Origin of the sequence: Salegentibacter salarius (genome assembly GCF_900168265.1) — a bacterium.
Classification (GTDB): domain Bacteria; phylum Bacteroidota; class Bacteroidia; order Flavobacteriales; family Flavobacteriaceae; genus Salegentibacter; species Salegentibacter salarius.
In genome coordinates, this window is sequence record NZ_FVZF01000001.1 from 230,686 (window position 1) to 288,356 (window position 57,671).

The 57,671-nt window shown below is 36.3% G+C and carries 54 protein-coding genes and 1 tRNA gene (2 of these 55 only partly in view); 17 read left to right on the forward strand and 38 right to left on the reverse strand.

Translation table 11 applies throughout. The features are described from left to right. From proB to B5440_RS00955, 7 genes are all read right to left on the reverse strand, one after another. On the reverse strand, positions 1 to 496 hold the 5' portion of the coding sequence (gene proB, locus B5440_RS00925; protein ID WP_070052440.1) for a glutamate 5-kinase. The gene continues 275 nt to the left of window position 1, outside the view; 496 of the gene's 771 nt are visible here — the first part of the coding sequence; its start codon is at positions 494 to 496; its stop codon lies off the left edge, out of view. Between the two features lie 39 nt (positions 497 to 535). Next, positions 536 to 1,339 (reverse strand): pyrroline-5-carboxylate reductase, encoded by an 804-nt coding sequence (proC, locus tag B5440_RS00930; protein ID WP_070052438.1) that lies wholly within the window; start codon positions 1,337 to 1,339, stop codon positions 536 to 538. Between the two features lie 464 nt (positions 1,340 to 1,803). Beyond that, complete coding sequence (locus B5440_RS00935; RefSeq protein WP_070052436.1) at positions 1,804 to 3,177, reverse strand: MBL fold metallo-hydrolase RNA specificity domain-containing protein; 1,374 nt, start codon at positions 3,175 to 3,177, stop codon at positions 1,804 to 1,806. Between the two features lie 3 nt (positions 3,178 to 3,180). Then, a complete protein-coding gene (locus B5440_RS00940) occupies positions 3,181 to 4,017 on the reverse strand; it encodes a restriction endonuclease (RefSeq protein ID WP_070052434.1) in 837 nt (278 codons plus the stop codon). Positions 4,018 to 4,054: 37 nt separating this feature from the next. After that, positions 4,055 to 4,888, reverse strand: coding sequence for a universal stress protein (locus B5440_RS00945; RefSeq protein ID WP_070052433.1), 834 nt, complete (start codon positions 4,886 to 4,888; stop codon positions 4,055 to 4,057). 2 nt (positions 4,889 to 4,890) lie between these two features. Then, entirely contained in the window at positions 4,891 to 5,739 is an 849-nt protein-coding gene (locus tag B5440_RS00950) for a universal stress protein (RefSeq protein WP_070052432.1), read from the reverse strand. Between the two features lie 12 nt (positions 5,740 to 5,751). Beyond that, a complete protein-coding gene (locus tag B5440_RS00955; RefSeq protein ID WP_070052430.1) occupies positions 5,752 to 6,606 on the reverse strand; it encodes a universal stress protein in 855 nt (284 codons plus the stop codon). 181 nt (positions 6,607 to 6,787) lie between these two features. Between B5440_RS00955 and B5440_RS00960 the strand changes: the two genes are divergently transcribed. Next, on the forward strand, positions 6,788 to 7,411 hold the full coding sequence (locus tag B5440_RS00960; RefSeq protein WP_070052429.1) for a WG repeat-containing protein: 624 nt from the start codon (positions 6,788 to 6,790) through the stop codon (positions 7,409 to 7,411). A 43-nt stretch (positions 7,412 to 7,454) separates the two neighbouring features. On the opposite strand, the gene B5440_RS00965 is transcribed toward B5440_RS00960, so the two are convergent. Next, the gene (locus B5440_RS00965; protein ID WP_070052427.1) at positions 7,455 to 7,934 is read right to left on the reverse strand and encodes an Hsp20/alpha crystallin family protein; all 480 of its coding nucleotides are present in this window, start codon (positions 7,932 to 7,934) and stop codon (positions 7,455 to 7,457) included. A gap of 411 nt (positions 7,935 to 8,345) precedes the next feature. Further along, on the reverse strand, positions 8,346 to 9,359 hold the full coding sequence (locus B5440_RS00970; protein WP_070052426.1) for a Crp/Fnr family transcriptional regulator: 1,014 nt from the start codon (positions 9,357 to 9,359) through the stop codon (positions 8,346 to 8,348). Positions 9,360 to 9,632: 273 nt separating this feature from the next. On the opposite strand from B5440_RS00970, the gene B5440_RS00975 reads away from it, so the two are divergent. Both B5440_RS00975 and B5440_RS00980 read left to right on the forward strand, forming a co-directional pair. Then, positions 9,633 to 10,043 carry a hypothetical protein gene (locus B5440_RS00975; RefSeq protein ID WP_070052424.1) on the forward strand — a complete coding sequence of 137 codons (411 nt, stop codon included), beginning with the start codon at positions 9,633 to 9,635 and terminating at the stop codon, positions 10,041 to 10,043. 10 nt (positions 10,044 to 10,053) lie between these two features. Then, complete coding sequence (locus tag B5440_RS00980; RefSeq protein ID WP_070052423.1) at positions 10,054 to 10,317, forward strand: zinc ribbon domain-containing protein; 264 nt, start codon at positions 10,054 to 10,056, stop codon at positions 10,315 to 10,317. A 78-nt stretch (positions 10,318 to 10,395) separates the two neighbouring features. Here the strand turns inward: B5440_RS00980 and B5440_RS00985 are convergent, their stop codons facing one another. Genes B5440_RS00985 through B5440_RS01000 form a run of 4 tightly spaced genes read right to left on the reverse strand, consistent with a single transcriptional unit; the run spans position 10,396 to position 13,420 of the window. After that, complete coding sequence (locus B5440_RS00985; protein ID WP_070052421.1) at positions 10,396 to 10,896, reverse strand: hypothetical protein; 501 nt, start codon at positions 10,894 to 10,896, stop codon at positions 10,396 to 10,398. 17 nt (positions 10,897 to 10,913) lie between these two features. Beyond that, entirely contained in the window at positions 10,914 to 11,900 is a 987-nt protein-coding gene (locus B5440_RS00990; RefSeq protein ID WP_070052420.1) for an MlaD family protein, read from the reverse strand. A 6-nt stretch (positions 11,901 to 11,906) separates the two neighbouring features. Further along, a complete protein-coding gene (locus tag B5440_RS00995; RefSeq protein ID WP_070052418.1) occupies positions 11,907 to 12,638 on the reverse strand; it encodes an ABC transporter ATP-binding protein in 732 nt (243 codons plus the stop codon). Between the two features lie 2 nt (positions 12,639 to 12,640). Beyond that, entirely contained in the window at positions 12,641 to 13,420 is a 780-nt protein-coding gene (locus B5440_RS01000) for an MlaE family ABC transporter permease (protein WP_070052417.1), read from the reverse strand. Between the two features lie 334 nt (positions 13,421 to 13,754). On the opposite strand from B5440_RS01000, the gene B5440_RS01005 reads away from it, so the two are divergent. The 5 genes from B5440_RS01005 to B5440_RS01025 all read left to right on the forward strand — a co-directional run bounded on the left by B5440_RS01005 (position 13,755) and on the right by B5440_RS01025 (position 22,162). After that, the gene (locus B5440_RS01005) at positions 13,755 to 17,396 is read left to right on the forward strand and encodes a chemotaxis protein CheB (RefSeq protein ID WP_070052416.1); all 3,642 of its coding nucleotides are present in this window, start codon (positions 13,755 to 13,757) and stop codon (positions 17,394 to 17,396) included. A 6-nt stretch (positions 17,397 to 17,402) separates the two neighbouring features. After that, positions 17,403 to 19,616, forward strand: a complete 2,214-nt coding sequence (locus B5440_RS01010; RefSeq protein WP_070052415.1) for an ATP-binding protein — start codon at positions 17,403 to 17,405, stop codon at positions 19,614 to 19,616. A gap of 292 nt (positions 19,617 to 19,908) precedes the next feature. Beyond that, a complete protein-coding gene (locus B5440_RS01015; RefSeq protein WP_157823629.1) occupies positions 19,909 to 20,784 on the forward strand; it encodes a glycoside hydrolase family 16 protein in 876 nt (291 codons plus the stop codon). 261 nt (positions 20,785 to 21,045) lie between these two features. Next, on the forward strand, positions 21,046 to 21,600 hold the full coding sequence (locus B5440_RS01020; protein WP_070052412.1) for a response regulator: 555 nt from the start codon (positions 21,046 to 21,048) through the stop codon (positions 21,598 to 21,600). Further along, positions 21,590 to 22,162, forward strand: coding sequence for a biliverdin-producing heme oxygenase (locus tag B5440_RS01025; protein ID WP_070052410.1), 573 nt, complete (start codon positions 21,590 to 21,592; stop codon positions 22,160 to 22,162). Before B5440_RS01020 ends, B5440_RS01025 begins: the two co-directional genes overlap by 11 nt. Positions 22,163 to 22,228: 66 nt before the next feature. Here B5440_RS01025 and B5440_RS01030 read toward each other — a convergent pair whose 3' ends face one another. From B5440_RS01030 to recF, 6 genes are all read right to left on the reverse strand, one after another. Continuing rightward, the gene (locus B5440_RS01030) at positions 22,229 to 22,612 is read right to left on the reverse strand and encodes a DUF3037 domain-containing protein (RefSeq protein WP_070052409.1); all 384 of its coding nucleotides are present in this window, start codon (positions 22,610 to 22,612) and stop codon (positions 22,229 to 22,231) included. Continuing rightward, positions 22,590 to 23,381, reverse strand: a complete 792-nt coding sequence (locus tag B5440_RS01035; protein WP_070052407.1) for a HipA family kinase — start codon at positions 23,379 to 23,381, stop codon at positions 22,590 to 22,592. The genes B5440_RS01030 and B5440_RS01035 overlap by 23 nt, the downstream gene beginning before the upstream one ends. 76 nt (positions 23,382 to 23,457) lie before the next feature. After that, positions 23,458 to 24,033 (reverse strand): pseudouridine synthase, encoded by a 576-nt coding sequence (locus tag B5440_RS01040; protein WP_070052405.1) that lies wholly within the window; start codon positions 24,031 to 24,033, stop codon positions 23,458 to 23,460. Then, positions 24,033 to 24,329: a DciA family protein gene (locus B5440_RS01045; RefSeq protein ID WP_057481703.1), complete on the reverse strand. Its 297-nt coding sequence runs from the start codon at positions 24,327 to 24,329 to the stop codon at positions 24,033 to 24,035. Before B5440_RS01045 ends, B5440_RS01040 begins: the two co-directional genes overlap by 1 nt. Continuing rightward, complete coding sequence (locus tag B5440_RS01050) at positions 24,313 to 24,750, reverse strand: lipocalin family protein (protein WP_079711039.1); 438 nt, start codon at positions 24,748 to 24,750, stop codon at positions 24,313 to 24,315. Before B5440_RS01050 ends, B5440_RS01045 begins: the two co-directional genes overlap by 17 nt. After that, positions 24,747 to 25,826, reverse strand: coding sequence for a DNA replication/repair protein RecF (gene recF, locus B5440_RS01055; protein WP_070052402.1), 1,080 nt, complete (start codon positions 25,824 to 25,826; stop codon positions 24,747 to 24,749). The genes B5440_RS01050 and recF overlap by 4 nt, the downstream gene beginning before the upstream one ends. Before the next feature lie 146 nt (positions 25,827 to 25,972). Here recF and B5440_RS01060 point away from each other — a divergent pair, with 146 nt between their 5' ends. The 7 genes from B5440_RS01060 to B5440_RS01090 all read left to right on the forward strand — a co-directional run bounded on the left by B5440_RS01060 (position 25,973) and on the right by B5440_RS01090 (position 32,201). After that, the gene (locus tag B5440_RS01060; RefSeq protein WP_070052401.1) at positions 25,973 to 26,746 is read left to right on the forward strand and encodes a tetratricopeptide repeat protein; all 774 of its coding nucleotides are present in this window, start codon (positions 25,973 to 25,975) and stop codon (positions 26,744 to 26,746) included. Between the two features lie 3 nt (positions 26,747 to 26,749). Continuing rightward, on the forward strand, positions 26,750 to 27,247 hold the full coding sequence (ribH, locus tag B5440_RS01065) for a 6,7-dimethyl-8-ribityllumazine synthase (protein WP_070052399.1): 498 nt from the start codon (positions 26,750 to 26,752) through the stop codon (positions 27,245 to 27,247). Positions 27,248 to 27,357: 110 nt separating this feature from the next. Beyond that, complete coding sequence (locus B5440_RS01070; protein WP_093302413.1) at positions 27,358 to 27,651, forward strand: hypothetical protein; 294 nt, start codon at positions 27,358 to 27,360, stop codon at positions 27,649 to 27,651. Next, the gene (mutL, locus tag B5440_RS01075) at positions 27,652 to 29,520 is read left to right on the forward strand and encodes a DNA mismatch repair endonuclease MutL (protein WP_070052394.1); all 1,869 of its coding nucleotides are present in this window, start codon (positions 27,652 to 27,654) and stop codon (positions 29,518 to 29,520) included. Next, on the forward strand, positions 29,521 to 30,264 hold the full coding sequence (locus B5440_RS01080; protein ID WP_070052392.1) for a rhomboid family intramembrane serine protease: 744 nt from the start codon (positions 29,521 to 29,523) through the stop codon (positions 30,262 to 30,264). Further along, positions 30,264 to 31,178, forward strand: a complete 915-nt coding sequence (locus B5440_RS01085) for a rhomboid family intramembrane serine protease (RefSeq protein WP_070052388.1) — start codon at positions 30,264 to 30,266, stop codon at positions 31,176 to 31,178. The genes B5440_RS01080 and B5440_RS01085 overlap by 1 nt, the downstream gene beginning before the upstream one ends. Further along, the gene (locus tag B5440_RS01090) at positions 31,179 to 32,201 is read left to right on the forward strand and encodes an endonuclease/exonuclease/phosphatase family protein (protein ID WP_070052386.1); all 1,023 of its coding nucleotides are present in this window, start codon (positions 31,179 to 31,181) and stop codon (positions 32,199 to 32,201) included. On the opposite strand, the gene B5440_RS01095 is transcribed toward B5440_RS01090, so the two are convergent. The 13 genes from B5440_RS01095 to B5440_RS01155 all read right to left on the reverse strand — a co-directional run bounded on the left by B5440_RS01095 (position 32,191) and on the right by B5440_RS01155 (position 47,583). Next, positions 32,191 to 32,841 carry a WbqC family protein gene (locus B5440_RS01095; RefSeq protein ID WP_070052384.1) on the reverse strand — a complete coding sequence of 217 codons (651 nt, stop codon included), beginning with the start codon at positions 32,839 to 32,841 and terminating at the stop codon, positions 32,191 to 32,193. The two genes, B5440_RS01090 and B5440_RS01095, sit on opposite strands and share 11 nt — an antisense overlap. After that, complete coding sequence (gene lepB, locus B5440_RS01100; RefSeq protein ID WP_070052382.1) at positions 32,842 to 34,416, reverse strand: signal peptidase I; 1,575 nt, start codon at positions 34,414 to 34,416, stop codon at positions 32,842 to 32,844. It abuts the gene before it with no gap. Between the two features lie 122 nt (positions 34,417 to 34,538). Further along, a complete protein-coding gene (dapB, locus tag B5440_RS01105) occupies positions 34,539 to 35,279 on the reverse strand; it encodes a 4-hydroxy-tetrahydrodipicolinate reductase (protein ID WP_262506374.1) in 741 nt (246 codons plus the stop codon). Between the two features lie 50 nt (positions 35,280 to 35,329). Next, positions 35,330 to 35,920: a DUF5683 domain-containing protein gene (locus B5440_RS01110; protein ID WP_070052378.1), complete on the reverse strand. Its 591-nt coding sequence runs from the start codon at positions 35,918 to 35,920 to the stop codon at positions 35,330 to 35,332. Continuing rightward, positions 35,910 to 36,815, reverse strand: coding sequence for a ParB/RepB/Spo0J family partition protein (locus B5440_RS01115; protein WP_057481724.1), 906 nt, complete (start codon positions 36,813 to 36,815; stop codon positions 35,910 to 35,912). The genes B5440_RS01110 and B5440_RS01115 overlap by 11 nt, the downstream gene beginning before the upstream one ends. 3 nt (positions 36,816 to 36,818) lie before the next feature. Next, positions 36,819 to 37,583: a ParA family protein gene (locus B5440_RS01120; RefSeq protein ID WP_070052377.1), complete on the reverse strand. Its 765-nt coding sequence runs from the start codon at positions 37,581 to 37,583 to the stop codon at positions 36,819 to 36,821. Between the two features lie 149 nt (positions 37,584 to 37,732). Beyond that, a complete protein-coding gene (locus B5440_RS01125; RefSeq protein WP_070052376.1) occupies positions 37,733 to 40,564 on the reverse strand; it encodes a M16 family metallopeptidase in 2,832 nt (943 codons plus the stop codon). Between the two features lie 174 nt (positions 40,565 to 40,738). Beyond that, complete coding sequence (locus B5440_RS01130; RefSeq protein ID WP_070052374.1) at positions 40,739 to 41,620, reverse strand: SDR family oxidoreductase; 882 nt, start codon at positions 41,618 to 41,620, stop codon at positions 40,739 to 40,741. Positions 41,621 to 41,717: 97 nt separating this feature from the next. Next, entirely contained in the window at positions 41,718 to 43,856 is a 2,139-nt protein-coding gene (scpA, locus tag B5440_RS01135; protein ID WP_070052372.1) for a methylmalonyl-CoA mutase, read from the reverse strand. Between the two features lie 14 nt (positions 43,857 to 43,870). After that, positions 43,871 to 45,253, reverse strand: a complete 1,383-nt coding sequence (locus tag B5440_RS01140; protein WP_070052370.1) for a methylmalonyl-CoA mutase subunit beta — start codon at positions 45,251 to 45,253, stop codon at positions 43,871 to 43,873. Between the two features lie 30 nt (positions 45,254 to 45,283). Next, positions 45,284 to 45,601, reverse strand: a complete 318-nt coding sequence (locus B5440_RS01145; protein ID WP_070052368.1) for an FtsB family cell division protein — start codon at positions 45,599 to 45,601, stop codon at positions 45,284 to 45,286. Between the two features lie 87 nt (positions 45,602 to 45,688). Further along, positions 45,689 to 46,297 carry a uridine kinase gene (gene udk / locus B5440_RS01150; RefSeq protein WP_070052367.1) on the reverse strand — a complete coding sequence of 203 codons (609 nt, stop codon included), beginning with the start codon at positions 46,295 to 46,297 and terminating at the stop codon, positions 45,689 to 45,691. Between the two features lie 92 nt (positions 46,298 to 46,389). Next, positions 46,390 to 47,583, reverse strand: a complete 1,194-nt coding sequence (locus B5440_RS01155) for a PQQ-dependent sugar dehydrogenase (protein WP_070052364.1) — start codon at positions 47,581 to 47,583, stop codon at positions 46,390 to 46,392. Between the two features lie 254 nt (positions 47,584 to 47,837). Between B5440_RS01155 and B5440_RS01160 the strand changes: the two genes are divergently transcribed. Further along, positions 47,838 to 47,912 (forward strand) — tRNA-Pro (locus B5440_RS01160). Between the two features lie 76 nt (positions 47,913 to 47,988). On the opposite strand, the gene B5440_RS01165 is transcribed toward B5440_RS01160, so the two are convergent. The 4 genes from B5440_RS01165 to aroB all read right to left on the reverse strand — a co-directional run bounded on the left by B5440_RS01165 (position 47,989) and on the right by aroB (position 55,304). Further along, positions 47,989 to 49,134, reverse strand: coding sequence for an efflux RND transporter periplasmic adaptor subunit (locus B5440_RS01165; protein WP_070052363.1), 1,146 nt, complete (start codon positions 49,132 to 49,134; stop codon positions 47,989 to 47,991). A gap of 9 nt (positions 49,135 to 49,143) precedes the next feature. Further along, positions 49,144 to 53,487: a CusA/CzcA family heavy metal efflux RND transporter gene (locus B5440_RS01170; RefSeq protein WP_070052361.1), complete on the reverse strand. Its 4,344-nt coding sequence runs from the start codon at positions 53,485 to 53,487 to the stop codon at positions 49,144 to 49,146. 394 nt (positions 53,488 to 53,881) lie between these two features. Beyond that, entirely contained in the window at positions 53,882 to 54,175 is a 294-nt protein-coding gene (locus B5440_RS01175) for a hypothetical protein (RefSeq protein WP_057481738.1), read from the reverse strand. Positions 54,176 to 54,236: 61 nt separating this feature from the next. Beyond that, a complete protein-coding gene (gene aroB, locus B5440_RS01180) occupies positions 54,237 to 55,304 on the reverse strand; it encodes a 3-dehydroquinate synthase (protein WP_070052743.1) in 1,068 nt (355 codons plus the stop codon). A 107-nt stretch (positions 55,305 to 55,411) separates the two neighbouring features. Here aroB and B5440_RS01185 point away from each other — a divergent pair, with 107 nt between their 5' ends. Continuing rightward, a complete protein-coding gene (locus tag B5440_RS01185; protein ID WP_070052358.1) occupies positions 55,412 to 56,614 on the forward strand; it encodes a proline dehydrogenase family protein in 1,203 nt (400 codons plus the stop codon). A gap of 181 nt (positions 56,615 to 56,795) precedes the next feature. Here the strand turns inward: B5440_RS01185 and B5440_RS01190 are convergent, their stop codons facing one another. Together B5440_RS01190 and B5440_RS01195 are read right to left on the reverse strand one after the other, a co-directional pair. Next, the gene (locus B5440_RS01190) at positions 56,796 to 57,515 is read right to left on the reverse strand and encodes a YebC/PmpR family DNA-binding transcriptional regulator (protein WP_057481741.1); all 720 of its coding nucleotides are present in this window, start codon (positions 57,513 to 57,515) and stop codon (positions 56,796 to 56,798) included. 95 nt (positions 57,516 to 57,610) lie between these two features. Beyond that, on the reverse strand, positions 57,611 to 57,671 hold the final stretch of the coding sequence (locus B5440_RS01195; RefSeq protein ID WP_070052357.1) for a 4a-hydroxytetrahydrobiopterin dehydratase. The gene runs 230 nt beyond the window's last position; 61 of the gene's 291 nt are visible here — the last part of the coding sequence; its start codon lies off the right edge, out of view; it ends in the stop codon at positions 57,611 to 57,613.

A 57,671-nucleotide genomic window follows, 5' to 3' on the forward strand; every position in this document is an offset into this window, starting at 1 on the left:
TGATAAGAGCATCAGCTTTAATTAATTCAGCTACAAGGCTGGCAAGTTCATCATTATCAGAGAACATAGACATTGTTACTGAAACGGCATCATCTTCATTAGCAATTGGGATTATCCCTTCAGATAATAGAGATTCGTAACAGTTAATCATATTCTCACGGTGAATTCCAGGGCTAAAGTCTCTTTTGGTAGCTAGCACCTGTGCGCAACGCATTCCGTAATCGTGGAAAATACTATAATAATGGCGCATCATACGAGGTTGTCCTACGGCAGAGAATACCTGTCTTCTCTTGGAAGCATCTTCAATATTCACATCGCCAAGAACTTCTTTACCGGCAATGGCTGATCCTGAAGAAACAAGAACTACCATTACATCCTCTTCATATAGTGTAGCTATTTGCTCTACAAGATGTTTTAGCACCGGGCCTAAAATCCTGTTATCTTTATTGGTCATTACGTTGGTTCCGACCTTAACTACAATTCTCTTTTTTTCCATTTTATAAAGTTATATTTAAACTTCTTTTTTAAACTTAAATTACTCTTTACCTAATTCCACGGCTCTATCAAAGGCAGCATAAGCAGCATCTTTTATAAGCTCTTCTACATTGTTATCATCCATAGAGTCTAATGCTGCGCGAGTAGTACCTCCTTTAGAAGCAACACGCTCCATCCAGGTACTTGGAGAAAGATCTGATTCGTTGAAAAGTTTTACAGCACCTTCAAATGTTTGGCTTACCAATACTTTAGAGTCGTTTTTGGAGAAGCCCATTTTTAATGCTGCTTCTAACATTGAATTCATAAAGTAGAAAACGTAAGCCGGTCCACTTCCTGAAATTCCTGTAGAGGCATCTATAAAGTTCTCAGTCTCTACATGAATAGATGCTCCTGTAGTGTCCAATAAATTTCTTACCATTAATAATTCTACCCTGGATACTTCTTTAGCTTCTGTAAAAGAAGTAACTCCTTTTCCTACCTGAGCGGGAAGATTTGGCATTGAACGAACAACTTTTTTAACGTCTAAGCCCTCTTGTATTTTCTGTATCGTTACTCCGGCCATCAGTGAAACAAAAATTTGCTGATCGTTTACCAGAGGTTTTATCTCTTCAAATAAAGAATCACAGTGATATGGTTTTACAGCAATAAATACGATGTCTGCTTTTGGAAGACATTCTTCTATATCATCATAAACGTCAAAATGATCTATCTTACTAAGGGTGGTAATAACCTCGGCAGATTTATCGAAAATCATAAGGTTTCGATGATTAAGCAGACTAGACTTCGCCATTCCTTCAGCGTAAGTTAGTCCCATATTTCCTGCTCCAATAACTAATACTTTCATTCTATATTTTTTGGTTAATTAATTCTTTTTCGACTTTTGGATAATCAAATCCGGGCTGTAAAGAACAAAGACCATACAATGTTTCCTGCCAAACCAGCTTTGCTGGCCAAAAGCCAGGATTAAATTAAATTAATTTTGCCGGAACTAATAAAATATTAGGTTAAACTAATCTAAAAATCATTTTCAAGATCTAGATTTAAAGCTATTGAAAAGACTAGCTAAGCCCTATGTTTAAGACGGCTATGTGCAATTTGAATTTTATCTTTTGGATTAATACATTGCGCCACGAGTATTATTTTTTTCTTAAAATGAAGAAATCCAGACTTATATATAAGGCTAGATAAGAAAAAACTATGAGCGATAATTTAGATTGATTCTAGAGAATAACTGACAGATTCCTGCCATTATTGCAGCAGCACAGGCGCAAAATTGAACGAAAAGGTTTTCGTTGAAAAATGAGGGTTTTAAAGTTTTAAGCTAGTAATGTCATGAAGTTGCGGAATATCTATTTCCCAATTATAGAGATCTTTTATTTTAACTCTTAAAGAATCTAAGGCTGTAGGCTCGCCGTGAATTAAGAATACTTTTTCCGGAACATTTTTAATTTCTGAAAGCCAGTCTAATAATTCGCCCTGATCTGCATGAGCAGAGAGACTTTCGATTTTTAAAATCTTTGCCTTAACGGGGCAATACTTCCCGAAGATCTTTATTTCAGCGGCTCCATTTTCCAACTGCCTTCCACGCGTACCTTCAGCCTGGTAACCTGCTAGTAAAACAGTAGTTTCTGGTTTATCTATTAAATAGCGTAAATAGGTGAGAACCCTGCCGCCGGTGACCATACCGCTTCCGGCAATTACTACTTTAGTTCGTTTTTCATCTATGGTTTTCCAGGTGTCACGGTATGAAGTGATAATATTAAAATAAGAAAGCATTTTTCTAAATTCAGCTGCATCTACTTTGTGCCACTTGCTAAAACCTTCAAATAAGCCCAGCACTTTGTTACCCATTGGGCTATCTATATAAATGGCGATATTAGGAATTTTATTTGCTTTAATTAACAGATAAAGCCTGTACATAATACCCTGTAAACGTTCTACAGCAAAACTTGGAATAATAAGGTTGCCATTATTCCTAATAGTGTCTTTTATAGCTTCAGTAAATATTTCATCTGAATTATCTTCGGGATGAAGCCTGTCTCCATAGGTGCTTTCCAAAAATAAATAGTCGACTTTTTCTGGTTTCTTTGGCGGTTCCAGGAGTAAGTCTTTCTCTCTTCCAATATCTCCTGAAAAAACAAAGCGTTTATTGAAAATATCCAGTTCAATAAATGCCGATCCCAGAATATGGCCATTGGCCTGATAACGATATTTTATATTTTCTGAAATTTGATACCATTCATCCAGGTTTATGCTTTGAAATAAACCAATTGCTTTTTCGGCATCTTTTGTAGTATATAAAGGTAAGGCAGGTTCGTGTTTGCTGTATTCTTCTTTATTGGCTCTTTCGGCATCTTCTTCCTGAATTTTCGCACTATCGTTTAATATCACCTCGGCAATTCCCAGGCTGGGAGGCGTGCCTAAAATTGGGTTTTTATAACCTTGTTTTACCAAACGTGGCAAATATCCGGTATGGTCCAGGTGACCGTGGGTTAATAGAATAAGGTCTATGGCTTTGGGATCAAACGGAAAATCTTTCCAGTTGAGTTCACGTAAACTTTTAATTCCCTGGAAAAGTCCGCAGTCTATTAGAATATTTAACTCTGGAGTTTCTAAAAGGAATTTAGAGCCGGTAACTGTACCAGCCGCTCCTAAGAAATGAATTTTCACCTGATTTTCCATAGCTTAATGTTTACAAAGTTCCTCCATCTCTTTTAAAATCCTTTTTTTACGAGGATTATGAATCCCTAAGTGATCCAGGTAAAAAGTATCATTAATAAGTTCCTGGCATAAAACCACATCGCGGCTAAGCAAAAAGTTCTTTTCCCTTTCTGAAAGCAGCGTGGAAACAGTGATAGGATATAAGCCCAATTGGTCTATTCTATCTTTAATACCTTCACCTTTTGGATAATCCCAGCTTAATAGTTTAAGGTCGCTGCATTTACCATATTTTATCGCATCTGCAGTAAACCTGGTGTTGGTAACCACCCAACCCTCTTCAAATTCCAGTTTATTTTTCCCGTTATTTCTGAAATTTTTTATATCCCGAAATCTTGAATCTATATAAAGTGGAATTTTCACATCGCTGTTTCTACCGGCATTGTGAAATTTGCATTCTATCAATATCAATTTTGTATCGCTTTTAGCTTCCACATCAATTTCATGAGATACACATTTGCCCTGGTAGATTTTCCCGGTTTCGGTTTTATAACCACTATGACTTAAAAGCGCCGCAATAAATTTCTCAAACGGAAAACCTGTTGGTCCCAATTCATAAATAGCGGTCTTTAATTTATATTTTGAAGCACTGGTTTTATTTCCTTCCTTCAGCAAACTAAAAGCACGGTTGTAAATTTCTTTGGTAGTGATGCCATCATAGAGTTCAGTTTTTAGCTTTTCCAGGGTGCTATTTATCAACTCATCATTTGCGCCAGAGCGCTTTAAAGACTCAGCAACCCTATCGATAGAAAACTTAGCCTTTTCGCCGGAAGCTTTTATAACCTGTAAGTTAGAAATATCCATTTTTAGTAGTTTTATCTGGGACTAATAATTTTTGAAATTATAGATCTGCGGGCATAAAAATTATAGGAATTTGCGGTTTTTTCCCTAATTCTTTAAGCAGAGATTTAGAGAAAAGGTTTCTAAAGAAACCTCTTTTTTTATGGTTTAAAACCAATATATCGCTGTTTCTACTTTGAATAAAACTATGAATCCCTTTGGTAACTTCAATGTTTGTTAGCGTATGAAAACTATGAGAAACTTTCTCAAAACGTTCATGTAATTCTTCCTTTCTATTTTCCTGTTCCTCAGAAAGGTCTTCGGTATCCTGAATATAGAGAATTCTAATACTGGCCCTAAATTTTTTGGTCATATCTATTAGAAAATTGATCTCGGTAAGAGAAAAAGATTTGTCGAATCTTGTTGCCAATACGATTTCCTTTTTTACTTCTGGCACGTGTACGCTTTGGTCTGGGATTAGTAGAACCGGCATGTGATCTACATTTTCTATAACGTTCATGCTATTGGTGCCAAAGATCCTGTCGTCGGGTTCGTTCTCGCCTTGTGTTCCCATCACGATAAGGTCAAAAATTATATCTTTTTGAATCTCGATTATTGCATCATTCAGCCAGGATTCTATTATTAAAGATTTAAACCTATGATTCGGGTTTTTGTTTATCACAGCTACTTCTTTTAATAGCTTTTCCATTAAAATTTTATTTTCAGTTTTTGCCTGAGATAAGCTGTATCCATTAATATCTGGTGTATAGAATTCAGGTTTACAGGCATTTAAAAAATAAAAATTGCACAAGTCATTTTGAAACAAACTAAAGGCATAAACAGTAGCTTTCCATGCGTTGACGGAAAAATCGGTGGGGATGAGTATATTTTTCATAATTAGCTGAATTTTCCTGATGGGATAACCATAAATGGAACTTTAATATGAAAACCTATTTTATTTACTACGGGCCTAAACAAAAGGTTCTCAAAAAAACTACGCTTATTGTTTACCATAAAGAGTAAATCTACAGTGTTTTTCTCCTGAAATTTTTCAATAGCTTTCGTCACACTTTTATCTTCAATTGTATTGAATTGATGCGGAAAGTCTGAGATAATTTTACTAAGGTTTTTCTTATTTTCTTCCTGTTTTTCATCAAGATCTTTTCCGAAGAAAACATGCAGGATATTAATTTTTGAGTTATGGTTTTTTACTAAATTTAAAATTGGTTCCAGTTGGGCAGCACTAAAATTTAATTCAAAATCTGTAGGAAATAGGATGTTTACTGGTGGATGATATTCATTATCTGAAGGAATCATTAATAAAGGAGCTTTTAATTTGTTTATAGCGTGTACACTATTGGTGCCGATTAAAATTTCTTCGGCGCCGGTTGCTCCCTGGGTTCCCATAATTACCAGGTCTATTTCTTTAGACTTCAGTTGTTCTTTCATTTCATCTATTAGTAGATTGAAAGCAGAAATCTTCTCGAAACGATGTTTTGGGTTTTTAAAATCGCGATTAATTTTTCGTTCTACTTTTCGCAGTCCGCTGAGGGAATTTTTTTTATAAGCTTCAGCGAGATTGGGTTGTGTGCTGTTATATAAAATATATTCAGAATCATATAAAACCGGTGTATAAGTATTTAGAAGGTAAAATTTACATTCTTCATCTTTAAACGCTTTAATTGCATACGCAATTGCGTTATAAGCGTTTTCTGAAAAGTCTGTGGGTAAAAGTATTTTTTTCATGATTTCTAAGTTTTAAATGCATTCCCTATTAAAATTTTGTAAAGCAAGAAGAGGGACCTTTGGATGTAGACCTACTTTATCTATAGTAGATGTTAATAGCATATCTTCTAAATAAGTATGACGGGAATTTACCATAACCAGAAGGTCTATTTCATTGGTTGCTATAAAATCTTCTATGGCTTTTTCCTTTTTCAATTCATCTAGTTGGTGTTCTTCTGTAATTATATTGTAGAACTGTTGTTTTAAAAATTCCAGGTTATCCTGTTGCCTCGCAGAAGTTGCCTTATGCTTAGATAGATATAGAAAGTGGATTTTAGAATTAAAATCGCGGGCAATTTCCCCAACAACCTTTAATTCTCTTTTTTGATATGGAATTAAAAAATTGGTTGGAAATAAGATGTTTTTTGGTTCCTGATAACTAAAATTCGCAGGAATAGCCAGAACAGGGCATTGCACATATTTTAATACGAGTAAGGTGTTACTTCCAAAACCAAGACCTCTATCGTTGGTGGCCCCACGGGTTCCCATGATAACGAGATCGGCATTTTCTGAATTCACCAGGCTATTAACCTCATCTACCAAATCGCCAAATGCTGCGATCAATTTTATGCTATGCCTGGGATTGCAAAACTCATCATTAATTTTTGAACTTATTGCAGTTAGCTCTGTTTCTGCCTTTGTCTTGGTAACCGCTTTTAGCTCATCTATTAATTCTTTACTTAGCAAATTTTCATCGGTATAAATCTTTTCTGCATAAGTGTTTAAAAGAATTATTTGGCTCTTTTCATACTTAAAAAGCTGGCAGGCATATCGCAGAGCGTTATAAGCATTTTCTGAAAAATCGGTGGGTAAAATTATCTTTCTCATCTTCTGAAACTTTGAATATTAAAGTTAAGAGAATAACTAAGTTTAAACTATGAGGAAAATCAGTTTGTATCTGAATTTTAAGCTTTTACAGTTAAAAACCGCTTTAGGTTAGTATGATGGGTATCATATTTATTCTCAATAATTTACAATATATTTAGAGATAATTTTAAAACTTCTTACAATGAAAAATTTAATATTAGGAATCTTACTAAGTATTCCGTTTGTGTTATTCGCACAAGAGCCAAAAGAGTTTGATTTTGTATCTGACCAGCAAGATGGATTTACCGCGGTAAAGCAAGGTAGTAATTGGGGTTTTTTAAATACCAGTGGCGAGCTGTTATTTGAGCTAAGAAATGATCTTGTTGCCAATGAAAATCCCAAAAGTGATAAGATTGGCGTTGCGGGGGTAAAATATCCGCAATTAAAAGATGAACGGGCCATTATTAGAAAGCAGAAAGATGGCGTTAATTATTACGGTTTTATTAATGCCGAAGGAAAAACAGTCATTGAACCAGAATTTTTGAATGTGAGCAACTTCTCTAACGGCAAAGCTCTGGCCTTAAAACTGGAAGAAGAGCGTCTTGGCGAAAACCAGCTACTGGGAAAGAATGTAATTTCTTATAAATATGATGTGGTTCTTATAGATAAAACCGGGGAAGTCCTAAAATATTTAGAAGGGCCTTTTCCGGTTGCAGTTTCTGAAAAGAAATTAAGAGAAGCTCCTGCAATTAATGCAAAATGGGTAGGAGAAAATGTGGCAAGCGTAAAGGGACCTAATGGTAAATGGAAAATTCATAAGCTTTAAAAAAGAAGATGCTGTCCCGAAATTTTTCGGGACAGCATCGTTTTTAAGATACATTTACCGTTTTGGCTTTTTTAGCCTTTGCAGTCTTTCTTTTCTTAAGGCTCATTTTTAAAATACCTTCTTTGTATTTGGCTTCTACTTCTTTATCCATATCTACTTCTTCTGGCAGACTTATATTTCTGGAAAAGCTATTATAGTTAAACTCCTTTCTAACAAAACCTTCTTTTTCTTCTTCGATCTTATTTTCCTTCTCTGCAGAGATTGATAATAAACCATCTTCTATAGAGATTTTAAAATCCTCTTTTGAAAGTCCGGGAGCTGCAAGTTCAATTTCAAACTCGTTTTCTTTTTCCTTTACATTTAATGCTGGGAATAGATCTTTATCAAAATCTCCATTAAAAAAACGGTTTAAATTAAAGATTCCTCTTTTGGTATCCATTAAGTCCGAAAAAAATGGATCGCTGGTTAAAAGTGAACTCCCCATTGCTGGAGTTCTGCGGTTGCTAGATTTAGTGATAGACATAATATTTATAATTTAATGGTTAATAATTTGGTTTTAAAACACATTAAATTACACTTAAAAAAGAGGATTTAATATGATGAAAATCAGTTATTTGAATAATTTTCGAAGGGGTTTGGGAAAGGCTCTAAAATACAGAAACAGGAAGCCATTGCCTCCTGTTTCCTAAGAAGATATTAAGTTTACTCTTTAACACCTGGTTGATATCAGTGATCTTACACTAAGTAAAATTTGTATATCAGGTTAAAAAATACCTTTGATATCTTCTAAATTTGACTTCTCACTCTAATAAGTGCAAAGAAATCAAATTATTTCTATGTTATTTTCAGTTGATTATTAAGCTAAAAGTAGTTGAAGACGTACTCAAAAAAAATGATAAATGTCAAGATATTAATTTTTAACAAAATATTATAATTATGTAATATGTTGCAGTTTTTCTGAATTCAAAATATTTATATTTTTTCCTTTTATAGAAATGATGCCTTCTTTTTTTAGGCAGGAAAGACTTCGTATAAAACTTTCGGGAGAAATCCCGGCAATACTTGCAAGATCTGTTCTGGAAATTTTTAATCCCTGGAAATCTGGATTCTGTAAATCATCTGCGAATTGAAGAATGGTATTGGAGGTTTTTTTTAGAACCGAGGCATAAGCCATCTCTAAAAGTTGTGATTTGAGCCTTAAAACAGTATCGGTTAAATGTTGGGCAAGGTCCAGGCTCAAGCCAGGGTTTTTCTGAAGTATTTCTTTAAAATCTTTATACAAGATACGATGCACCCTGGATGACTCTATAGTGGTAGCAGTTTCAGGACAAATGGGGTTTTTATGAAAACCATATAAGCCCAGCAATTCGTTATTACGATAAATTCCGGTGATCAATTCTTTTCCAAGCTGGTCCATTCTGGAAGTTTTCACCAGGCCGTTACTTATAAGATAGATAAAGCTGGAATGCCTGTTTTCCCTGAATATAATTTTATTTTTATCCCAAGTTACCTGTTCTCCTTTTTCTTCTATATAATTTTTTAAAGTCTCTATATCCGGTATTAGAGCGCTATCAACCTTTTCGCCTTCAAAAGTTTTTTCATTTTTAAGGCATAGCAAAGCATCAATTTTAAGCAAGAGTTCAGCCTTAGAATGAGATTCTGGTAAATAATGGTGTTTACCGTGAAAAGGTTGCCAGGTCTCAATACTGTCTTCGGAAATAATTGAAAGTAAATGGGTATTATAAAGCTCTGGGTTATTATTAAAAATTTCAGAGGAAATTTTAGTTTTATGGCTCCAAATAATCAGTTCAGGTTTTTTTTTATTTAAAAAGCTTCTTAAGTTATGTAAAGAATTGATATAAGCATAGTTATAATCTTTTAAACCTGAAGATTTATCAAGTTTAAAAGAGCTAAAATCTTTTTCTGAAAAAAATACCACATACTTCATCCCGGCCGAGCTTTAAATTAATAATTAAAAAAGATCTGGGAACTGCTATACATTCCCTTGGGGGGAGTAGGGAGGAATGCTTTATACAATACTTAAATATACAAAGTAATTTCTAAAAATTCACAAAAACAAAAAATTGGTTAATCAACAGATAATCAACATTTTAACATGCATCTTGATTTTAATTTATTTGGAATTATACTTGAAAAATGATTTTTATCATTTTTAACTAATTTCTGCGGATGTATCTTTAAGTGGAAAATAGAATTAGATATGAAACTTTCTAAAAAACAGTTGCTTACCGAAGAATTTTATAGCAGTATCGGGAAGCTTTTTTACGCCATTTCAGCATCAGATAAAGTAGTAAGAAATGAAGAAATAAGAACCTTAAAGGAACTCGTTAAAGAAAAATGGGTGCCTGTAAATAATACAACCGATGAGTACGGAACTGATGAAGCCTATAAAATTGAAATAGCTTTCGATTGGTTACAAGAAAATGATCCGGAAGCAGCCTGGGCTTTTAATGAATTTCAGGAGTATAAAAAAGAACATGAAAAAGTATTCACTCCAGATATAAACCAGTTAATATGGGAGACTGCTGATGCCATTGCAGCATCTTTTTCGGGAAAGAATAAATCTGAACTTATTATGCTTTCAAAATTGAAAATATTGCTCACCAATTAAAAATTAAATTATGGAAACGCTAATTTGCCAAAGTTGTGGATGGCCGTTTACTCCGGCTACCGCCGGGAGAAATCGTGATAAAACGATGAATAATGATTATTGCCGGGATTGCTTTCAGGATGGGGCGTTTACGGAGAAATCTCTTAATTTACATCAATTAGAAGTGAAGCTTCTGGAAATGGCAGAAGTACATGATGATATTAGCCTGGAGGAAGCACAGGAACTTATCAAAAAGCTTCCCGAACTAAAAAGATGGCGTATGGACCATATTTAGGTTGATGGTAACTGATACTTTTTGAGCTCTTTAAAAATCTCTATTTTAAATGTTTTATTTCTGAACCTATTAAAGAAGTTATTGTGTTTTAAAGCCAAGCTTACTTTTTATAATAGGAATTTCCCATTTAATTATTTCCTTAAGAAATTCATCAATCTTTTCTACGATTAATTTTTCGGTAATATGGTCTGGAGTAAAAACTCCTAATTCTACAATTTCATTTTCAGGAACTATCCAATTTTCCAGGATAGGGAAGGTGACAAATATCTCTATATCTCCATTGTGCAATTGCGAAAAGACCAGCGCTCCACCTTGCAAAAACTGATAGGTGGGAATTTTATTAGTGAATTCTATAAGATCTTCGGGAAACGAATCAAAGGTGATATTCACAGCTTCGTTGGTGTGGATCCATTTGAATTCCTGCACTTTCCATCCCACAGGATAAGTCGTTTCAGCCTTTTTTAGAGTATTAACAATAAGGTCTTTAGTGCTATTTTCCCAGGTAATACGTTTTTTAACTACCGTTTTGATAGAACTTCTATACTCAGTAATGCGCTCTTCAAGATGTTCTATTTTCATATTACGCGTCTTATATATTATTGTTTTCTCTCTTCTCTTGCTTTTTGTCGCTCTAGTTTTCTAAAATAGCCTCGGAATAATATATTGTGTTTTAAAGCCTCCATATTCTGATTGAACCGAAAGGTAGCTTCCTCAATATTTTGCATACTTTCATCAAGATGATTTACAAATGTGGTGTCTTTAACTACATAATTTAATGCACCTTTTTCTGAATTAAGACTATTAGAAAACTCTCCAAAATCTGCGCTTATATCTTTTATTTGTGAGGATGTAGTTTTTAGATCTTCAATAATGTTGCTAAAGCTTTTTTGGGCAGTAGAGTCGCTAAGAAGCAATCCGGCTACGCTATTTTCATAATCTACAGCATTTAAAATACCGTTTAGCTTATTTATTCCTGCCCGGGCAGAATTAGTAGTTTCATTTAAATTTGCAGCGCTTTCCTGAATGTTTTTTGCCAGGGTTTCATTCTTTAATAAATCTCCTAAAACACCTTCTCCGGCATTAATGCTATTGGTGATCTTTAGAAGATCGGCTGTTAAAAGAGCGGCGTTTTCATTGGTTTGGTTTAAAGTGTTAAGCATGTCGGCAGTTGCAACCTGGCTAAGCGACTCCAAGGTGTCTCCTTCTTTTATTGGGCGCGAGGATACTTCACTATTGGGAAGAATATTTAAAACCATACTTCCTACCAAACCATCAGAATTTATAGTTGCTAAAGAACTGTGTTTAATTAGTTTTCCAGATTCACGGTCAATAAGCATATCTACGCAAATTGCAGTGTCGTTTAAAAATTTGATGTCTTTTACAGTTCCTACATTAACACCAGAATAGCGCACATTGTTACCCAGTTGTAGGCCATTCACATTTTTAAAGACAGAACTTAGCATTATGGAGTCTCCAAACAGGTTTTGTTTATTACCAATAAAAAAAACTCCCAGGGTAAAGATGATAAGTCCAGCTACTATAAGAAGACCTAATTTTAGATTTTGTCCGGAATTTGATTTCATAATATATTATTTAAAAAAGGCTTTAATTTTAGGGTCATCAGATTTGGCGAGGTCATTAAAACTTCCCTCAGCATAATCCTTTCCGTCTAATAGCAAGATCATTCTATTTGAAATTACCCGGGCACAGTCAACATCGTGGGTAATAATTAGCGATGAGGTGGCATACTTTTTCTGAATATTCATCATTAATAAAATGATCTCCTTAGCGGTTATTGGGTCTAATCCTGTTGTAGGTTCGTCATAAATAATAATCTTTGGTTTTAAAATAAGTGCTCTTGACAAAGCAATTCGACGTTGCATTCCTCCAGAAAGCTCAGCGGGCATAAGATCTATAGTGTCTGGCAATCCTACATTATCTAAAGCCTCTTTTACAAGTGCTTCAGTTTTTTTTTCAGAATTATGACTGTGCCTTCTTAACGGAAATTCTAAATTTTCCCGCACCGTCATAGAATCGTACAAAGCGCTGCCCTGAAACAAAAAACCTATATCGGTTCGCAATTCATCCAGTTCGTTTTGTTTTAATTTTGAGATGTCTTTTCCTAAAACTTTAATACTGCCTTTATCAACCTCCATAAGGCCTACCAGGCATTTGATCATCACCGATTTCCCTGAGCCAGATTTCCCCATTAAAACCAGGTTTTCACCTTCGAAAAGGTTCAGATTAAAATCCTTAAGAACATCAACCGTCCCAAAGCTTTTATATAAATGACTTATCTCTATTACCGCTTTATTTTCCATTTTCAGTTATAAAAAATATCGGTTATAAAAACAGCTATAAAATCTAATACAAACAGCAACATAGAGGTAAAAACCACTGCAGAGTTAGAGGCTTTTCCTACACCGGCGGTTCCTTTTTTACTGTTATAGCCTTTAAAACATCCCACAAGCCCAATAGCAAAACCAAAGAAAAAGGTCTTTATGGTTGCAGGTAATAAATCTGTAAACTCAAGGGCTTCAAAAACCTGGTTAAAATAAAGTAAAAAAGAGACATCGCCCTTTGTATTTTCTATAATCGCCGATCCTATTAATGCCACAAAATCACCTATAATTACTAAAATGGGAAGCATACAGGTTGCCGCAAGAATCCTGGTAACCACCAGGAATTTAAACGGATTCGTACCCGAAACTTCCATAGCATCTATTTGTTCGGTAACCTTCATAGAGCCTAACTCGGCTCCTATGCTGGAACCAATTCTTCCGGCACAAATAAGTGCGATTATTACCGGCCCAATTTCACGAACTATAGAAATACTTATCATAGAGGGCATCCACGAAACTGCGCCGAATTCCATTAAAGTTGGCCTGGATTGAAGGGTGAAAACCAAACCTAAAATAAAACCGGTTACGCTTACTAATAGCAGGGATTTATTTCCCATTTGGTAACATTGTTTCAGAAATTCTCTGAATTCAAAGGGTCGGCTAAATAGTTCCCGAAAATATCTTCCGGTAAAATTTCCCATTTCTCCTATCTCTACAAAGAAGGAATTAAAACCCGATTGATATGAGGAGAAAAACTTCATATAGCTATATTACCAGTAAATTTAAGCCGAGCTTGCCGTAGCAGAAATGATATTTATCAGTTTATGAGAAGAGATTAAGGAGTCGTTGTTTTAAAAGGAGTTTTTCTTCTAAAAGTTTTCTAAACTTTAGTTTTTAACACTCTTTTTTTAGAAAAATTGTTAATTTTAATGGCTAAAAATTAAATTTTAGGAATTGTATAAGCTGTTTTTTCTGGCTTTTATTGATATTTTGTTATTATAAATGGCAAATGAGTTCATAAATCTGGCATTTAACTTATATTTTTGATCTTTCCATTTTTTTAATTTTATATAAGTCTGACTTAATCATTTCTAAATGACAAAAGTAAATAACTACCCATCTAAATCGGAGTTGGAAAATAAGCTTAAAACTGATGAACCCCGCATTATTGCTGTAGGAGCAAGTGCCGGTGGTTTGGAAGCCTTGAAGGCTTTTTTTGAAGGCATACCCGAAACCGATAAAAATGCTTACGTAGTTATTCAACATCTCTCTCCAGACTATAAGAGTATGATGGGGGAGCTTCTTAAGAAGAATACGAATTTACCTATTCGAGAGGTTAAAGATGGAAAAAAAATAAAGCAAGGTCATATTTATTTAATTCCACCGGCCAATAACCTAACTTATGAGGATAGTAGGCTTCATCTTGTAGAAAAGCCAAAAGACCAAAGCTTAAACCTGCCAATAGATATGTTTTTCGAATCGCTTTCTAAGCAGAAAAAGGAGAAAGCTATTGCAGTAATCTTAAGCGGAACCGGGAGCGATGGTACAAGAGGGGTAAGAGCAATAAAGGAACGGGACGGAATGGTTATGGTGCAGGATCCCGAAGAAGCTAAATTTGATGGAATGCCGCAGAGTGCAATAAATACCGGTTTGGTAGATTATGTGTTGCCGGTTTCTAAAATGGCCAAAGAGCTTAAAAACTTTATAGATGCTCCTTCTGTTTTTCATTTTAAAGACGGAGATTTAAATTATAACGAAAGCGAATTAATGAAAATTCTTCGCTTTGTAGATGAAAAAACAGGTCTGGATTTCAGGGAATACAAACACGCAACGCTTGCCCGTAGAATTGCCAGAAGGGTAAATGTTTGTAAGTGTAAAAGTCTTTCCGGCTATTATGAGTTTTTAATTAAAAATGAAGAAGAAATAGAAATACTTCATCGCGAATTCCTTATTGGTGTAACTAAATTCTTTAGAGATGAAAAAGTTTGGAAAAAACTAAGGGAAGAAGTAATTCCAAAACTGGTAGAAAAGAAAAAAGATGGTGAGGTAATAAAGCTATGGGATGTTGCCTGTAGTAGCGGTGAAGAAGCTTATTCTTTTGCGATGATTATCAACGAAGAAATTGAACGCCAGAAGAAAAGTGTTGACTTAAAGATCTTTGCTACAGATATTTCGCAAAAGCATTTAGACATTGGTAGTGAAGCATTTTATCCTGAAAGTATCGTTGCCGATATCGATTCAGAATTATTACTAAAATACTTTATTAGTAAACCCGATGGCTATAAGGTAGTTGATAAAATGCGACGAATGGTGGTTTTCTCCAGGCATAATATCATTAAAAATCCGCCTTTCAGCAATATGGATATGGTGGCCTGTAGAAATCTTTTAATCTATTTTCAACCCGGAATTCAGAATAAAGCATTAAACTTTTTGCAATATGCCTTAAAAGTGGGCGGTATTTTGGTTTTAGGAACCAGTGAAAATGTATCCTCTCAAAAAAATAATTTTAAAGTTATAGATCGTTCAGCAAAGATTTTCCGGAATGAAAATACAGATAAGCGGTTAATTTCAAACCTCTCGCAATCAACTACATCAAATAATTTACCCTCTAGCAGACGCGAAATTAAACGCCCATCCTATCGAAAGTCTTCAAACCCAATTAAAAATAAACTTGCAGAAGAACTTAATGAAACTATACTGGAGACCTTTGGAGGAGCCAGTGTGTTTGTAGATAAAGATTTTAATATTTTGCAAGCGGTTGGTGAATTTCGAAAGTATGCCAATTTACCGGTGAGTGGATTTTCTATAAACCTGCTTGATATGCTGGAAGCAGATCTAAGATATATTATTCAAAGCACCTTGAAAAAGGCTAAAAAGAATAATGCAAAACTTAGGTATAAAGATGCTTCTTTTGAACATAACGATGAGCAGGGCTCGGTAGATATTATTGTAAAGCCTTATAACCAGAAGATAGAGGATAACAGCATAAGTTTTGTGATTACCTTTATAGAAAAGGAGGTTAATTTAGAGGATGTTGATACGCTTGATAAATTAACATTAACCAATCGTACCAAAGAATATGTTGCAGATCTGGAAGAGGAACTCAAAGAGACCAAAGAAGAGCTGCAAACTTCTATGGAAGAAATTGAAACCAGTAATGAGGAGTTGCAGGCTGCAAACGAAGAGTTACTGGCTTCTAATGAAGAATTACAAAGTACCAACGAAGAGCTACAAAGTGTAAATGAAGAAATAAATACGGTAAATGCCGAGAATCTTCAGAAGGTAGAAGACCTGGCAGCGCTAAATGCCGATATGAACAATTTGCTGGAAAGCACTGAAATTGGTGTTATATTTCTTGATACAGATTTAAAAATCAGAAAATTTACCCCGGCAATTCAAAGACATTTTAATTTAATCGATTCAGATGAAGGTCGTCCTATAGAGCATTTTACTTCCAGTATGGGGAAAAATAACCTCATTACACGTTGTAAACGGGTACTAAGAACAGGTAAGATCCTTGAAAAGCAAGTGATGACCAGGGATAACTCTTATTATTTAAGAAGAATTTCGCCATATATAAATTCTAATGATGAGATAAGTGGAGTAGTGGTTACTTTTATAGATGTTGGTTTATTGCAACGATCTAAAGAAAAATTAATTGCCAGTGAAAAACGCTTCAAATCTTTCTACGAAGAGGATCCTGTAATTCATATTAGTGTAGACCCACAAACACAGCTTATTGTACAATGCAATGAAATGGCAGTGACAAAGTTGGGTTATGAAACTAAAGAAGACCTAATAGATAAACCGGTCTATGATCTTTATAATGTGGAATCTCAGCTTAGAGCCTTAAAATCTAATAAAGAATTTAAGAATACAGGTGCTATAGTGAATATGGAGCAGGATATGCTTACTGCTGCAGGAGATATACTTCCCGTAATTTTAAATGCTACGGCAGAGAAAGATTTAGATGGTAGAGTAATGACCATAAGGTACACTTGCGTAGATATTTCAGCTTTAAAAAATGCCGAAAATCAATTAAAACAGCAACACGACGATCTGGAACGCGCCAATAAGGACCTGGAACAATTTGTGTCCATTTGTTCACATGATCTCCAGGAGCCGCTTTCCACCATTAAGTTTGGTAGTGATGTATTAGGGAAAATGTATGCTACGAAACTAGATGAAAAGGGCAAAAATTATATTCAATATATAAAAGATGCATCAACCCGTCTTTCAGAGCAAATTAAAGCTTTGCTGGAACACTCCAGAATTGGGCGTCACGGTGACAAAAGCCTGGTAAACATTAAAGAAATAGTAGAAGTTGTGAAATACGATCTTGGTAAAAGAATCAAGGACACCAATGCAAAGGTAAATGCCGGTTCATTGCCAAAGATCATGGGGCACGAGGTAGAATTGCGCCTGCTTTTCCAAAATCTCATTAGTAACGCTATTAAATATACTCCAAGCGATAGAAATCCAGACGTTCGTATAGCGTCGTATAGAGAAGGCGCTCACTGGGTTTTTTCTGTAACCGATAATGGCTATGGAATTTCAGAAGAAGATAAAAAGAACATTTTTACCATCTTTAACCGTGTAAAAGAAACCGATGCAAACGAAGGAACCGGGGTTGGTTTGGCACACGTAGAAAAGATCGTTCAACTGCACGAAGGCACCATTTGGGTAGAAAGCCAGGTAGATGTGGGAAGTACTTTTTATTTTAAATTAAAAGCTTAAACCTATATGAGTGAAGAACAGTTTTCGTACCCCGAAAAGGTAGATGTTCAAAATTGTGATAAAGAACCCATACATATAATCGGAAAAGCCCAGGCTCACGGGGTGATTGTAGCTGCGAACCCTCAAACTTTTCAAGTAACTCAAGCTAGTGAAAACACTTTAAAGTTCTTCGGAATTTCTCATCAAGATTTTCTAGGTATTTCGCTGGAAAAACTAATTGGCGAACTTCCTGTAAAGCGACTTCAAACCTCCATTTTTGAAGAATCAGGTTTTACAGCTGAAGAGTTAAAGATTAATGAGAACAGCTTTGTGATGTTGGCTCATTTGTCTGGAGATAATCTTATTTTGGATTTCGAAATTCTGGGCAAAACCTGGAATCCCACTCATTTTCAGCAGCAATTAACCAGTATTATTAATGGCCTCGATACTACAGAAAGTATCCCGAGTCTATGCGATAGAGCAGCTAAGTTGATGAAAGATATCTTCGATTACGATCGCGTGATGGTATACCGCTTTGATGAAGAATGGAATGGAGAAGTAGTTGCTGAAGAAAAAGAGGAACATTTAGAAAGCTGGCTAGATTTACATTATCCGGCAAGTGATATTCCTTCACAATCCAGGAAGTTATTTTTAAAGCATAAGGTTAGGATCATCTCAGATGTAAATTATGAGCCCGTTCCCATCGCTTCAGAAATATTCCCAGTAACTAACAAACCCTTAGATCTTTCCCGGTCGGCATTAAGAGGCGTTTCTCCCATTCATATTGAATATTTGCAAAATATGAAGGTGGGTGCTTCCCTAACAGCGGCTATTATTGTAAACGGAAATTTATGGGGTTTAGTGGCCTGTCATCATTATTCGGCTAAATTCATTAATTATTATCAAAGAGAAACCTGTAAGTTCTTAACACAGGTTTTTTCTAATAATATTTCCACCATACAAACCGGGATTTTTAATAAGAAAATCAGTGAAAATTCCGAATTAAGGCAAAGAATCGTAGAGGAATTAAAAATTGAAGATTCTTTAGCTGAAGGTCTTGCTAAAACTTCAGTTCCTTTTACCTCTTTAATTGAAAGTGAAGGAGGAGCAGTTATCTTAGATAACGAAATAAAGGCTTTTGGTAAAACACCTAAGGAAGCTGAAGTTCTGGAAATACGTGATTTCCTGGCCCAAAAAGATGAGGTGATTTTTCATACTAAAAATCTTAAAAATCAATATCCGAAAGCCGAAAAATATAAAAAATCGGCTTCAGGCATTTTAAGTTTTAAACTGGGAAGAGCCGAAGATAATTTTATTATTTGGTTTAGGCCTGAAGTAGCCGAAACCGTAAGTTGGGGTGGTGATCCTAATAACAAAGTTTCATACAACGAAGAAAAACAACGCCTTAGCCCTAGAAAGTCTTTTGAAAAATGGACAGAAAAATTGGATGGGATATCGCATAGTTGGCAGGATTATGACCTTGAAACAGCAAAAGTTTTCCGGGAAAATTTAAACCAGTTTCTCCTGGCAAAGCAAAAAGAAGAAATTAGCAGGTTGAATCAAAATCTGGAGGAAGCTAATAAAGACCTCGAACTATTTAGCTACGGAATTTCGCATGATCTTCGCAGTCCTTTACGAGGAATAAATGGTTTCGCACAAATCTTAAAAGAGGATTTTAGCCGGGATTTACCTGCAGAAGCATCCGAAACTATAGATACCATTTTAAAGGCTTCAAATAGAATGGAAGGGATTATAGATGATATTCTTTCCTTCTCAAAGATCACTAGTGGGGAACTGGAAAAAGAAAAATTCAGCAATAAAAAATTGTTGGAAGAGCTTTTATCCAGTTTTAATATCAGGACCAATTTCCCCGATACAGAAGTAGTAATAGCAGAAAATTTACCGGAAACCTTTGGAGATCGCCGAATGGTTTTTCAGTTATGGAGTAATTTAGTGGGGAATGCTTTAAAATATTCCCAACGAGCTAAAGCTCCAAAACTTGAAATTGGGAGTATTTCAGAAAATAACAGGGAGGTTTTCTACATAAAAGATAACGGTATTGGTATAGCCAAAAATGATCAGGATAAAATTTTTAATGTTTTTTCCAGGGTTTCTAAAAATGATTTTAAGGGAACTGGTGTTGGTTTGTCTATAGTAGCCAGGATTATAGAGAAACATAATGGAAAAATTTGGATAGAAAGTGAACCTGGTAAGGGCAGTACATTTTTCTTTTATTTATAAAATATAACTGGGATTCATATCTTTTTTCCGCTACTTAATTTAGTTCTTCCAGCTATTTTTAAACTTATTTCTGGTAAGAGATCTTTCCTTTTAGAGATTCAATTTTCAGGCACAGATCAAAAATAATAATTGATGATCACCTATTCTTTATTGACGTAAAACTGAGTTACTCCTCTGAAAGTCAATTATTTTTGATAAATTTAAGTAAGAATCCCCTCACTTTTAATTAACTTTAAAGAGTAGAAGAGAAAAATTTTCTTCTTAATTATAAAAAGTTAACACCGCCATGAAAATGAATAAATTTTACTTTAATCGAATTTTGGTAGTTACGCTTATTACTTTATTTCTCACTGGGTGTAGCTCTACTGACGACTCCACTGATTCTGAACCTGTTTTAGAAAGAACCAAAATAACCATGGAACCTCCCGGGAATGGTGATGTTGATTGGAATAACGCAACTATGGTATGGAATGAGGAATTTAATGAAACAACGGTATTAGACGATATTTGGGTTTTTGAATCTAAAAACACGACTAATCCTGATATTGCAGATCAATTACAAGTTTACCGAAAAGAAAATGTGAGTTTAAGCGGGGGCACATTGAAAATTACGGCCAAAAAGAAAGCTGCCGTATACACATCAGCCAGAATAAATAGCAAGTATGCCTTTGAATATGGCCGGATTGAAATTAGCGCAAAACTTCCGGAACAGGAAAAAAATGGGATTTGGGCTAAACTGGTTCTAATTGGAGATAACGAAGCTACAGTGGGATGGCCACAATGTGGTGAAATCGATATAATGGAGTACTTTAGCCATAAGCCCAACGAATTCAATATTAACGTTCATAGCGCCGCTAATAACGCTCTTAATGGTTCACTAATAAGTGCAAATCATAACCTTGAAACAGTAGAAGAAGAATTTCATGCTTATGGTATTTTGTGGACAGATCGATATATTAAATTCTATATTGATGATCCCGATAATATCATTTATACTTTTAACCGACCATCTTCTCCCAATGATGACAATTGGCCATTTGATAAGCCGTTTTATCTTTTGGCAGATATGGTTGTAGGTGGTAAGTACATAGGAGATAATGGAGTAGATGATACTTTGTTTCCCGCTGTAATGGAGATAGACTATATTCGGGTATACCATATCCAATAGAATGTGATTTGCTTTAGCCAAAAGGATTAGAATAGAATTTTAAAATGTGTTCCTGGGTCTTGAAAATGATTTTAATGGCTCTGGTATTGGTTTGTTTATATTGATCATGCTTATAGAAAAAGAGAATGGCTAGATTTGGGTTCAAAATGAACTTGGTATAAGCAGTATATTTTTATTTCATTTATAAATAAGGGTTTGTAATTTACCAGAAGTTGGTTCTTTGCATCAACAAGTTTAGTATTTTTGTATAAATTTTTAAGAATGATTACAACTCCATTACGCATTATATTGGTTGAAGATGAGGAAACCGATGCGGTTTTAATCAAAAGACAGATAGCCAAGATTGTAGAAATGCCTGAGATAAAAATAGTGCAAGATCTACCCGGTTTTGAGAATTTATTTACCAGTTTTCTGCCAGATGTAGTAATTTCCGATTATAATCTGCCTTCCGGTACTGGGCTTGACATTATGGAATTGGTAAAATCTATAGATGAAAGTATTCCACTGATTTTTATCACAGGTGCCCTGGATGATGACGAATTAGCTGCAGATACAATTCTTTCCGGAGCTTCAGGATTTATTCTGAAAAAGCACATGAATAATCTGGATGAAAAATTAGAGCCTCTCTTAAAACAGGTGGTGTATAATATGGTGCAACATGGCGAGCTGAGAGAGGGAATAAGAAAGAATAAAATAGCAGTTCATCAAATTTACAGTTACCTGGATAGTATGAAGGCTGATGATAAAGAACAGCGGGAGAATATTAGGAAAATAAGGAATAATCTTGATAAATTTAATGTAGAAGATGCTGAATAACCTTAGAGATTCTACCAAAAAACTTCACGAAGATCTTGAAAAAGAAAATCTTGCCGGTCAAATTATATCTCACGAGATAAGCCTGGAAGATTATAAGCTTTTACTGCTTCAAAATTATATAGCCTATAAAATTACCGAGGCGGAAATTTCAAACTTTATTCCTCCCTACCAATCAGATAAAAGTGACAAACTTGCAAAAGATCTTGAGGCTTTAGGTTTGGATAATTCGATTTCAGAAGAGTTTCAGGGAAAATTCAGTGTGAATTCTTACGAGGAAGCTTTGGGTGCAGCTTACGTGGTTTTGGGTTCTGCTCTTGGCGGAGTGTATATTTCTAAAGAACTCCCAAACTGTCCCTCATTAAATGAAGTTCCTCAGCCGCATTTCTTTAATGGTGATCGGGATGGCGTAAAATCCTGGAATAAATTTGTAAAGGAATTAAAAGCTGAAGATTTTACTGAAATTCAAATAAAAGAAGCTTCAAAAAAAGCAAGGGAAACCTTTGAGTTTTTTGGATTGGTTTTTAAAGAAACTTCAGTAATTCCGAAGTATAATATCAACTAATTTATTTTTGTCGCTTGTTTTTATTGGTGTTCAATTGGTGTTCTCACTTTAGGAGCACTTTATTTTTTATAAAACAAGTTCTGTAAAAAGCCTATTTAAAGTTTTATCAAGATCATTGGTCATTCCTGGGTGTGGTCGTGAAGTTTGAATTATAGAACTGCGCACCGCAGTAAGCCATCTAAAACGCGATGGTAAATCTAATTGTGCGATAGGGCCACCATTTTTACTGCCTTCGCATATTTTCTTAAAAGAATCGAGGTTGGAACAAATTTCATCTTTGTCCAGATCTTTGCAAAAAATCTTTAGCCGCTCTTCATCAACCTGGAATAAAGCTTTTAAATATTTTCCCTGTTTGCTGAATACTATAATTCCCACGTTCAAGAATTCTTCACGTTCAACTTTAGGCACCAGCCTAATTACAGCATATTCATATAAGTGCTTTTCTTGCATTTTCTGCTTCTTTTATAAAAATTTCTGAATGCTTCAGCCGTGTAATTAAAAATTGAGTATAAACTTTTTTTATTTCCTCTTCAGTTTCATCGGTGTCTTTCCATTGTAACCATTCAGAAGGAATTAGCGATACAATTTTTTTTATTTTTTCGGGAGTAATTAATTTTCTACAAAATTCATCGGCTTCCTGTAGCTTATTGGCTCTTGGCAGCAAGACATGGTCTTTAATAAAGCTGAAAGGCGTTTTGGCTTTTTCTTCCACGTTGGTCCACGAATGGTGAAAATAAAAGGAAGCACCATGGTCTATAAGCCATAATTCTTTATGCCAAATTAGCATATTGGTATTTCTATAGGTGCGATCTACATTGGTAATAAATGCATCAAGCCAGACTATTTTTGAAGCTTCAAACTCGTCAACTTCAGTAACCACAGGATCAAAATTAATCGCTGCTGAGAGAAAATGCAGCGCAAGATTTAATCCCTGGCTAGCCTGTAAAAGATCCTGAATTTCCTCATCGCCTTCAGTTCTGCCAAAGGCTTCATCTAAATTAGCATAAACGAGTTCTGGCACTTTAAAGCCTAATGCGCGGGCAATTTCGCTTCCTAGTAATTCGGCAATAAGAGCTTTTACACCGTGGCCTGCACCTTTAAATTTAAGTACATATTTAAAATCGTCATCGGCTTCGGTGAGAGCAGGTAAGGAGCCGCCTTCTCTAAGCGGAGTAATATACCTGGTAACTGTAACCGTTCTTAATTCTGCGTTTTGCATAGGTTGTTATGAGATTTCAAAGTTAAGGTTTGTAGGGCTAATATGAAATAATTCAAAATGAATTGAAAAATTACATTTAATAGGAAAACGCAGATAGTTCAATAACTTCACCGGCATTCATTTTGTCCAATTTTTCATTGCCAATTCTTACGCGCACCAATCTTAAAGTGGGGAACCCAACGGCGGCAGTCATCTTTTTGACCTGGCGGAATTTACCTTCAACCAATGTAATCGAAATCCAACTGGTAGGACCGTGACGTTCGTCTCGAATCTTTTTAGCTCTTTCTGGGAATTCTGGTCTTTCATCTAAAATAAATGCTTCACAGGGTAGCGTTTTATAGCTTTTACCGTTAATGCTTATCTCTACGCCAAGTTGTATTTTTTCAATTGCTTCCTGGGTGATTTGCCCATCTACCTGAACATAGTATTCTTTCTCAATTTTATTCCCGGTAACTTCGGCACTCGCTTTCCCATCAGTAGTAAGAAATAATAAACCCTCAGAATCCTGGTCTAGCCGACCAACCGACATTGTTTCTTCGGGGAAATTGCCTAATTCTCCCAAAAGTTTCTTTTTTTTTCTTGGACGCTCGTTGGTAATAAACTGACTTAAATAGCCGTAGGGTTTGTAAATCTTAAAATAGCGATGCTGCATTAACGTAAAACCAATTTTTTAATCAGGTCTTTTCCTAATTCCCTGTTCAGCATAGCTATTATTTTTCCTTTACCATAGCTGAGTTCTTCTCTTAGCACAGAAGAACTTAACTGGACAAAAAGAGTTTCGTTCTGCAGTTTTATAGCAGTAGTATACTTCTCAATTGCGGGTCCCATTTCACGGTACCAAACATCTTTAACGCTTACTTTATCCAGGCCTCCCTGGAGTTTATTATGATCAACAAACTCTTTTAAAACTTCGCTTAAACTTTGATTTTCACTATTTCTCTTCTTCATCTTCATTATCTAGTAAGGATGTGAATTTGGTGTAATAATATATTTTTCCGTCTCTATTTAGGACGCTGAATTTCTTTTCTGTAGCAGAAATTACAGTTTCTTTCCACTCATCAAAAGGAGTTTTATAATAAAGACGTAAACTATCATTTTCTATGCGTGCTGAAATTCCTTCTTTATTATCACTTGTTTTAAAACTACCATCAAATTGTGGTTTTACTTTTTTACGAAAGCCTTCGTTACCATCAAATTCCATATAATCTACCGTGGCATTTACCTTATAATTAATTACTGAATCTTCAGAGATCTCTACGCGATCAATTTCCCAGTAACCGGTAAGGTGTTCTAACTGTTCTTCCGGATTATTTTTTTGGCATCCTAAAAGTACGATTCCGAAGAGGAAAAAAAGAATTTTTTTATTCACAATTTAAAGAGTTTATAAGATTGATTACTGCTTTTAACCACAGCTTCTGTGCGGTCTGCGTGGGTGTCACTAATAAAAATTTGACCCAATTGATCTGTGGCCACCAAAGCTACAATATGTGCCACACGTTGCTCGTCTAATTTGTCGAAAATATCATCGAGGAGTAAAATGGGATTTACTTTGCTTATAGCTTTTATAAAATCGAATTGCGCCAATTTTAAAGCAACTAAAAAAGATTTTTGTTGTCCCTGGGAGCCAAATTTTTTGATAGGATGGCCTTCAATTTCAAAACTTAGATCGTCTTTATGTGTGCCAACGCTTGTATATTGTAAGGCCATATCCTTTTGAAGGTTTGCTTCAAGTAAAGATTCTAAAGAACTGTCAAACAGCTGACTTTTATAACTGATGTCTACCTGCTCTTCATTTTTGGTAATATCAGCATAGCGCTTATTAAAAATAGGAATGAATTCCTCTAAAAAGGTTTTTCGTTTTTCGAAGATGTATTGGCCGAGCTCACTAAGTTGTAAGTTGTAAACTTCTAAAGTATCACGGTCAAAACTATGGTTCGCGGCAAAGTATTTTAGCAAAGAATTACGCTGTGCATTTATCTTTCCGTACTGAATAAGTTTGTTGAGGTAAACATTATCGCTCTGGGAAATCACGCCATCCATAAACTTTCTGCGCGTTTCGCTTCCTTCAATTATAAGGTCACGATCGGCCGGGGAGATAATTACCGTAGGAATAAAGCCAATATGTTCACTAAATTTTTCATAGGGCTTATTGTTCCGCTTTATAACCTTTTTTTGTCCGCGTTTAGCGCTTACTAATATTTGTTCTTCTTTTTGTGATCTTTCAAACTGTCCTTCAACAACAAAAAAATCGGCATCGTGATTAATGTTTTGGCTGGTTATTGGGTTAAAATAACTTTTTCCAAAAGCCAAATGATAAATACTGTCTAAAACGTTGGTTTTGCCAACGCCATTATTGCCTACAAAACAATTTATTTTCGTGTCAAACTCGAAAGAAGCTGAATCCAGGTTTTTATAATTAACTAAAGAAAGGTGTTTTAAAAACATACAATGCTGTTATTCAGCTTTTTGCTATTTATATAATAGAATTCTGAAAGTAAAGCGAATGACCCGAAAATATTAAAAAAATACAAATAATTTCCCTTTTAATTTTGAATAAAAATCATATTTTTGCCACGCATTAAACAGTTTTTATGGCAACTTACAAGAAAAAAGGATATAAACCATCTAACAAGGAAGAACAGCAAAAACAGGTAGAAGACGAATCTACAACTGCTGAAGTATTTAACACTCTTGACGAAGGAGCTGGCAGGACCGAAACCTGGGTAGCAGAAAATCAAAAGTATATTTATATCATTGTTGGAGTAGCAATCGTAGCCGTTTTGGGTTACCTTGGTTACGAACGTTTTGTAAGTGAGCCAAAACAAGAAGAAGCAGCCAACGAAATGGCACAGGCGCAAAACTATTTTGCATCTGCTTTAAACGCTTCTGGAGCTGAGCGCGATTCACTTTTCACGATGTCTTTAAATGGTGGTGAAGGTAAATATGGTTTTATCGATATTATAGATAACTACGGAAGTACAGATGCAGCAAACCTTGCAACCTATAATGCCGGTTTCGCTTATTTGAATACCGGGAATTACCAGGAAGCCATCAATTATCTTGAAGATTTTAATAGTGATGATGAAGTTCTGGCAGCTTTAGCTACCGGAGGAATTGGAGACGCATTTATGCAGTTAGAACAACCGGAAGAAGCTTTAGGATATTACGAAAAAGCAGCTTCTATGAGATCTAATGAATTTACAACACCAAAATTTTTACTAAAAGCAGCAATTACCGCTTTGGAAGTTGGGCAACCCGCTGATGCTGAAGAACACCTTCAGCAGATAAAAGACGAGTACCCTGAAGCTCCTGAAGCTGAGCAGGTACCGGTCTATATGGGGCAGGCTCGTGCTGCAAAACAATAATTTATGGCTACAGCAGGAAATAACCTTTCTGATTACGATAAAGACCAAATTCCCGATGCGAGTGATTTTCGCATCGGGATTGTTGTTTCAGAATGGAACGATGAAATTACCGAAGGACTCTATAATGGCGCTTACAATGCACTTATAGAAAATAATGTAGAGCCTAATAAAATTGCACGTTGGAATGTTCCCGGCAGTTTTGAGCTTATTTACGGCTGCAAAAAAATGCAGGAAAGTTTTGATATGCTAGATGCTATTATCGCTATTGGTAGCGTAATAGAGGGAGAAACTAAACATTTTGATTTTGTTTGCGAGGGAGTTACACAGGGTATAAAAGATCTTAATGTGAAAAATGATACTCCAATTATTTTTTGCGTATTAACAGATCACAATATGCAACAAGCCAGAGACAGAAGTGGTGGCGCGCACGGTAATAAAGGTACTGAAGCTGCCATTGCGGCTATTAAAATGGCGAAACTACGCAGGGACGCTAAATATTAAGCCAGGCGCTTTATCGGCATTATTCTTGTTGATTTCTTTTTAAGCTCTTTGGCTTCGGTTTTTTGAAGCAATTTGAGTAAATTTGAACTACCACTGAAAATCAACATATTTTGAAGATCAAAATTCATAAACCAAGAAAGAATGCCCGGTATAATTACACCCCTCGTTATTATAAGGGGAAGGATACGGGTAATATTTATAGTTTTGATTCAAAATTCAGTAAATATAAAGAAACCACAAATGCTATAGATTTTGGCTCCCAATGGGCTGAAGTACGTAAATCCAGTAGAACGCGCGGTAACCGGGAAATCAATAAAAGGTTGCTTATAATTATAATGGTGCTTGTTCTCATTTTTCTATGGATAATAGACTTTGATCTGTCCATCTTTTCCAATCAACCCTAAATGACAGATATAATTCAACTTTTACCAGACCATGTGGCGAATCAGATTGCTGCCGGGGAAGTGGTGCAAAGGCCGGCTTCGGTGGTAAAGGAACTCGTGGAAAATGCTATTGATGCAGGTTCTGGGAATATCCAGGTGGTAATAAAAGATGCCGGAAAAACGCTTATTCAGGTGGTTGATGATGGTAAAGGAATGAGCCTTACCGATGCCAGGATGTGTTTTGAACGCCACGCTACTTCAAAAATTAAAGCTGCTGAAGATCTTTTTAGTTTACAAACCAAAGGCTTTAGGGGAGAAGCATTGGCTTCTATTGCTGCAATTGCCCACGTAGAGTTGAAGACCAAACCGGAAGATGATGAAGTTGGAACACAAATTAAAGTTGAAGGCAGTAAAGTTGCCAATCAGGATGTTTGTGTTTGTCCTAAAGGAACTTCGGTAAGTGTAAAAAATCTGTTTTATAATATTCCTGCAAGAAGGAATTTTTTGAAATCAGATGCGGTAGAAACCCGGCATATTATAGATGAATTCCAAAGGGTGGCTTTAGCACATCCACAAATCGCTTTTTCATTATTTCATAACGGAAGTGAGCTTTTTCAGCTCCCGGAAACTAATCACAGGCAACGAATTACTAATATTTTTGGTGGAAAAACCAACGAAAAACTGGTGCCGGTAACCGAGGAAACCGAGATTGTTGAAATTTCGGGATTTGTTGGGAAACCAGAGTTTGCAAAGAAATCGCGGGGAGAACAGTTCTTTTTTGTAAATAATCGATTTATAAAAAGTCCTTATTTAAATCACGCGGTAGTAGCTGCTTTTGAAGGTTTATTAAAAGATAAATCTTATCCCAGTTATTTCCTTTTCTTAAAAGTTGATCCAAAAAGTATAGATATCAATATTCATCCTACTAAAACTGAAATTAAGTTTGATGATGAACATGCGCTTTATGCGATTTTAAGAAGCGCTATAAAACATAGTTTAGGTCAGTTTAATGTAGCTCCGGTCCTGGATTTTGATCGCGATGCAAACCTGGACACGCCTTACGATTATAAAAATAGATCTGCTGAAGTACCTCAGGTAGAAGTAGATCGTAATTTTAATCCATTCCAGGAAGAAAATGCCCGAACTCATAAAACAGGTTCAAATTCTTTTTCTTCAAACTTTAAAAAAGAGCGCGGAGAAAGTTGGGAGAGCTTATATGCCGGATTACAAACCGAAGATACGCCTAAGCTTGATTCAGATTTTAGAGAAATAGAGTTTGAAAGCGAGGAAGTAACAGGAAATTTATTCCAGCCTTCGGAGGATAAAGAGGAAAAATCTACCTTTCAGCTTCATAAAAAATATATTGTAAGTACGCTGAAGAGCGGGATTTTAGTGATAGATCAGCACCGTGCACATACCCGAATTTTATATGAAGAAATGCTGAAAAATATTACCGTATCGGCAGCAGTGAGCCAACAGTTGTTGTTTCCGTTAAATCTTCAGTTTAACACGCACGAAATAGAGATATTAAAACAATTAAAGGATTCACTGGAACAAACCGGATTTGTATTTTCCGAAGTAAAAAGTGATTCGGTAGAAATTGTTGGAATTCCTACTTTAATTTCAGAAAGTGAAGTAGAAATCTTATTGGAACAGCTTATTGCCGATTTTGAAAACGATGTGCCCGATAATGGTTTTTCTCAAACCGATCTACTGGCAAAGTCGCTCGCAAAGGGAATGGCGGTAAAATCTGGAACACTTTTAAACAATACTGAGCAGCAGCATATTGTTAACAGGTTGTTTGCTTGTAAAGAACCTGGGCTAAGCCCGTCTAACAGATCGGTTTTCGTTACTTTAACGGTAGACGAGCTGGATAAAAAATTTATGTAAATGGGAAGAATTACCGATACTGTAAAAGTACTTTTAATCATCAATATCATTTTTTTTGTTGGTAGCCAGTTTCTGGGCGATTATGCATACCAATTATTTGCTCTTTGGTTCTTTGAGAACGAAAATTTTATGCCGTGGCAATTTATTAGCCATATGTTTATGCACGGCAGCTTGATGCATATTATCTTTAATATGTATGCCTTGTGGGCTTTTGGTGGTCCCATTGAACAAATGCTTGGACAAAAGAAATTTATCTTCTTTTATTTTTCGGCAGGGCTTGGAGCCGCATTTCTACATACCCTGGTAAATTATATAGAATTTAAAACCGGTTATAATGCATTGTTAGATGCAGGAATGAGCATGGGGAGTGTAGAGCAACTGCTTAAAACAGGAGAATACTCTACCGCTATTCTGGATTCTGTACCTAAGGAAACCCTACAAAGTCTTTATCAGAGTGTAAATACACCGGCTGTTGGAGCTTCCGGGGCTATTTACGGTATTCTTGTAGCTTTTGGAATGATGTTTCCTAATGTTGAATTATTCCTGTTATTTGTACCGGTACCTATCAAGGCGAAATACTTTATTCCTGTGCTTATTTTAATAGATTTATTTTCAGGATTTACAGGATATTCGTTATTTGGAGGTGGCGTAGCACACTTTGCCCATGTTGGAGGTGCTTTGTTTGGCTTTATAATGATGTGGTACTGGAAGAAAAACCAGTTTAACCAAAACCGCTGGGATTGATGAAAGGATCTGATAAAATAAGATATAAACTGCAAACCGCTACGGTAGTTGAAAAGCTGATTGCTATTAACGTATTGGTTTTCTTCCTGTTCTTTTTATTTAGAACTATAGCTTATTTATTTCAGTTGCCATCAGATTTTTTACTGGAGTGGTTTGTTTTTCCGAAGGAACCGGGAGAGTTTATTTTTAAGCCCTGGTCTATAATCACGTATTCCTTTTTACACGGTGGAATTTGGCATATCCTTTCAAATATGCTGATCTTATATTTCTCAGGTATTTATTTTCTGAATTATTTTTCACCCAAAAGATTACTTAATTATTTCTTTTTAGGGGTAATTATGGGCGCGCTAGTTTATATGTTAAGCTATAATTTATTCCCTGCGTTCCAATCTATGGGCCGTTCTTATTTAATAGGAGCATCGGCCGGGGTTATGGCGGTTTTGGTGGGAATAGCTACTTATATTCCTAATATGCGGGTAAAGCTGCTTTTAATAGGAAGTATTAAATTCTGGTACATTGCTGCTTTTTTGGTGGCACTAGATATCATTCAAATTCCAATGAGTAATGCCGGCGGTCACCTGGCACACCTTGGTGGTGCAGCTTTGGGTTATGTTTACACCAAACAATTGCAAAAAGGTAATGATATTGGTTCCTGGTTTGAAAAAATAATGGATAGTTTCGCGTCTTTATTCAAAACCACCGAACGCAAGGCCAAAATGAAAACTGTATACCGAAAAAACACAAATAAAAAATCGGCTACCCAACAGCGTAAACCTTTTTCTTCCCGAAAATTAGATAAAGATGAAAAGCAGAAAGAAATTGATGCTATTTTAGATAAAATAAGTAAAAGTGGCTACGATAGCTTGAGTAAAAGCGAGAAAGATTTTTTATTTAAAGCCGGTAAAGAAGATTAAATGAAAAAGCTTGGCCTTATAGATAAGATCATTTTTATCTTTAATTCCCTTTTAGGTACCGCATTATTACTATCGTATTTACTAGCCTATATTCCTCCAAAATCCTTTCCTTTATTATCGGTATTAAGCCTTGGAGTTCCTATTTTAATCCTTGTAAACCTAGGCTTTATGGTTTACTGGATTATAAGATTAAAAAGGCAATTCTTGTTGTCTTTTATTGTATTGCTTATTGGATATAATTATGTATCCAGTCTTTACCAGTTTAGCTCCAACACCCAAACTTCTGAAGAAGAGGTGAGCATTATGAGCTATAATGTGCGTATGTTTAATACTTATGATTGGACTGATGAAGAAAATATTCCTGAACGGATCACAGATTTTATAAAGGAAAAGGATCCCGATATTTTACTTACCCAGGAGCATACGGTAGATGAAACCAATTTAAAGGAGATCTATCCGTATCATTTTGTGCATAGAAAAGGCAGGAATTCAGAATTTGGTTCGGCCATATTTTCCAAATTTCCTATTGTAGAACAGTATTCTGTTGATTTTCCCCATGACGGAAATAACAATGCTATTTATACCGATATAGTGGTAAAAACAGATACGCTGCGTGTTTTTAATGTTCACTTTCAATCTTTAAATGTAAAGCCTGAAATTGATAATTTACGAAAGGAAGATTCTAAAAAGTTACTGGGCAGAATAGGACAGGGTTTTGGAATGCAACAGGAACAAGCTGAGATGATGATGAAAAAAGTGGGAGAATCTTCACGTAAAACCATTATTGCCGGAGATTTTAATAATACCGCCTTTTCCTATATTTATGAATTTATAAATGATGAAAGATTTAAAGATGCTTTCCTGGAATCTGGAGAAGGTTTCGGACAAACCTTTAAACTGAATTATTTCCCGTTACGAATAGATTTTATGCTCTTTGATGCCGGCATACAGATTAACGCCTTTGAGCGCTTTAAAAATGAATTCTCAGATCATTATCCAGTTATGACCCGGTTTAAAATTTAAATTCCTGTGCTTCCAGAAAATTTAAACTATTTGGGCCTTCATTAAAAATGAGGTCTAAGATGCTTAAATTCGGTAGAAAACCGAGTTTATCCTGAAAAACCTGCCTATACTCTTGATGCTGAAAGTTGAGCTTTCCTTTTGCATTAATAAGAGGTCTTAAGTCTTTTTTATCTTCAGGGTTAAGAATGTATTCTGAAGTTTTATTGAAGTCCAGGTCCAACTGAAGCGTTTCGGTTACAAACTCCAAACAAGCATAATTAAAGTCTAATAGGTAACCGAATTTCTTATGATAAAGAGGGTAAATTTCGTCTTCATAAAACTCGAAAAAAGGGGAAGTCTGGTAAGAGGCTTTTAAGGCACGCCAATGTTGCTTTTGCCATTCAAAGTCATTTTCAATTTGCACCTCTTTATAAAGTTGGTGCTTTCCTGCTTTTTTAGGCTCACCCGTTAATGCCGAGCGATGCTTAATGGGAATATTAAGTAGCAATTTTCCATTAGAATCATAGATATACATCCGGTTTCTATAGGTTTGTTTCTGGTAATTATCTTCATTTTCAAAATGAACTTTATCTGCCTTTACCAGCGCAACAAATTGAGAAACCGGCCCAAAATAGGCCGGATGTATTAGGATCTCTTCCATTTAAGCGTTTTTCCTGCGTTTTTTAAAGTAATTGAAGGCAATAATAATAACGACTATAATTAGGAAATAAGGCAAGTAGGAGGTAGGTGGAGCGTCTCCTTTTACCGTTGTAAAAACGCGATCCCACCTAATTTTATTAAAGAACCCCTGGGCATTAGCGTCCCAACTCATCCATACAAAAACAGGTTTACCTACCACGTGATTTTCGGGAACAAAGCCCCAGGTTCGGCTGTCTTCGCTGTTATGGCGGTTATCTCCCATCATCCAGTAATAATTCTGCTTAAAGGTATAGGAATTTACAGGTTGACCGTTTAATAAAACCTGAGTGCCGTTAAGGCTTAATTTATTATTTATGCCCATTTCGCTACCTTCATAAGTTTCTATAATTCTCTTATAGAATGGCATCGATTTAGAAGTAAGATCTACAGTTACGCCCTCTTTTGGGATATAAATTGGTCCCATATGATCATTATTCCAACTTAATTTTCCATCGTTAGGAAAAATACTTCGGTTTTTAGACCCTAAAGAATCAGAATATCTTTGGATGCTGGTAACGTTTGGGTGATTTTTAATTCTATTATACGCAGCTTCGGTTAAAGCTTTTATATAGAATTGATTGGTATTGGGATCGTGATAATAACCATCAGTAATATCATATTCCTCATATAAATATCTCGGGTTAAAGCCCTGCCCATTCGTGGTACCATAATAGGTAAACTGTGGTCTTGCCCGGCCGGGAAGTTGAAGAGGTTCGTTGTTTACAATTACCTTTCCTTCACTTACCTGAAGTGAATCTCCCGGAAGTCCAACAGCACGTTTTACGTAATTAGATTTTTTGTCGATAGGTTTGTAATAGTATTTCCCATCGCCATATTGCTGAAAAGCGTTTACAGTATCTACGGGCCAGTTAAATACTACAATATCATTGCGTTCGATCTCTTCGAAACCGGGTAATCTTAGATAAGGAATTTGAGGTTCGGTTAAGTAAGATTTTATTCCTAAAACCGGGATTGTATCATGAACCATTGGAAAAGCTACTGCGGTTCTGGGTAATCTTGCACCATAATGAAATTTACTCACAAACAAAAAGTCTCCTACCAGTAAGGTTTTCTCTAAGGAAGAAGTGGGTATGGTAAAGGGTTGTATTACATAAGTATGCACAATCGTAGCCGCTATTACTGCAAAAAGTATCGAGCTTATCCATTCTCCTGCAGCTGTTCTGGGTTTTAAGCTTCTGTCTTCAATATATTTTACATCGGTAGCGTAGTTTATATAGTAAATATAAAAACCGAGTGTAAAAATAGCTAAAAGCGTATCTGTAGTACTATGGCGCCCAAAACTCCTAATGGTTTCCACCCAAATTACCGGGAACATGATCAGGTTTACAATGGGGATAAAAAGAAGGATTACCCACCACCACGGTCGGTTTATGATCTTCATTAAAATTACAGCATTATAAACCGGAATTGCGGCTTCCCAGGCTTGCCTGCCTGCTTTTTTATATAGTTTCCAGGTACCTGCAAAGTGAATAACCTGAACCAGCAGGAAAAAGAGAAACCATTCTGTAAATGTCATATTTTTAGTCTTTGCTTTATTAGTAACAATACTTAGAATTTGTTACTTACTAAGTGAGATAAAATGCCTCATTACCTCAGGATTATTGTTTTTGCCAACTTACTGTCTGTTGACCTTCAATTTTATTTAATTTGGTCAGAAAGTACGTCTTTCATGGTGAAAACGCCTTTTTTATCTTTGATCCATTCGGCGGCAATAACAGCACCAAGGGCAAAACCCTCCCTGGATTTGGCAGTATGCATAATTTCTATCGTATCTATTTTAGATATGTAAGAAACGGTGTGGGTGCCGGGAACGTTTTCAATTCTTTTGGCTTTTACCGGAATCTCATCTTCTTCAGCATGATCCAGTTGCCAGTTGTTCTTTTTATCGTTTTCAGCAATTACTTGCTGGGCCAGGCTTATAGCGGTTCCGCTGGGCGCATCCTGTTTTTGTGTATGGTGAATTTCTTCAATTTCCACGTCATAATCACTCATGCCGTTCATCATCTTCGCCAGTTTCCTGTTCAGTTCAAAGAAAAGATTAACGCCCACACTAAAATTTGAAGCATAGATAAATGCAGAATCTTCTTTTTTGCAGATCTCTACTGCCTTTTCATAATCATCAAGCCAGCCTGTAGTTCCACAAACTACCGGGATATTGTTTTTAAAACAGGTGGTAATATTTTTAAAAGCTGCTTTGGGAACACTAAAATCTATAGCAACATCAATTTCCATTTTATCCAGCTCGAAGGTATCAATATCTTCTTCAAGCTTTAAAACAATTTCGTGACCATGGTTTACTGCAATCTCCTCGATTGTTTTCCCCATTCTTCCGTATCCTAAAAGTGCTAGTTTCATCTCTAATTTTTTTAATCTACTTATAATTCTAATTGAAAGGATAACTAATATAGCTATGCTATCTATTTTTATCTTTAAAAGCTATAATTTAAGGAAAAGCCATACTTAGACTTGCCCGTAAAATTGTCAAACTCCATATTGGGTTTTAAACTAAGGTCTTCACTAACATTAAATTGCTGTAGGTGTGCGTTTACATTGGCGTCAATAATATTTAATACGTAAAACCCTGCAATTACCAGTATCGAGATTTCTTTATTTCTACGGTAAAATTCCTGTGCTCTTATTAGTCCGTCGTCAGATATTCTTTCGTCTCCATCTACAGTAAATTCATCTTTTCTACCAGCAAGCCGATTTTTATAAGCATCTCTATAGCGGTTCCATTCTTTATTGTTATTTATATAAAAATAAACTCCGGTACCAATTCCGGCGTAAACCAACGGAATTTTCCAGTATTTACCGTTGTATGCCTGCCCCAAACCGGGTAGTATAGCCGAGTAAAATGCAGCTTTCGCGGGTGCCAGCGCATTATAAGGTTTATAATCTTTTTCTTCTGAAATTGTATCTATTACTTCAGGGGTTTCAAGCCTTAAAGAATCTTCCTGGGCCGTAAGTTTGAAAACGAACAACAGAAAAAAAAGAAATGATAGAACCCAATTAGTCTTCACCCTGGATAAGTTTTTTTAGTCTAATAAAATCTTCTTCGGAAGAAAATGGAATACTAAGTTTTCCTGAACCTTTTTTAGTGACCTTTACATCAACTTTTGTCCCGAGATATTCTGAAAATTCTTTAATTCCTTTTTTGTAAGAAGTAGGAACTGCAGCCGTTTTCTTGGAAGTTTTTGAAGCTTTTGAACCTTCGTTTACTTCACGCACCAGTTGTTCGGTTTCCCTAACCGATAAAGATTTTTGAAGTATTTTTTCGTAAATCTCCAGTTGTTTTTGCGGATCGCTAACATTTATAAGTGCGCGGCCGTGCCCCATACTCATAAAACCATCTCTCATTCCTGTTTGAATAATTGGATCGAGTTTTAAAAGACGTAAGTAGTTGGCTATAGTAGAGCGGTTTTTACCAATGCGTTCACTTAATTGTTCCTGGGTTAGGTTTATTTCATCTATTAAACGCTGGTAAGAAAGCGAAATCTCAATAGGATCCAGATCCTGGCGTTGAATGTTTTCAACCAAAGCCATTTCTAATGATTCCTGGTCGTTGGCAATCCTTATATATGCAGGAATTGTTTCTAAACCTACCAATTTTGAAGCGCGATAACGGCGTTCTCCCGAAACCAGCTGGTATTTATCAAAATCTAGTTTTCTTACGGTAATTGGTTGAATTACACCTAATTCTCTTATTGAAGACGCGAGTTCTTTCAGGTTGTCTTCATTAAAACTGGTTCTTGGCTGAAACGGATTTACTTCTACAGAATCTAAATCCAATTCTACAATATGTCCAACCAGTTTGTCGGCATTTTTATCTTCAGCAGATTGTATATCATTTTGCGGATCTTTCAATAAAGCTGAAAGTCCACGTCCTAATGCTTGTTTTTTGGTCGCCTTCGCCATCTTCTACGAGTTTTTCTTTATAATTTCATGTGCCAGGCTCAAATAATTGCTGGCTCCTTTACTGCCCGCATCATAGTTAATAATGCTTTCCCCATAACTTGGAGCTTCACTTAAACGCACATTTCTTTGAATGATTGTATCAAAAACCATCTCGCCAAAATGCTTCTGCACTTCTTCTACCACCTGGTTAGACAACCTTAAGCGAGAATCATACATAGTAAGCAATAAACCTTCAATATCCAGTTTATTATTATGAATTTTCTGAACGCTTTTAATGGTATTTAATAATTTCCCTAAACCTTCCAGCGCAAAATATTCACACTGTATTGGAATAACCACCGAATCTGAAGCCGTCAAAGCATTTAAAGTTAATAAACCAAGGGAAGGGGCACAGTCAATTAAAATAAAATCATAAAGCTCTTTTAGCGGGGTAATAGCCTTTTTCAGCATAGATTCCCTGGCATCCTGATCTACCAACTCAATTTCTATTGCTACAAGATCTATATGAGCAGGAATAATATCAAGATTTGGGGAGCTGGTCTTTTGAATGCATTCCTCTGCAGCTATTGAGTCTTCAAAAAGCTGGTAAGTACCTAATTCAACCTCTTCCACGTCAATTCCGAGTCCGGAAGTGGCGTTGGCCTGTGGGTCTGCATCTATTAACAATACTTTCTTTTCAAGTACTCCAAGCGAAGCGGCCAGGTTTACCGAGGTAGTGGTTTTGCCCACTCCTCCCTTTTGGTTTGCAATAGCAATGATTTTACCCATTAAGTCTTTATGATTTTTGAAGGGTAAAAATACAATTTATTACAGGTTTATAAAATGATTTTGTTAACAGCTTATACATAAAAAACCGATTGTTGCCAGAAAAGCACAACAATCGGTTTTAAATAAATTGATTTTAAGCAAATCCCGGATTATTCCCCGGCTTCTGAAGCTTGTCCTTCTTTTTTCTCTGGCATTAGAATACCTAGTAAATAATTCTCGTTTAAATATTTGTTTGCAACTTCCTTAATTTCTTCTTTAGTTAAGGCAGCTACTTTTTCTTCATATTCTAAGACCTCATTTATCTCACGCTCTTCCATATCAGCCGATTCCAATTGGTCCAACCAGAAACGGTTTTCCTGAAGCTGATCTTTGCGCTGTACTAAAAAGGTTTCCTTAATTTTTTCAAGATCCTTATCAGTTGGGCCGTTTTCTTTAATTTTTTCAACTTCAGCAAGTGTGGCTTCAGTTAAACTTTCCACATTTTCAGGTCCACACGGGAAAGAAATATTAAAGCTATAAGACCCGTATGGAATCTTGCTTAGGTTACCCCGGGCGCCAACTCCATAAACACCGGCTTCTTCTTCTCTTAACTGCTCTACCAGTTTTATGGTTAGTATCTCACCTAAAGCTTTCATCGTAAAATCTTCTTCAGCTTCATAATCGGTTTCTCCATTCCAGAGAATGTTTACCATACTTTTTGGATCGGTGCCTTTATAAACCACTTTTTTATCTCCTGAAGTTGAAGTTTTAAATTCAGGAACTTCAAATTCTTCGGTTTCTTCTGAAGAAGGTAAGCTTGCGATATATGTTGATGCATATTCTTTTACTTTTTCTTCATCTATATTTCCTACAAAATAGAAGGTGAAATCGCCTGCATTGCCAAAACGCTCCTGGTATTTCTTGTAGGCTAATTCATAATCCTGTGCATCGTATTTCTCTGGGGTAGGGAAACCGACATACCTTGGATTTCCTTCATTTCTGAATTTCCCTAATTCATTCTGAAAATAAAAATTAGGATTAGACATTAAGTTTCCTAAAAATGCCTTTTGCTTATTTACAAAAGCGGTATAGGCTTCTTCATCCATATTAAGATCGGTAAAATATAAATGAACCATTTGGAATAATGTTTCCAGGTCTTTTGGAGTTGAAGAACCACTGAAACCTTCGGTAATTCCTGAAATTTCCGGACGTACCTGAACTATTTTCCCGCTCATCATTTTACTAAGATCGTTTATAGAAAGATCTGCAATCCCTGCTTGAGAAAGACCGCTATTAGCTAAAGCAGTATTTAAGTAATCTTCATCTGAATACAATGAAGTACCTCCCATGCTTTTAGCGCTAAATAGGATTTCATCATTTTTAAAGTCGGTTTTTTTGTAAACTACTTCAGCGCCATTGCTAAGTTTTAGGCGGGTGAAACCAACTTCCTCGTTCTTCTTGGTTTCTACCACGCTACCGGCATTTGGCATTTTTGTCATTAAATTATCACGCAACTTCTCTTCTTCGTAAGCGGCAATTTCAGAGTTTTTAATTTCCTCTAAAAGCGACATAACCTCTTCTTCTTTTACCGGTTCTAAGCCTTCTTTTTTAGGCCCGGTAAGAACAATCACGCGATTATCTTCGTGAAGAAAATCAGAAATAAGTCCGTTTATTTCTTCAAGCTCGATATCCTCCAGGTTCTCCTGTGCAAAATTGTAGCGCCATTCAGTTCCCGGAATAGGGGAGTTTTCAAGAAAATGACTTACATATTGATTTACCAGACGACCGCTTTCCTGTTTGTCTCGGTCTTTGTATTGTTTCTCTAATCTTGCAAGATATTCACTCTTAGCTCTTTCAAATTCACTTTTGGTAAAGCCGTGACGTTTTACACGCTCATTTTCTTCCAGTAAAGCTTTAAGAGATTCCAATTGCTGGTTTTCTCCCGTCATCGCGAAAGATTGATATGCATTTTTATTCCTGGCAAAAGTACCACCGTAGTAAGAATAACCGTAGTTGAATGGAGGATTTGAACTATTAGTAAGTTCACTTAAACGGTTATTGATCATTGTAGAGAAAAGATTCTTTTCCATCTGATCTATATAATCCTCTTTAGTAACAACATCTTCAGACTCTTCATGGTCTTTATAATAAACACGAACCTGGGAAAATGGAGCTTCTTCATCTGTAGCTATAGAAACAAAGGTTTCTTCGTGATTAGGAAGATCGTAAGTTTTTCTTTCTCTGGGATTTTCTACCGGTTTTAGATTAGAAAAGTGTTCTTTAATCTTTTCTTCTATTTTTTCCACATCCAGATCTCCAACAGCAACTATGGCCATAAGATCTGGACGATACCAGTCTTTATAAAAGTTGCGAACTGTTTCGTAATCTGCTTCCTGGATCACCTCTTTTTTTCCAATAGGAAGTCTGTCTGCATAATGAGAGTTGTACATTACTTTTGGAAGGTATTCCTGCATCATACGCTTATCGGGACCAAGACCTAATCGGTATTCTTCCATAACCACACCGCGTTCTTCATCGATGTCCTCATCGGTCATAGTGGCTTTATGCGCCCAATCTTCAAGAATTTGGAAACCGGTATTTAGGGTTTCTTCATCATCGCTGGGGATAGGAAGAATATAAACAGTTTCATCAAAACTGGTATATGCATTAAGATCGGCGCCAAATTTTACACCAATGCTTTGCAGGTAATCTACCAGTTCATTTTTTTCAAAATTTTCAGTTCCATTAAAATTCATGTGTTCTACAAAGTGAGCCAAACCTTGTTGATCTTCATTTTCAAGAATAGAACCTGCGTTTATAACCAAACGGAGCTCTAATTTGTCTTCGGGGCGTTCATTATTTCTAATATAATAGGTGAGGCCATTATCCAGTTTGCCCATTTTAACTTTGGGACTCACCGGAATATTTTCACTCTCCTGGGCTTGCAATCCAACATTGACTGCTAAGAAAAGAATTAATGAATTCAGTAATAATTTTTTCATTTAAATAGGTTTTATTGATTAATTGTGCAACAATATACACCTTTTACAATATTATTATCAATAGAATTAAATATTTAGTTGAAAAAAGATTTTGTTGGATTACTTACACTAAATAAAAAAGCCTGAAACTTTTTAAGGTTTCAGGCTTTGAAATATAAATTTTAAGAAAAATACTTAACTACCTTTCTTAGATTTAATCATTGCTTCCAGTTGGTCCCACATTTCTTCGGGAATTGCTTCCAGTAAATTGAACTGTCCTGCACCTTTAAGCCATTCTCCACCATCTATGGTAATTACTTCGCCATTCACATAAGCTGAAAAATCTGAAACTAAATAGGCGGCAAGGTTTGCCAATTCCTGGTGTTCACCAACTCTTTTTAATGGTACTTTTTTAGCAAGATCGAATTTATCTTTTAAATCTCCCGGCAATAATCTATCCCAGGCGCCTTTAGTGGGGAAGGGGCCGGGTGCAATTGCATTAAACCTAATTCCGTATTTTGCCCATTCTACCGCTAGAGAGCGCGTCATAGCCAAAACTCCTGCTTTCGCGGTAGCACTTGGCACTACATAAGCAGAGCCTGTCCAAGCATAAGTGGTTACAATATTAAGTACCGTTTTATCTTTTTGTTTTGTATCTATCCAATGTTTTCCAAGCGCCATGGTACAGTTTTTACTTCCTTTAAGCACAATATCAATAATGGTATCAAAAGCATTGGCGCTTAATCTCTCGGTTGGAGAAATAAAGTTTCCTGCAGCATTGTTTAATAAAACATCTATGTTTCCAAATTCTTTTAGAACTTCATCACGCATGTTTTCTACCTGATCGTAATGTCTAACATCGCATTGAACAGCAAAACATTTACCTCCGGTTTCATCTTCCAGCTCTTTGGCGGTGTTTTGAAGTTTTTCCAGGTTTCTGGAAGTGATCGCTACGTTAGCACCAAGTTCCATAAAGTACTTTGTCATTGCTTTCCCAAGTCCACTTCCTCCACCGGTTACGATAATCGTTTTGCCTTTCAAAGCATCGTCCCGAAGCATTTTTTTAGTAAAATCCATAATATATTTTTTAGTTGGTTGGTTTACTCACTAAGTGAGATTTAATATTTTAAGTCTTTTTATAATTTATAAAACCTCCAAGGTTATTTTTATAAGTTTAAACTTCTTCCTCTATCAAAATTTCTAAAAGCTGAATTGCGGCATCACTTATTTTAGTTCCCGGCCCAAAAACCGCAACAGCGCCAGCATCAAATAAATATTGATAATCTTGCGAAGGAATCACCCCACCCACAATAACCATAATATCCTCTCTTCCTAATTTCTTTAATTCTTCCAGCACCTGTGGAACCAGAGTTTTGTGTCCTGCTGCTAAAGATGAAACTCCTAAAATATGCACATCGTTTTCCACTGCCTGTTTCGCTGCTTCTTTTGGCGTTTGAAAAAGCGGACCAATATCTACATCAAAACCAAGATCGGCATAACCGGTGGCAACTACTTTTGCCCCACGATCGTGGCCATCCTGACCCATTTTTGCGATCATAATTCGGGGTCTTCTTCCGTCCTGTTCTGCAAATTTATCGGCCAGTTCCCTGGCTTTTTTAAACGAAGTGTTCTCTTTCATTTCTTTAGAATATACACCGCTAAAGGTTTGTACTTTAGCTTTATGCCTGCCGTAAACTTTTTCCAGCGCATCGCTAATTTCACCTAAAGTTGCGCGATGCCTTGCCGCCTCAACAGCTAAACTAAGCAAATTCCCGTTTTCTTTTTCGGCGCATTCGGTAAGATCTTTTAGCGCTTTTTCAACTTTTCCGGTGTTTCTTTCGGCTTTTATTTTCTCCAGGCGTTCTACCTGTTGTTTTCTTACGGTCTGGTTATCTACTTCTAAAGTAACCAGTTCGTCCTCTTTTTCGAGGCGGTATTTATTGGTGCCGACAATAATATCGGTTTCACTATCAATTCTGGCTTGTTTTTTAGCCGCGGCTTCTTCAATGCGCATCTTCGGAATTCCCTCTTCAATAGCTTTGGTCATTCCTCCAAGTTCTTCAACTTCCTCTATGAGTTTCCAGGCTTTTTCAGCAATTTCGTCAGTAAGTTTTTCAACATAATAACTTCCTGCCCACGGGTCTACCGTCTTGGTGATCTTTGTTTCCTGTTGAAGGTGTAGCTGCGTGTTTCTCGCTATTCGTGCTGAAAAATCTGTTGGGAGTGCAATGGCTTCGTCTAACGCATTTGTGTGCAAACTTTGAGTTCCGCCAAAGGCAGCTGCTGCAGCTTCTATGCAAGTTCGGGCTACATTATTAAAAGGATCCTGTTCGGTTAAACTCCACCCACTGGTTTGCGAATGCGTTCTAAGCGAAAGTGACTTTGCATTTTTCGGGTTGAATTGCTTTACCAGTTTTGCCCAAAGCATTCTGGCGGCTCGCATTTTAGCGATTTCCATAAAATGATTCATTCCAATTCCCCAGAAAAATGAAAGTCGGGGTGCAAAACTGTCTATATCCATTCCGGCTTCCAGGCCTTTTCGAATATATTCTAATCCATCGGCTAAGGTGTAAGCGAGTTCAATATCGCAGGTAGCACCGGCTTCCTGCATATGATACCCCGAGATACTTATGCTATTGAATTTTGGCATATTCTGCGACGAATATTCAAAAATATCTGAAATGATCTTCATAGAAGGAGTAGGAGGGTAGATGTAGGTGTTTCGTACCATAAACTCCTTTAAAATGTCATTTTGAATAGTTCCTGAAAGTTGTTCGGGTTTTACGCCTTGTTCTTCAGCTGCCACGATATAAAAGGCTAGAATTGGTAAAACCGCGCCGTTCATGGTCATAGAAACCGACATTTTATCTAGCGGAATTTGATCAAAAAGGATCTTCATGTCTTCCACCGAATCTATAGCAACACCGGCTTTTCCAACATCTCCAACCACACGCTCGTGATCACTGTCGTAACCTCGGTGGGTAGGAAGATCAAACGCTACCGAAAGGCCTTTTTGGCCGGCAGCGAGGTTTCTTCGGTAAAAGGCATTGCTTTCTTCAGCAGTAGAAAAACCGGCATACTGGCGAATTGTCCATGGACGGCTTACATACATCGTGCTATATGGCCCGCGTAAATAAGGAGGTATTCCGGCAGCGAAATTTAAATGTTTTAAATCTTTAATATCTTCTTTTGAATAAGAAGGCTGCAAGTTTATTTCTTCCGGGGTTTTATAGGTATTATTTTCACCTTCCTTTTGCCGTTTTCCAAGTGCCGGTGCTGTAAGCTTTATGTGTTGAAGATCTTTTCTTTGCATTGCTCTTTTTTTAATTATTCGGCCTTTTCCTGGTTTATTCTTTCCTGCTCAATTTGTTCGCTTAAGCGTCTTTCCAGGATAGGTTCTATTAAAGTTTTACGCGGATTCTGCTTTAAAAATGGATACAATTCCAGTTCATCTTTCATTTTGTCTTGCGGATTTTCGAATTTATTAGTACCTATCAATACCAAATCTCCACTATCAAATTGTTCCTGTTCTTTTTTCGCGCTTTCCTTTATTTTTCGCTGAATGGCTCCTTCTTTTAATTGCTTTAAAAAACCGCCACCTTTTTCAATTTCTTTGAAAATATCTAAAGCCATTTCAGCAAATTGTTTGGTAAGATTTTCAATATAATAAGCACCTTCGGCAGCATTGGCAACCTTATCAAGATAAGCTTCGTGCTTCATCACTAACAATTGGTTGCGGGCAATCCTGTCTCCAAACTCATTGTTTTTATGATAGATAGCATCATAAGGCATATTGTAAACCGTATTGGCACCGCCTAAAACTGCGCTCATACTTTCGGTTGTGGTTCGAAGAAGATTTACATTAAAATCGTAAAGTGTTTTATTTCGTTTTGTGGGTTGAGCCAGGATATGGCAGGTTTCGGGAATTTTATATTCTGAAGCTAAAGTTGCGTAAAGCCATCTTAAGGCTTTGATTTTAGCAATTTCGAAGAAATAATTTGGCCCGGAAGCGATTAAAAATTGCGGTTGAAATTTCTCGAAATTCGGGTTTTCCTGAAAATGGTTCAGGTATTCGTTAGCGTGCGTCAGGGCATAAGCCAATTGCTGCGGAATATTCGCTCCGGAATTTTGATATAAAGTGGTATCTATACTGATTACCGATTTAAAATCTTCTGAATTAGTGAAAATACTGTCCAGGATTTCGTGATCCTTTTGAAGATTATGGAACCAGTTTCCCGAACGGGCAAGATTTCCTACAATATCAAATTGAAGAAAAACCTGGTGGTCTTTTCCTTTTAAAAATTCCCGCAAACGTTTGAAATAATTTTCAGAAAAAAAGCTGAAACTAAAGTAAATTATAGTTTTATCCAGTGCTATTCCCTTCAGTAAATTTTCAACAGGAATTTCTTCATTTGGAATGATAAACCAAAGGCTTTCGGTTCCTTTTTTAAGGACTTGATTAGCGCGTTTATTGCTTTTTTCAGCAGAAACCACGTATAATCTTTCACAAATATTCCAGTTCTTGGGAGAAGGTGTTTTTATGCTGTCTTGGATATCTTCAGCATTATAAAAGGGTTTTATATTGACTCCATCCAGGGATTTATAGACGAGTTTCTCGTTATAATCGGCTCCCTTTAAATCAAATTGTATTTTTTGTTTCCATTCTTTTGCAGAAACTTCGTCAAATTCCTGAAATAAAGATTCTTTCATTGCGTATTTTTTCTGAAAATTAATTCCCGGTTACTCTGTAATAGTATCATATTCAATTATGAATATTTCTTCATCGGGACGTTTCATATAATATTGCTGGCGCGCAAATTTTTCCATTTCTACTGAATCCTGAAGCTGTTCTATTGTAGCTTTATCTTTCGAAATTTCATTTTTATAATATTGCCTGTTTTCTTCAAGTTCTTCTATTTCCTGGTTGAGTTCGTTATGAATTAGCCAAGAATTGCTATCAAGAAAAAACATCCAACCACCAAAAATAAGTATCAGCAAAACATATTTGTTGCTGATAACCTTAAACCATTTTTTGTTTCTTAATTCTTTTAAATTCACACCTTCTAACTTCAGTAACTAATTAAGATTATTTGGTAATTGGTAAGTTTTAATGCCTTACCGGCTATTTGGAATAAAGATACAAAATTAGGCCAAGCGGTCCTTGATTATGGTCTGTACAATATCAACAGCTACGGTATTATACCTGTTGGTAGGAATTATAAGATCGGCAAATTCTTTAGTGGGTTCTATAAATTGCTGGTGCATTGGTTTAAGCGTGGTTTGATAACGCCATAGAACTTCATCTAAATCACGGCCACGTTCAGAAATATCTCGCTTAAGTCTGCGAATTAAACGCTCATCACTATCGGCATGAACGTAGATCTTAATGTCAAACATCTCTCTTATATCTGGATGTGCAAAAATCAAGATGCCTTCTACAATTACCACTTTTCTGGGTTGGGTTTCCAGTGTTTCTTTAGTACGATTGTGCTCTGTAAAAGAATAAACTGGTTGCTGTATAGTATTGCCCGCTTTAAGTTCTTTTAAATGTTCTACCAGGAGATCAAAATCTATAGATTTTGGATGGTCAAAATTGGTTTTAACCCGTTCTTCTTTAGCTAAATGACTTAGATCTTTATAGTAGGAATCTTGAGAAATAACATCTACCTCTTCGTTCTTTAATTCATCTATAATTTGTCTTACCACCGTTGTTTTCCCACTTCCGGTTCCACCTGTAATTCCTATAATGAGCATCTAAAAAAATTTGGGGCAAATTTAAACATTTGCCCCAAATTAGAAATAAATATGATGTTTAATTCCTAAGCCCTGATCTTAGGGATTATAAATTACTCCGTTTCTTCAAGCGGTAACATTTTTACTATTCCTGTTCCTTCTGCTGCTACATAAATAAATCCATCGGGCCCCTGTTGAACATCTCGCATTCGTCCAAGCCCTTCAAGTAATTTCTCCCTCTTGGTCACTTTGCCATTTTCCATAGCTAAATGTTCCAAATATTGAAATTTTAGCGAACCAACTAACAAGTTTCCTTTTAGCTCAGGATATTTATCTGAAGTTACTTTTTCAAAACCACTGGGGGCAATAGAAGGCACCCAGTAGGTAAGAGGGTTCTGAAATTCCGGTCCGGTTCTTTCTTCAGTAATTGTGGTGCCATCATAATTTTCACCGTAGGTCACTACCGGCCAACCGTAATTTTTTCCGGCTTTAACTACATTTATCTCATCACCACCTTTTGGGCCGTGCTCGTTTACCCATACTTCACCAGTTTCTTCGTTGAAAATCATTCCTTGTGGATTTCTGTGTCCGTAAGAATAAATAGCTTCTTTCGCGTTTTCCTCTCCTACAGGATTGTCTGAAGGTACGCTTCCGTCTAAATTAAGTCGGTATACTTTCCCGCCGTCTCGTGTAATATCCTGCGGATTTACATCTCTATTTCCTCTATCTCCAATAGTAAAGAATAAATGACCTTCTCCGTCAAAAACAATTCGTGATCCAAAATGTTGTCCCCTGGTTGAGTTGGTTTCTCCTTTGTAAAGATCTTCGCGATTTGTTAATTGGTTATTTTCCAGCTTGGCTCGCATTAAGGCAGTATTTCCGCCTTCGCCTTCACCTTCCTGGGAAGAATAGGTGATGTAAACCCAATTGTTAGTTTCAAAATCTGGATGAAGTGCAATATCCAGTAAGCCACCCTGGCCCTGGTTGTAAATTTCGGGAGCACCTGAGATCGCTACTTTTTCTCCGTCTTTAAAATGATAAATATCTCCTCCTTTTTCGGTAACCAGTATACTACCATCGGGTAGGAAGTCAAAACCCCAGGGGATTGACATATCTCCAATCACTACCTCGTGTTCATATTCCCTGTCTGGAGAAACTGCTTCGGGCTGTTTTTCAGGAACCGGGTTGCTGTCTTGATCACTGGTTTCAGTTTGTTCTTCAACTTCAGCTTTCTCTTCTGATTTTTGATTTTCTCCACAAGCGGAAAAAGTAAAGATCAGGCTTAATAATAATAAAATGCGCTTCATAATATTTTTTTTGGTTTGGCTTAGCCTGCATTACAGGCAAGTTTTCATCTAAGATATAAAAAATCTAAAGTTTTTCTTGTAGACTGATAAGTTTTCTTATATTTGCACCCGCTTTGCAGGATATTAATGACTGCAGGTTGACATTTTGAAGTTGAAACGATAGCAATTGCTATTGAATTTCCGGGTGTAGCCCCGACGTAAAGTCGGGATAAACTTTGCCCAATTATCGCGCCGAGCGCGATTAAGAAATTACTCGGGGTGTAGCGTAGCCCGGTTATCGCGCCTGCTTTGGGAGCAGGAGGCCGCAGGTTCGAATCCTGCCACCCCGACTAAATACAAGCCTTTCATTTAAAAATGAGAGGCTTTTTTTATGCCTTAGGTTTACTTCACTATCTACAATTTAGATTATTCAGTTATTAAGTTAAAAGCTCCTTTGGTTAAAAACTGGGTATCTTGTTTAAAGTCAGAACTGTTTTGAATGATAGTAAAACCATTAAAAGTATCTCCCGGTAGAATTTCACGACGTTTAAATATATAGTTGCTATCAGTTTTTGTGTCTAATACCAAGACATAACTAGTATTATCCAGCGAGACAATACTTTCTGCAGGAAGGGCGTTTGCTTTTCTTATATCGGTAATGATCTGGGCTTCTACAAACATCCCGGTTGCAAAACTGTTCTTTTTCTGCTCGTCATTAAAATGTCCATGTACTTTTACGGTTCTTTTTTGTTCGTTAATGGAGGTTCCTACCAGGTGTACCTTGCCTTCAATGGTATCACTTTGGGCTTCGGGAATTATAAACCTTATATCCTGACCCTTTTTGATTTTCATCACATCTTTTTCAAAAACGTTTAGTTCAATATGCATATGGTCACGATCTATAATTTGCATCAGTTCATCGGCTGCAGAAACATACATGCCATTATTGATCTTCATTTCAGTAATACTACCGGTAATGGGTGCGTAGATTCTAATTATAGAAGAAATATTGCCGTTTTCAACCGTTTCTGGGTTTAAATTAAGCATTTGCAATTTTTTGCGAAGCGCCTGATATTTGGCCAGGTTACGTTTGTATTCGCTTTCGGCTTTTAGAAAATTTCTTTCAGAAGTGATTTTTTCCTCCAGAAGTGTTTTCTGTCTTTGATATTCAGATTTTAAATACTTCATTTGTTCCATGGCATCCAGGTACTCCTGCTGCATTTGCACATAATCTGGGTTTTCCAGGCTTAACAGAAATTGCCCTTTCTTAACTTCATCACCAATAAGCAAAGGAGTTTCTCTAACATATCCGTCGGCAAAAGAACTTACCATGGCCTTATTTTCTGGCGGGACATCTATCATTCCGGTAGTTTCAACACTTACCGGAAAGCTGCTTTCTTCAATTTTCCCTAATTCCATATCGCTGCCTTCAAATTGCGTAAAGGTTAATTGTATTCCACCATCGCTGGAATTAGTGGTTGCTTCCTCACTATTATCTTTTTCTGAATCTCCGCAGGAAGACATGAATAGTACGGCAAGAAGTATAAATATAGATTTTAAATTATTTGTCATGAGATCAGCTTATAAGGTTAAATAATTTATCTGAAGTACGGTTTGGTTATACGCGTTCAGGTTTTCGTAATACGAAAGAATGATATTATAGGAGTTTTCAAGACTCTGGATATATTCAAAAAAATCTATCTCCCCGTTCTTATAGCTTAAATTTGCTGTTTTTATAATTTCTTCAGAAAGGCCTTTTCCTTCATTTTCATAATAGGAAAGCGCTTGCTGATGCTTATTTAGTTGTAGAAGAAGTTGTTTGTATTCTGAATTCAATCTTATTTCATAATCTGCAGTTTCCTGCTCGGCCCCTTGTCTCGCAATATTTGCAGCTTTTATTTTTGAAGAATTCCCGAAGAACAAAAGTGGAATATGAACCCCAACCTGATAGCCTTTTAAAGGAGTATCTATAACATCATTATTAAATTGAAAGTAACTTAAACTGATATCGGGCAGCAGATTTTGCTTTTCCAGTGCAGCCCGGGCCTGGAAAAAATCATTACGATTTTGGTATAATTCCAAACCGGGATTACTTTGAATTTCTAAGTTTTCAATGCTTAGTTTTTCTATTGGAACCTTTTTTATAATAATTTCCTGATCAGTATTGATTAATGGTTTCAGTTTTTCGTAAGAAATACTAAGCTCATTCTGCGCTTGCTTTAATTGAGTTTCCAACTGCTTTTGTTTAGCTCTTGCAGTTATCTTTTCCAGGTAATTAGTTTCGCCCAGTTCAAATCTTCTTTTAGCGGCATAAGCAAATTTTTGATACAAACTATCCAGATCTTCATATACAGCAATCCTGGCTTTTTCATATTGTAGCTGATAATAGACTCGTGAGACTTCCTGTTCCAGGCTTAACTTCTTCAGCTTAAACGTGCTTTGTTCCTGTTTAAAACTGGTCTTATAGACCTTTTTTCGTGCAAAGTATACCGTAGGAAAATTAAAAAGCTGGCGCACGCCCAGAACGTCAAGCGATTGATCGCCTGCACGGTTGCTCTCGTCATTTCCAAAATAGCCTTCGGTTTTGTCGAAAGTAAAAGCACTTCCAATAAGGGCATCTGCTTCATCAACCCGAAGAGACGAGGCCTGGAGGCCAAAATTGTTTTCAAATGCCATTTTCTTCAATTCTTCAACATTGTCAATGGTGGTACTTCCAGTTTCCTGTGAAAAACCTGAAAAACCAACTAATAATAGAAGGATAGTTAAAGGCTTTACTCGCAGCTTATCTTCAGCCTTTCCCTTATTCTTTTTTTCTTTACTGAAGATAGAATATATTACCGGTAATACGATTAATGTAAGTAGGGTAGAAGTGATCAATCCGCCGATTACCACTGTGGCTAGGGGCCGCTGTACTTCGGCACCTGCACCGGTTGAAACCGCCATTGGTAAAAAACCTAAAGCTGCGGCAGATGCTGTTAGCAATACGGCGCGTAATCTATCTTGCGCTCCATTTACAATCAGGTTATCATTATTTTCCATTCCTTTGTCGCGTAATTCTTTAAAATGTTCAATAAGTACAATTCCGTTTAATACAGCAATCCCAAACAGGGCAATAAAGCCAACTCCTGCTGAGATACTAAAGGGCATTCCGCGTATCCAAAGCAAAAGCACCCCACCTACTGCAGCCAAAGGAATAGCTGAAAATATCATTAAAGCTTCTCTAAAGGTTCCAAAAGCGAAATACAACAGAATAAAAATAAGTACCAGCGCGATGGGAACTGCAACTTTTAGGCGTGAGGTGGCGCTTTGCAAGTTCTCAAACTGTCCGCCATAGGTGATAGTATACCCGGGAGGTAAACTAATATTTGCATCTACAATTTGCTTGATCTTATTTACAACGGTTTGCAAATCACTATCTCTCACGTTTATTCCAACTACAATACGCCTTTGGGTATTATCTCTAGAGATTTTGGCAGCGCCCTTTTGGTAAGTGATATCTGCCAGTTCGCTAAGGGGTACTTTTTCCCCTGAAGGCGTATCTACATAAAGGTTCTTTAAATTCGAAATATCCTGACGCCGGTCTTTTTGCAGTCTTAAAACCATATCGAAACGTTTTTCACCTTCAAACACACTTCCCATGGTGGCTCCTGAAAAGCCCATGGTGATAATTTTATTCAGTTCTGCTATGTTAAGACCATAGCGAGCTATCTTTTCACGTTTGTAGTTTACATTCATTTGGGGAAGACCCACAATTTTTTCAACTACGATATCTGAAGCTCCTTCAACATCTACGATGAGGCTTTTTATTTTTTGTGCTTTGGTATTTAATATTTCCAGGTTTTCCCCAAAGATCTTTACCGCAATATCTGCACGCACCCCGGTAATCAATTCATTAAAACGCATTTCTATGGGTTGGGTAAATTCAATTTCCATTCCTGGGATTATAGCAAGGGCTTCTTTAAACCTATCAGCCAGTTCATCTTTTGAATCAGCAGAAACCCATTCCCCTTTTGGTTTTAGTGAAACAATTACATCGCTTTCTTCCATAGACATCGGGTCGGTAGGAACTTCTGCAGCACCAATTCGGCTAACTACCTGGTCTACCTCAGGAAAGCTATCTAGCAGGATTTTTTCAATCCTGGTGGTGGTTTCAATTGTTTTACTCAGGGAAGTGCCGGTCTTTAAGACAGGTTGAATTACAAAATCCCCTTCATCTAACTGCGGAATAAATTCGCCACCCATCCTGCTGAAAATAAAGCCTGAAAAAATAAGTAAAATGACCGCCAAGGCTAGCACTAGTTTTTTACGGCGTAAAGCCCAGTTTATAGATGGTTTATATATTCGTTTTAAAAATTTGATGAGCCTAACGGAAATATTTTTTCCTGAAGGTTCCTTTGATTTTAAAAATAAGGACGAAGCTACCGGTACGTAAGTGAGACAGAATATTATTGCGCCTATCAATGCAAAACTAAAGGTAAGTGCCATAGGGCGAAACATTTTCCCTTCAACTCCACTAAGGGATAGGATGGGAATAAAAACAATAAGAATGATCAATTGCCCAAATATGGCTGAATTCATCATTTGCGAAGAACTATTAAAACTAACTCTGTCTTTCAGGTTGCGTAATTCTTGCTTATCGAGATATTCATATTCATTTTGTTTTTGAGTCATTTTAAAGGCCGTAAACTCTACGATAATTACCGCACCGTCTATAATAATCCCAAAATCTATTGCTCCCAGGCTCATTAAATTTGCATCAACCCCAAAGATGTACATTAGGGAGAGCGCAAAGAGTAGGCATAAAGGGATAACTGACGCCACCACTAATCCAGATCGGATGTTTCCGAGCAATAAAACCACTACAAAAATAACGATGAGGCAGCCCAGAATAAGATTTTCTGCAATGGTAAAAGTGGTTCTTCCTATAAGTTCACTGCGATCTAAAAAAGGTTTGATCACCACTCCTTCAGGAAGAGTTTCTGAAATATTAGCTACACGATCTTTTACTGCTTCAATGACTTTGTTAGAATTAGCACCCTTCAACATCATCACCTGCCCAAGAACGGTTTCACCTTTTCCATTAGCGGTAATAGCACCAAAACGAGTAGCCTGTCCAAAACCGACTTCGGCCACATCCCCGATATAAACCGAGGTAGCATTTTTATTTGTAACAACTATATTCCTAATGTCATCCAGGGAAGTAACTCGACCCTGCCCACGAATAAAATATGCCTGGTTTACCTTTTCAATGTACCCGCCACCCGCAACACTATTATTATTTTCAAGCGCGGTAAACAGCTGCGAAATGCTAATATCCATCGCATTCAATTTATGGGTATTAATTGCGACTTCATATTCCTTTACATATCCACCCCAGGCATTAATTTCGACCACGCCATTAATACCCGACAATTGTCTCTTTACAATCCAGTCTTGAATAGTTCTAAGGTCTTCAGCAGAATAGCGATCTTCATATCCTGGTTTGGCATCTAATGTATACTGGTAAATCTCACCTAAACCCGTAGTAATGGGACCCATTTCCGGTTTTCCAAATCCTTCTGGTATTTTCTCGGAAGCCGATTTTATTTTCTCTGCGATGAGCTGTCTGGGTAAATAGGTACCAAGATTTTCTTCAAATACAATAGTAACCACAGACAGGCCAAATTTAGATACCGATCGAATTTCCTTAACCCCAGGTAAATTGGCCATTTCCAATTCTACCGGGTAGGTTATGTATTGTTCCATATCCTGTGTAGAAAGATTTCGGGAGGTGGTGATCACCTGTACCTGGTTGTTGGTAACATCTGGAACTGCACCCACCGGAATTTGGGACAGGGAAAACAATCCAAAACCAATGATAAAGACCGTAAAAAGAAGAATAATTAATTTATGAGAAATACTAAATTTTATAATACGGTCCAGCATATCTATCTGTGTTTTATCAATGCTAATTCTGATCTTTAAAAACTGAGCATTTTAATGAAATAGTTAGTTAGGTTGATAGTTCTAAGTCTTTTTTCAAGCTTTCGTTATGATTTGCTTAAATGTGATTTTTTTATAAAAAGAGGCTGTAAAGAAAGGCAGTTCAATATTTATAGTAAAGCCTACGCTATACTAAATTAAGCTTTTTTTAGGGAGAATTTTTCAAATTCAGGATAAATATATAGGCTTTTACTGCGATTTCCATAATCACTGGAATCATTATAAATCAGTTTGGTTGAAGTGAGAAAAATTCTTTTTAAAATAAAAAAAGGAACCCTTTGTCAAGAAAGATCCCTTTTTTATAAAAATTTAAAATGTTTCAGAAAAACAAGTGCTGCTATTTCTCTTCTTCTTCCTCGTCTTTTTCAGGAATTTCTACGATTGGTTCGTTATAATCTGAATCATCGTAATCGTCTTCATCAAAATTGGCCATAGTATTCTCAAGACGTGTACTTACCTTAACCAGGTAGATAGTATCTTCAGTCTTAACTTCAACCGCTTCAATAGTTTCGTTTTTCGCATTTTTAAATGCAATAATTTGGTCGTCGTCGTAACCATCTGGGTATTTCTCGACTAAAAGACCAAGGATTTCTGGAGTTAGTTTTTTGTAGTCAACAATAATTCGTTTCATAAAAAAGAGTTTATGAGGGTGTAGTTAGTATGTTTTAAAAATAGTATTTTTAAGTTATAAATCAAGCTTTCTTATAATATTCAAAAGCATTCCAAATTAGCTGGTTAGGTACTTTGCAATCTATCACTGTGTTTCCAATATCTTTTAGAAGGACAAAATTTATATTTCCGTGGGAATTTTTCTTGTCGTATTTCATTAAATCTATGATCTGCTGAATATCTTCTTCTGAAAATACTACCCGATCATAAATATCCAGAATTTTAGCAGTGATCTCCTTTAATTTATCTTCAGGAAACTCCTGAAGTTCTTTTGAAAGGTAAGTGGCCAGGATCATCCCAACAGCAATGGCTTCCCCATGAAGAAGCGTAGTTTTTTCTGAATGGGTTAAAAAATAAGATTCTATAGCGTGACCCAGCGTATGGCCGTAGTTTAATGTTTTTCGTAACCCATGTTCTTCCGGATCTTCAGTAACTACCTTCGCTTTAATTTCCACCGATTCTTTAATAATTTCATCAAGATCGTCTAAAGTAAGTTCACTTAAATTAGTCACTTTATTCCAGTAAGTTTCGCTGCTAATTAAAGCGTGTTTTAAAATTTCAGCAAGTCCGCTTCGCATTTCTGTTTGCGGTAAAGTGCCAAGGAATGCAGGATCAATGATCACCATTTCGGCGTGATTAATAACTCCAATCTGGTTTTTAAGGTTACCAAGATCAACGCCCGTTTTACCTCCTACAGATGCATCTACCATTGCAAGGAGACTTGTAGGTATATTTATATAGCGAATACCACGTTTAAAAGTTGAAGCTACAAAACCGCCAAGATCGGTTACCACACCACCACCTATATTAACCATAAGGCTTTTGCGATCGGCATCCAATTCAGAAAGTGCATTCCATAGTCCAGTGCAGGTTTCAAGGTTTTTATTTATTTCTCCCGCTTCAATTTCAAGAATTTCAGCATTTTCAGGAGCTTCCAGCTTTTTCAAAAAAACAGCGAGGCAATCACGGTGCGTGTTATTGTCTACTAAAAAAAATATTTTAGATGGATTTGCTTCTTTTATGAAAGCATTTAGCTTGAGAAAGCCGTCTTCCTGATAATAAACCGGCCCTTTAACTTCACTATGAGACATAGTTGATGAGGTTTTTAGCATTTGTAATATGGCTTCGAAAATAAGCAGAAATATTCATAATAAAATCAAACTTCAATAATTATATTTGCTACAATTAACACACGCCCATGATTAATAGAAAAATCTTTAACGACACAAAAACGGCTTTTAAATTAAAATCTGATTTAGAGCTGGATCGTGCTATCTTTTTGTTTAGCATGATGAATAAGAAGACGCTGGTAGATGCAGGTTCCTGGTTAACCAAATTCTCTTTAAAGCTTCACTTGCCGGTAGAAGGACTCATTAAAAAAACCATCTTTGAGCAATTTTGTGGTGGTATTACCGAAGAAGATTGTAAGCCGCTTACCAAAGAGATGTATTCTAAAAAATTGCATAGTATTCTTGATTACTCGGTAGAAGGTAAGGAAACCGAAGAGCAATTTGATGCCGCCCTGGAGAAGAAAATGAAGCTGATTAAATTCGCTGCCGAAAGTGATGAATTACCGTTTTCACTCTTCAAACCTACCGGAATTGGAAGATTTGCCATCTGGGAAAAAATTACCGAGCGCGTTAATCTAAGTGATGATGAAAAGGAAGAATGGGAGCGTGTTAAAGAAAGAGTAGATAAGCTTTGTAATTGCGCTTACGAAAATAACGTAAGACTTTATGCCGATGCCGAGGAGAGTTGGATGCAACTTGCAGCCGATGACCTGATGGAAGAAATGATGAAGAAATATAATAAGGATAAAATTCTTATTTATAACACTTTCCAGTGCTATCGTTGGGATAGGTTAGAATATGTAAAAAACCTACACGAAAAAGCTAAAAAAGAAGGCTTTAAAGTTGGAGCCAAAATTGTGCGCGGTGCTTATATGGAAAAAGAGAATGCACGTGCTAAAAAATATGGATATACTTCACCTATTTGCGAAAACAAGGAAGCAACCGATGTTAATTTTAATAGCGTGATGTCTTACTGTTTAGCAAATCTTGGTGATATTCACCTGTTTATAGGAACCCATAACGAGGTGAGTAATTACCTGGCCTTGCAAAGTATGGAAGATAAAGGGCTGCCTTTAGATGACGACCGTATTTGGTTTAGCCAGCTCTATGGAATGAGTGATCATATTAGTTATAATCTGGCCAAAAAGGGATATAACTCAGCTAAACTGCTCCCATTTGGACCGGTAAGAGAAGTAGTGCCATATTTATTGAGAAGAGCTCAGGAAAATACTTCTGTAAAAGGCCAAACCGGGCGTGAACTTTCACTTTTAGAAGAAGAAAAGAAACGTAGAAAAGGAGAGCCTACCAAACACGATAGGGGAGAGCATTAAAAAACAAAAAGCTGTTTGGAAATAAGTTTCTAGAACCGTCATTCTGAATTTATTTCAGAATCTAAATTGTTAGAACTCCGAACAAATTTCGGAGCAGGCTCTGAAACAAGTTCAGGTTGACGTTAAAAGAAAATTAATCCAAACAGCTTTTTATGCTTAATTCAGAAGAAACTATAGCCGCTTAAGCTTCGGTTTCTTCCATGGTGTGATATACATTTTGCACATCATCATCTTCTTCCAGTCTTTCCAGTAGTTTTTCAACATCGGCAGCTTCTTCTGGAGAAAGCGGTTTTGTTACCTGTGGGATTCTTTCAAACCCTGAAGAAAGTATTTCAATTTCCCTGTTTTCTAATTCTTTTTGAATGGCTCCAAAATACTCGAACGGTGCATAAATATGAATACCGTCTTCATCTTCAAAAACTTCTTCAGCCCCAAAATCTATAAATTCAAGCTCCAGTTCTTCCACATCCAGACCTTCAGCATTTAATCTGAAATTACAGGTATGGTCAAACATAAATTCAACCGAGCCTGAAGTTCCAAGGTTCCCATCACATTTATTGAAATGCGACCTAACATTGGCTACGGTGCGGTTGTTATTATCTGTTGCGGTTTCCACCAAAACGGCAATTCCGTGGGGCGCATAACCTTCAAAAAGTACAATTTTATAATCGCCCTGATTTTTATCACTCGCCCTTTTAATGGCTCGTTCAATATTATCTTTGGGCATATTCACGCTTTTCGCGTTTTGAATAACTGCTCTTAGTTTAGCATTGGTGTCAGGATCTGGACCACCTTCTTTCACGGCCATCACGATATCTTTTCCAATGCGAGTAAAGGCTTTGGCCATTGCCGACCAACGTTTCATTTTACGCGCCTTTCTAAATTCAAATGCTCTTCCCATTTATTCTGAATAAAAATTGGGGCAAAAATATAAAAAAGCTTCCAATTCAATTTAAAAATTGGAAGCTTTAAATTTTAATGCTCTTTTTTCTGAACTTAAGCCGAAGCTTCTACTATCTCTTCAATAGCTTTTGCCAGTTTAAAATCTTTTTCTGTA

Excerpts from the sequence above, each read along its gene's own strand:
- proC (WP_070052438.1), bottom strand. The coding sequence starts at position 1,339 with ATGAAAGTATTAGTTATTGGAGCAGGAAATATGGGACTAACTTACGCT.
- B5440_RS00935 (WP_070052436.1), bottom strand. The coding sequence starts at position 3,177 with ATGGAAAATCAGGTGAAAATTCATTTCTTAGGAGCGGCTGGTACAGTT.
- B5440_RS00940 (WP_070052434.1), bottom strand. The coding sequence starts at position 4,017 with ATGGATATTTCTAACTTACAGGTTATAAAAGCTTCCGGCGAAAAGGCT.
- B5440_RS00945 (WP_070052433.1), bottom strand. The coding sequence starts at position 4,888 with ATGAAAAATATACTCATCCCCACCGATTTTTCCGTCAACGCATGGAAA.
- B5440_RS00950 (WP_070052432.1), bottom strand. The coding sequence starts at position 5,739 with ATGAAAAAAATACTTTTACCCACAGACTTTTCAGAAAACGCTTATAAC.
- B5440_RS00955 (WP_070052430.1), bottom strand. The coding sequence starts at position 6,606 with ATGAGAAAGATAATTTTACCCACCGATTTTTCAGAAAATGCTTATAAC.
- B5440_RS00960 (WP_070052429.1), top strand. The coding sequence starts at position 6,788 with ATGAAAAATTTAATATTAGGAATCTTACTAAGTATTCCGTTTGTGTTA.
- B5440_RS00965 (WP_070052427.1), bottom strand. The coding sequence starts at position 7,934 with ATGTCTATCACTAAATCTAGCAACCGCAGAACTCCAGCAATGGGGAGT.
- B5440_RS00970 (WP_070052426.1), bottom strand. The coding sequence starts at position 9,359 with ATGAAGTATGTGGTATTTTTTTCAGAAAAAGATTTTAGCTCTTTTAAA.
- B5440_RS00975 (WP_070052424.1), top strand. The coding sequence starts at position 9,633 with ATGAAACTTTCTAAAAAACAGTTGCTTACCGAAGAATTTTATAGCAGT.
- B5440_RS00980 (WP_070052423.1), top strand. The coding sequence starts at position 10,054 with ATGGAAACGCTAATTTGCCAAAGTTGTGGATGGCCGTTTACTCCGGCT.
- B5440_RS00985 (WP_070052421.1), bottom strand. The coding sequence starts at position 10,896 with ATGAAAATAGAACATCTTGAAGAGCGCATTACTGAGTATAGAAGTTCT.
- B5440_RS00990 (WP_070052420.1), bottom strand. The coding sequence starts at position 11,900 with ATGAAATCAAATTCCGGACAAAATCTAAAATTAGGTCTTCTTATAGTA.
- B5440_RS00995 (WP_070052418.1), bottom strand. The coding sequence starts at position 12,638 with ATGGAAAATAAAGCGGTAATAGAGATAAGTCATTTATATAAAAGCTTT.
- B5440_RS01000 (WP_070052417.1), bottom strand. The coding sequence starts at position 13,420 with ATGAAGTTTTTCTCCTCATATCAATCGGGTTTTAATTCCTTCTTTGTA.
- B5440_RS01005 (WP_070052416.1), top strand. The coding sequence starts at position 13,755 with ATGACAAAAGTAAATAACTACCCATCTAAATCGGAGTTGGAAAATAAG.
- B5440_RS01010 (WP_070052415.1), top strand. The coding sequence starts at position 17,403 with ATGAGTGAAGAACAGTTTTCGTACCCCGAAAAGGTAGATGTTCAAAAT.
- B5440_RS01015 (WP_157823629.1), top strand. The coding sequence starts at position 19,909 with ATGAATAAATTTTACTTTAATCGAATTTTGGTAGTTACGCTTATTACT.
- B5440_RS01020 (WP_070052412.1), top strand. The coding sequence starts at position 21,046 with ATGATTACAACTCCATTACGCATTATATTGGTTGAAGATGAGGAAACC.
- B5440_RS01025 (WP_070052410.1), top strand. The coding sequence starts at position 21,590 with ATGCTGAATAACCTTAGAGATTCTACCAAAAAACTTCACGAAGATCTT.
- B5440_RS01030 (WP_070052409.1), bottom strand. The coding sequence starts at position 22,612 with ATGCAAGAAAAGCACTTATATGAATATGCTGTAATTAGGCTGGTGCCT.
- B5440_RS01035 (WP_070052407.1), bottom strand. The coding sequence starts at position 23,381 with ATGCAAAACGCAGAATTAAGAACGGTTACAGTTACCAGGTATATTACT.
- B5440_RS01040 (WP_070052405.1), bottom strand. The coding sequence starts at position 24,033 with ATGCAGCATCGCTATTTTAAGATTTACAAACCCTACGGCTATTTAAGT.
- B5440_RS01045 (WP_057481703.1), bottom strand. The coding sequence starts at position 24,329 with ATGAAGAAGAGAAATAGTGAAAATCAAAGTTTAAGCGAAGTTTTAAAA.
- recF (WP_070052402.1), bottom strand. The coding sequence starts at position 25,826 with ATGTTTTTAAAACACCTTTCTTTAGTTAATTATAAAAACCTGGATTCA.
- B5440_RS01060 (WP_070052401.1), top strand. The coding sequence starts at position 25,973 with ATGGCAACTTACAAGAAAAAAGGATATAAACCATCTAACAAGGAAGAA.
- ribH (WP_070052399.1), top strand. The coding sequence starts at position 26,750 with ATGGCTACAGCAGGAAATAACCTTTCTGATTACGATAAAGACCAAATT.
- mutL (WP_070052394.1), top strand. The coding sequence starts at position 27,652 with ATGACAGATATAATTCAACTTTTACCAGACCATGTGGCGAATCAGATT.
- B5440_RS01080 (WP_070052392.1), top strand. The coding sequence starts at position 29,521 with ATGGGAAGAATTACCGATACTGTAAAAGTACTTTTAATCATCAATATC.
- B5440_RS01085 (WP_070052388.1), top strand. The coding sequence starts at position 30,264 with ATGAAAGGATCTGATAAAATAAGATATAAACTGCAAACCGCTACGGTA.
- B5440_RS01090 (WP_070052386.1), top strand. The coding sequence starts at position 31,179 with ATGAAAAAGCTTGGCCTTATAGATAAGATCATTTTTATCTTTAATTCC.
- B5440_RS01095 (WP_070052384.1), bottom strand. The coding sequence starts at position 32,841 with ATGGAAGAGATCCTAATACATCCGGCCTATTTTGGGCCGGTTTCTCAA.
- lepB (WP_070052382.1), bottom strand. The coding sequence starts at position 34,416 with ATGACATTTACAGAATGGTTTCTCTTTTTCCTGCTGGTTCAGGTTATT.
- B5440_RS01115 (WP_057481724.1), bottom strand. The coding sequence starts at position 36,815 with ATGGCGAAGGCGACCAAAAAACAAGCATTAGGACGTGGACTTTCAGCT.
- B5440_RS01120 (WP_070052377.1), bottom strand. The coding sequence starts at position 37,583 with ATGGGTAAAATCATTGCTATTGCAAACCAAAAGGGAGGAGTGGGCAAA.
- B5440_RS01125 (WP_070052376.1), bottom strand. The coding sequence starts at position 40,564 with ATGAAAAAATTATTACTGAATTCATTAATTCTTTTCTTAGCAGTCAAT.
- B5440_RS01130 (WP_070052374.1), bottom strand. The coding sequence starts at position 41,620 with ATGGATTTTACTAAAAAAATGCTTCGGGACGATGCTTTGAAAGGCAAA.
- scpA (WP_070052372.1), bottom strand. The coding sequence starts at position 43,856 with ATGCAAAGAAAAGATCTTCAACACATAAAGCTTACAGCACCGGCACTT.
- B5440_RS01140 (WP_070052370.1), bottom strand. The coding sequence starts at position 45,253 with ATGAAAGAATCTTTATTTCAGGAATTTGACGAAGTTTCTGCAAAAGAA.
- udk (WP_070052367.1), bottom strand. The coding sequence starts at position 46,297 with ATGCTCATTATAGGAATTACAGGTGGAACCGGAAGTGGGAAAACAACG.
- B5440_RS01155 (WP_070052364.1), bottom strand. The coding sequence starts at position 47,583 with ATGAAGCGCATTTTATTATTATTAAGCCTGATCTTTACTTTTTCCGCT.
- B5440_RS01165 (WP_070052363.1), bottom strand. The coding sequence starts at position 49,134 with ATGACAAATAATTTAAAATCTATATTTATACTTCTTGCCGTACTATTC.
- B5440_RS01170 (WP_070052361.1), bottom strand. The coding sequence starts at position 53,487 with ATGCTGGACCGTATTATAAAATTTAGTATTTCTCATAAATTAATTATT.
- B5440_RS01175 (WP_057481738.1), bottom strand. The coding sequence starts at position 54,175 with ATGAAACGAATTATTGTTGACTACAAAAAACTAACTCCAGAAATCCTT.
- aroB (WP_070052743.1), bottom strand. The coding sequence starts at position 55,304 with ATGTCTCATAGTGAAGTTAAAGGGCCGGTTTATTATCAGGAAGACGGC.
- B5440_RS01185 (WP_070052358.1), top strand. The coding sequence starts at position 55,412 with ATGATTAATAGAAAAATCTTTAACGACACAAAAACGGCTTTTAAATTA.
- B5440_RS01190 (WP_057481741.1), bottom strand. The coding sequence starts at position 57,515 with ATGGGAAGAGCATTTGAATTTAGAAAGGCGCGTAAAATGAAACGTTGG.